General features: G+C 71.9%; 58 protein-coding genes and 6 pseudogenes (1 of these 64 cut by a window edge). 35 read left to right on the top strand and 29 right to left on the bottom strand.

The features are described from left to right. The 8 genes and pseudogenes from RIN75_RS09885 to RIN75_RS09850 all read right to left on the bottom strand — a co-directional run. A protein-coding gene (locus RIN75_RS09885) for a BTAD domain-containing putative transcriptional regulator (RefSeq protein WP_309111522.1) crosses the window boundary here: on the bottom strand, positions 1-2257 show its 5' portion. 479 nt of this gene lie to the left of the window's left edge; the window shows 2257 of its 2736 coding nt (coding positions 1-2257); its start codon is at positions 2255-2257; its stop codon lies beyond the left edge, outside the window. A 90-nt stretch (positions 2258-2347) separates the two neighbouring features. Then, positions 2348-2932, bottom strand: coding sequence for a snapalysin family zinc-dependent metalloprotease (locus tag RIN75_RS09880; RefSeq protein WP_309111521.1), 585 nt, complete (start codon positions 2930-2932; stop codon positions 2348-2350). 147 nt (positions 2933-3079) lie between these two features. Then, a complete protein-coding gene (locus RIN75_RS09875; protein WP_309111520.1) occupies positions 3080-3439 on the bottom strand; it encodes an RNA-binding S4 domain-containing protein in 360 nt (119 codons plus the stop codon). Positions 3440-3443: 4 nt separating this feature from the next. After that, on the bottom strand, positions 3444-3881 hold the full coding sequence (locus tag RIN75_RS09870) for a zinc-binding dehydrogenase (protein WP_309111519.1): 438 nt from the start codon (positions 3879-3881) through the stop codon (positions 3444-3446). 113 nt (positions 3882-3994) lie between these two features. Further along, positions 3995-5971 (bottom strand): hypothetical protein, encoded by a 1977-nt coding sequence (locus RIN75_RS09865; protein WP_309111518.1) that lies wholly within the window; start codon positions 5969-5971, stop codon positions 3995-3997. Between the two features lie 9 nt (positions 5972-5980). Beyond that, complete coding sequence (locus RIN75_RS09860) at positions 5981-6724, bottom strand: NAD(P)H-binding protein (RefSeq protein ID WP_309111517.1); 744 nt, start codon at positions 6722-6724, stop codon at positions 5981-5983. A 284-nt stretch (positions 6725-7008) separates the two neighbouring features. After that, positions 7009-7285 (bottom strand): annotated as a pseudogene (locus RIN75_RS09855) (sigma factor); the annotation flags it as partial. Then, a complete protein-coding gene (locus RIN75_RS09850) occupies positions 7273-7728 on the bottom strand; it encodes a MarR family transcriptional regulator (RefSeq protein WP_309111516.1) in 456 nt (151 codons plus the stop codon). The pseudogene RIN75_RS09855 and the gene RIN75_RS09850, both read right to left, overlap by 13 nt. Positions 7729-7825: 97 nt before the next feature. On the opposite strand from RIN75_RS09850, the gene wrbA reads away from it, so the two are divergent. After that, entirely contained in the window at positions 7826-8452 is a 627-nt protein-coding gene (wrbA, locus tag RIN75_RS09845; protein WP_309111515.1) for an NAD(P)H:quinone oxidoreductase, read from the top strand. Here wrbA and RIN75_RS09840 read toward each other — a convergent pair. Next, complete coding sequence (locus RIN75_RS09840; RefSeq protein WP_309111514.1) at positions 8433-8981, bottom strand: helix-turn-helix domain-containing protein; 549 nt, start codon at positions 8979-8981, stop codon at positions 8433-8435. The two genes, wrbA and RIN75_RS09840, sit on opposite strands and share 20 nt — an antisense overlap. A gap of 87 nt (positions 8982-9068) precedes the next feature. Between RIN75_RS09840 and RIN75_RS09835 the strand changes: the two genes are divergently transcribed. After that, entirely contained in the window at positions 9069-9941 is an 873-nt protein-coding gene (locus RIN75_RS09835; protein WP_309111513.1) for an NmrA/HSCARG family protein, read from the top strand. A gap of 266 nt (positions 9942-10207) precedes the next feature. Here RIN75_RS09835 and RIN75_RS09830 read toward each other — a convergent pair whose 3' ends face one another. Both RIN75_RS09830 and RIN75_RS09825 read right to left on the bottom strand, forming a co-directional pair. Further along, entirely contained in the window at positions 10208-11617 is a 1410-nt protein-coding gene (locus RIN75_RS09830) for an amino acid adenylation domain-containing protein (RefSeq protein ID WP_309111718.1), read from the bottom strand. A 14-nt stretch (positions 11618-11631) separates the two neighbouring features. Then, a complete protein-coding gene (locus tag RIN75_RS09825) occupies positions 11632-12720 on the bottom strand; it encodes an acyl-CoA dehydrogenase family protein (protein ID WP_309111512.1) in 1089 nt (362 codons plus the stop codon). Between the two features lie 168 nt (positions 12721-12888). Here RIN75_RS09825 and RIN75_RS09820 point away from each other — a divergent pair, with 168 nt between their 5' ends. From RIN75_RS09820 to RIN75_RS09795, 6 genes are read left to right on the top strand one after another with little or no spacing between them, the layout of a single operon-like run. Continuing rightward, on the top strand, positions 12889-13173 hold the full coding sequence (locus tag RIN75_RS09820; RefSeq protein ID WP_309111511.1) for a phosphopantetheine-binding protein: 285 nt from the start codon (positions 12889-12891) through the stop codon (positions 13171-13173). Next, entirely contained in the window at positions 13160-14503 is a 1344-nt protein-coding gene (locus RIN75_RS09815) for an NAD(P)/FAD-dependent oxidoreductase (RefSeq protein WP_309111510.1), read from the top strand. The genes RIN75_RS09820 and RIN75_RS09815 overlap by 14 nt, the downstream gene beginning before the upstream one ends. A gap of 13 nt (positions 14504-14516) precedes the next feature. After that, positions 14517-15875 carry a TrpB-like pyridoxal phosphate-dependent enzyme gene (locus RIN75_RS09810; protein ID WP_309111509.1) on the top strand — a complete coding sequence of 453 codons (1359 nt, stop codon included), beginning with the start codon at positions 14517-14519 and terminating at the stop codon, positions 15873-15875. Continuing rightward, positions 15872-16816, top strand: a complete 945-nt coding sequence (locus RIN75_RS09805) for an amidohydrolase family protein (RefSeq protein ID WP_309111508.1) — start codon at positions 15872-15874, stop codon at positions 16814-16816. Before RIN75_RS09810 ends, RIN75_RS09805 begins: the two co-directional genes overlap by 4 nt. Position 16817: 1 nt before the next feature. Then, on the top strand, positions 16818-17294 hold the full coding sequence (locus tag RIN75_RS09800; protein ID WP_309111507.1) for a hypothetical protein: 477 nt from the start codon (positions 16818-16820) through the stop codon (positions 17292-17294). Further along, positions 17287-17742, top strand: coding sequence for a YbaK/EbsC family protein (locus RIN75_RS09795; protein ID WP_309111506.1), 456 nt, complete (start codon positions 17287-17289; stop codon positions 17740-17742). The genes RIN75_RS09800 and RIN75_RS09795 overlap by 8 nt, the downstream gene beginning before the upstream one ends. Here the strand turns inward: RIN75_RS09795 and RIN75_RS09790 are convergent. Genes RIN75_RS09790 through RIN75_RS09780 form a run of 3 tightly spaced genes read right to left on the bottom strand, consistent with a single transcriptional unit; the run spans position 17735 to position 20480 of the window. After that, the gene (locus RIN75_RS09790) at positions 17735-18919 is read right to left on the bottom strand and encodes a cation:proton antiporter (RefSeq protein ID WP_309111505.1); all 1185 of its coding nucleotides are present in this window, start codon (positions 18917-18919) and stop codon (positions 17735-17737) included. The genes RIN75_RS09795 and RIN75_RS09790 overlap by 8 nt on opposite strands. Next, positions 18916-19818, bottom strand: coding sequence for a DMT family transporter (locus RIN75_RS09785; RefSeq protein ID WP_309111504.1), 903 nt, complete (start codon positions 19816-19818; stop codon positions 18916-18918). The genes RIN75_RS09790 and RIN75_RS09785 overlap by 4 nt, the downstream gene beginning before the upstream one ends. 2 nt (positions 19819-19820) lie before the next feature. Beyond that, positions 19821-20480, bottom strand: coding sequence for a response regulator transcription factor (locus RIN75_RS09780; protein ID WP_309111503.1), 660 nt, complete (start codon positions 20478-20480; stop codon positions 19821-19823). Positions 20481-20714: 234 nt separating this feature from the next. Between RIN75_RS09780 and RIN75_RS09775 the strand changes: the two genes are divergently transcribed. Continuing rightward, entirely contained in the window at positions 20715-22013 is a 1299-nt protein-coding gene (locus RIN75_RS09775) for an MATE family efflux transporter (protein ID WP_309111502.1), read from the top strand. On the opposite strand, the gene RIN75_RS09770 is transcribed toward RIN75_RS09775, so the two are convergent. Further along, entirely contained in the window at positions 22003-22485 is a 483-nt protein-coding gene (locus RIN75_RS09770; RefSeq protein WP_309111501.1) for a hypothetical protein, read from the bottom strand. The two genes, RIN75_RS09775 and RIN75_RS09770, sit on opposite strands and share 11 nt — an antisense overlap. A 131-nt stretch (positions 22486-22616) precedes the next feature. Here RIN75_RS09770 and RIN75_RS09765 point away from each other — a divergent pair, with 131 nt between their 5' ends. Then, entirely contained in the window at positions 22617-23393 is a 777-nt protein-coding gene (locus tag RIN75_RS09765) for an ATP-grasp domain-containing protein (protein ID WP_309111500.1), read from the top strand. Here the strand turns inward: RIN75_RS09765 and RIN75_RS09760 are convergent. From RIN75_RS09760 to RIN75_RS09750, 3 genes and pseudogenes are all read right to left on the bottom strand, one after another. After that, complete coding sequence (locus tag RIN75_RS09760) at positions 23383-24006, bottom strand: response regulator transcription factor (protein ID WP_309111717.1); 624 nt, start codon at positions 24004-24006, stop codon at positions 23383-23385. The two genes, RIN75_RS09765 and RIN75_RS09760, sit on opposite strands and share 11 nt — an antisense overlap. Positions 24007-24075: 69 nt before the next feature. Continuing rightward, positions 24076-24255, bottom strand: a pseudogene (locus RIN75_RS09755) (ATP-binding protein); the annotation flags it as partial. A 208-nt stretch (positions 24256-24463) separates the two neighbouring features. Beyond that, a pseudogene (locus RIN75_RS09750) lies at positions 24464-24610 on the bottom strand (histidine kinase); the annotation flags it as partial. Positions 24611-25102: 492 nt separating this feature from the next. Between RIN75_RS09750 and RIN75_RS09745 the strand changes: the two are divergent. Then, a pseudogene (locus RIN75_RS09745) lies at positions 25103-26108 on the top strand (ABC transporter permease). A 28-nt stretch (positions 26109-26136) separates the two neighbouring features. Here the strand turns inward: RIN75_RS09745 and RIN75_RS44025 are convergent. Continuing rightward, entirely contained in the window at positions 26137-26394 is a 258-nt protein-coding gene (locus RIN75_RS44025) for a hypothetical protein (protein ID WP_375295933.1), read from the bottom strand. Positions 26395-26523: 129 nt separating this feature from the next. Between RIN75_RS44025 and RIN75_RS09735 the strand changes: the two genes are divergently transcribed. The 7 genes from RIN75_RS09735 (at position 26524) to RIN75_RS09705 (ending at position 32523) form a co-directional block, all read left to right on the top strand. Then, on the top strand, positions 26524-26931 hold the full coding sequence (locus tag RIN75_RS09735; RefSeq protein ID WP_309111498.1) for a VOC family protein: 408 nt from the start codon (positions 26524-26526) through the stop codon (positions 26929-26931). A gap of 61 nt (positions 26932-26992) precedes the next feature. Then, positions 26993-27622, top strand: a complete 630-nt coding sequence (locus RIN75_RS09730; RefSeq protein WP_309111497.1) for a DNA polymerase beta superfamily protein — start codon at positions 26993-26995, stop codon at positions 27620-27622. Continuing rightward, the gene (locus RIN75_RS09725) at positions 27619-28380 is read left to right on the top strand and encodes a DNA polymerase beta superfamily protein (protein WP_309111496.1); all 762 of its coding nucleotides are present in this window, start codon (positions 27619-27621) and stop codon (positions 28378-28380) included. Before RIN75_RS09730 ends, RIN75_RS09725 begins: the two co-directional genes overlap by 4 nt. Positions 28381-28477: 97 nt before the next feature. Beyond that, positions 28478-29479, top strand: coding sequence for an efflux RND transporter periplasmic adaptor subunit (locus RIN75_RS09720; protein ID WP_309111495.1), 1002 nt, complete (start codon positions 28478-28480; stop codon positions 29477-29479). 323 nt (positions 29480-29802) lie between these two features. Next, the gene (locus RIN75_RS09715; RefSeq protein WP_309111494.1) at positions 29803-30489 is read left to right on the top strand and encodes an ABC transporter ATP-binding protein; all 687 of its coding nucleotides are present in this window, start codon (positions 29803-29805) and stop codon (positions 30487-30489) included. Beyond that, complete coding sequence (locus RIN75_RS09710) at positions 30486-31790, top strand: ABC transporter permease (protein WP_309111493.1); 1305 nt, start codon at positions 30486-30488, stop codon at positions 31788-31790. Before RIN75_RS09715 ends, RIN75_RS09710 begins: the two co-directional genes overlap by 4 nt. A gap of 10 nt (positions 31791-31800) precedes the next feature. Continuing rightward, a complete protein-coding gene (locus tag RIN75_RS09705) occupies positions 31801-32523 on the top strand; it encodes an APH(3') family aminoglycoside O-phosphotransferase (protein WP_375295932.1) in 723 nt (240 codons plus the stop codon). A gap of 188 nt (positions 32524-32711) precedes the next feature. On the opposite strand, the gene RIN75_RS09700 is transcribed toward RIN75_RS09705, so the two are convergent. Next, complete coding sequence (locus RIN75_RS09700; RefSeq protein WP_309111491.1) at positions 32712-33326, bottom strand: pentapeptide repeat-containing protein; 615 nt, start codon at positions 33324-33326, stop codon at positions 32712-32714. A gap of 110 nt (positions 33327-33436) precedes the next feature. On the opposite strand from RIN75_RS09700, the gene RIN75_RS09695 reads away from it, so the two are divergent. After that, positions 33437-33637, top strand: a complete 201-nt coding sequence (locus tag RIN75_RS09695; RefSeq protein WP_309111490.1) for a hypothetical protein — start codon at positions 33437-33439, stop codon at positions 33635-33637. Positions 33638-34032: 395 nt separating this feature from the next. On the opposite strand, the gene RIN75_RS09690 is transcribed toward RIN75_RS09695, so the two are convergent. From RIN75_RS09690 to RIN75_RS09665, 7 genes and pseudogenes are all read right to left on the bottom strand, one after another. Beyond that, entirely contained in the window at positions 34033-34665 is a 633-nt protein-coding gene (locus tag RIN75_RS09690; RefSeq protein ID WP_309111489.1) for a phosphotransferase, read from the bottom strand. Then, complete coding sequence (locus tag RIN75_RS09685) at positions 34578-35495, bottom strand: hypothetical protein (protein ID WP_309111488.1); 918 nt, start codon at positions 35493-35495, stop codon at positions 34578-34580. The genes RIN75_RS09690 and RIN75_RS09685 overlap by 88 nt, the downstream gene beginning before the upstream one ends. A gap of 85 nt (positions 35496-35580) precedes the next feature. Beyond that, on the bottom strand, positions 35581-35916 hold the full coding sequence (locus RIN75_RS09680) for a hypothetical protein (RefSeq protein WP_309111487.1): 336 nt from the start codon (positions 35914-35916) through the stop codon (positions 35581-35583). Then, complete coding sequence (locus RIN75_RS09675; RefSeq protein WP_309111486.1) at positions 35889-36020, bottom strand: hypothetical protein; 132 nt, start codon at positions 36018-36020, stop codon at positions 35889-35891. The genes RIN75_RS09680 and RIN75_RS09675 overlap by 28 nt, the downstream gene beginning before the upstream one ends. 155 nt (positions 36021-36175) lie before the next feature. After that, a pseudogene (locus tag RIN75_RS44020) lies at positions 36176-36304 on the bottom strand (ATP-binding cassette domain-containing protein); the annotation flags it as partial. Positions 36305-36485: 181 nt separating this feature from the next. Next, on the bottom strand, positions 36486-36869 hold the full coding sequence (locus RIN75_RS09670; RefSeq protein WP_309111485.1) for a GntR family transcriptional regulator: 384 nt from the start codon (positions 36867-36869) through the stop codon (positions 36486-36488). A 96-nt stretch (positions 36870-36965) separates the two neighbouring features. Further along, positions 36966-37481 (bottom strand): TetR/AcrR family transcriptional regulator, encoded by a 516-nt coding sequence (locus RIN75_RS09665; protein WP_309111484.1) that lies wholly within the window; start codon positions 37479-37481, stop codon positions 36966-36968. Positions 37482-37989: 508 nt separating this feature from the next. Between RIN75_RS09665 and RIN75_RS09660 the strand changes: the two genes are divergently transcribed. The 3 genes and pseudogenes from RIN75_RS09660 to RIN75_RS09650 all read left to right on the top strand — a co-directional run bounded on the left by RIN75_RS09660 (position 37990) and on the right by RIN75_RS09650 (position 40460). Further along, positions 37990-39102 carry a hypothetical protein gene (locus tag RIN75_RS09660; protein WP_309111483.1) on the top strand — a complete coding sequence of 371 codons (1113 nt, stop codon included), beginning with the start codon at positions 37990-37992 and terminating at the stop codon, positions 39100-39102. A 185-nt stretch (positions 39103-39287) separates the two neighbouring features. Beyond that, positions 39288-40091, top strand: a pseudogene (locus tag RIN75_RS09655) (trypsin-like serine protease); the annotation flags it as partial. Between the two features lie 51 nt (positions 40092-40142). After that, a complete protein-coding gene (locus RIN75_RS09650; RefSeq protein WP_309111716.1) occupies positions 40143-40460 on the top strand; it encodes a proprotein convertase P-domain-containing protein in 318 nt (105 codons plus the stop codon). A 72-nt stretch (positions 40461-40532) separates the two neighbouring features. Here the strand turns inward: RIN75_RS09650 and RIN75_RS09645 are convergent, their stop codons facing one another. Next, entirely contained in the window at positions 40533-41147 is a 615-nt protein-coding gene (locus RIN75_RS09645; RefSeq protein ID WP_309111482.1) for a TetR/AcrR family transcriptional regulator, read from the bottom strand. A gap of 100 nt (positions 41148-41247) precedes the next feature. Between RIN75_RS09645 and RIN75_RS09640 the strand changes: the two genes are divergently transcribed. The 13 genes from RIN75_RS09640 (at position 41248) to RIN75_RS09580 (ending at position 56096) form a co-directional block, all read left to right on the top strand. Then, a complete protein-coding gene (locus RIN75_RS09640) occupies positions 41248-41388 on the top strand; it encodes a hypothetical protein (protein WP_309111481.1) in 141 nt (46 codons plus the stop codon). Between the two features lie 187 nt (positions 41389-41575). Beyond that, the gene (locus RIN75_RS09635; protein ID WP_309111480.1) at positions 41576-42133 is read left to right on the top strand and encodes a lipase family protein; all 558 of its coding nucleotides are present in this window, start codon (positions 41576-41578) and stop codon (positions 42131-42133) included. Further along, entirely contained in the window at positions 42094-42429 is a 336-nt protein-coding gene (locus tag RIN75_RS09630) for a lipase family protein (protein WP_309111715.1), read from the top strand. The genes RIN75_RS09635 and RIN75_RS09630 overlap by 40 nt, the downstream gene beginning before the upstream one ends. Before the next feature lie 348 nt (positions 42430-42777). Then, entirely contained in the window at positions 42778-46143 is a 3366-nt protein-coding gene (locus RIN75_RS09625) for a fibronectin type III domain-containing protein (protein ID WP_309111479.1), read from the top strand. Positions 46144-46423: 280 nt separating this feature from the next. After that, positions 46424-47944: a histidine kinase gene (locus RIN75_RS09620; protein WP_309111478.1), complete on the top strand. Its 1521-nt coding sequence runs from the start codon at positions 46424-46426 to the stop codon at positions 47942-47944. Next, complete coding sequence (locus tag RIN75_RS09615) at positions 47932-48594, top strand: response regulator transcription factor (protein WP_309111477.1); 663 nt, start codon at positions 47932-47934, stop codon at positions 48592-48594. Before RIN75_RS09620 ends, RIN75_RS09615 begins: the two co-directional genes overlap by 13 nt. A 564-nt stretch (positions 48595-49158) precedes the next feature. Beyond that, positions 49159-50178: a hypothetical protein gene (locus tag RIN75_RS09610; protein ID WP_309111476.1), complete on the top strand. Its 1020-nt coding sequence runs from the start codon at positions 49159-49161 to the stop codon at positions 50176-50178. Next, positions 50175-50960: a hypothetical protein gene (locus RIN75_RS09605; protein WP_309111475.1), complete on the top strand. Its 786-nt coding sequence runs from the start codon at positions 50175-50177 to the stop codon at positions 50958-50960. Before RIN75_RS09610 ends, RIN75_RS09605 begins: the two co-directional genes overlap by 4 nt. After that, complete coding sequence (locus RIN75_RS09600) at positions 50957-51277, top strand: hypothetical protein (RefSeq protein ID WP_309111474.1); 321 nt, start codon at positions 50957-50959, stop codon at positions 51275-51277. The genes RIN75_RS09605 and RIN75_RS09600 overlap by 4 nt, the downstream gene beginning before the upstream one ends. Then, a complete protein-coding gene (locus RIN75_RS09595; protein WP_309111473.1) occupies positions 51274-52536 on the top strand; it encodes a hypothetical protein in 1263 nt (420 codons plus the stop codon). The genes RIN75_RS09600 and RIN75_RS09595 overlap by 4 nt, the downstream gene beginning before the upstream one ends. Positions 52537-52635: 99 nt before the next feature. Continuing rightward, a complete protein-coding gene (locus RIN75_RS09590) occupies positions 52636-54036 on the top strand; it encodes an FAD-binding oxidoreductase (protein ID WP_309111472.1) in 1401 nt (466 codons plus the stop codon). Between the two features lie 202 nt (positions 54037-54238). After that, positions 54239-54997, top strand: a complete 759-nt coding sequence (locus RIN75_RS09585; RefSeq protein ID WP_309111471.1) for a hypothetical protein — start codon at positions 54239-54241, stop codon at positions 54995-54997. Between the two features lie 4 nt (positions 54998-55001). Further along, complete coding sequence (locus RIN75_RS09580) at positions 55002-56096, top strand: DUF6923 family protein (protein ID WP_309111470.1); 1095 nt, start codon at positions 55002-55004, stop codon at positions 56094-56096. A 497-nt stretch (positions 56097-56593) separates the two neighbouring features. Here RIN75_RS09580 and RIN75_RS09575 read toward each other — a convergent pair. Further along, positions 56594-56824, bottom strand: a 231-nt coding sequence (locus tag RIN75_RS09575; RefSeq protein ID WP_309111468.1) for a hypothetical protein, incomplete at its 5' end; no start/stop codon positions are given.

Here is a 56824-nt window from a genome sequence, read left to right as displayed (position 1 = left end):
ACCCGCCCCGCCGCGCCGCCGCCAGGGCACGCGCGTGGAACCCCGCCGCCTCGGCGTTGCGGCCCAGTTCGCCGACGGTGATGCCCAACTGGGTGGTGACCAGGTTCTCCAGCGCGAGGTCGTCGCCGACGACTTCCAGCGCCCGGTGCAGGAACGGCAGCGCCTCCTCGGGCCGGCCCAGGCGGGTCAGGCAGAACCCGCGGTTGGTCAGCGCGAACCCGTCGCCGGTGCGTTCGGCGGCCACGGTGTGCAGGGCCAGCGCGTCGTGCACCTGCGCGGTGGTGTCGAGGTACCGGGCCAGTGCCCGCGCGAGGTGTGCCGCGTGCCGGGGCCGGCCGTGCACGGCGATCGCGAGCAGGCACGCGCGTTCGTCGTCGACCCAGCGCATCGCCTCGCGGTGGGTCGGGAACGCGGGTTCGGGGCCGACCGGCGGCGGCACGGGCGGGCGGCGGTGCGGCTCGCCGGGGGTGAACAGGGCCGCCGCCACGGAGGCCGCGTGGCAGTAGTGGTCGCACAGCCGGTCGAGGGCGTCCGGGTCGTCGGCCAGTTCGCGGGCGTGCAGGCGGACCAGGTCGTGCATCCGATACCGGCCGGGCACGTGCTGCTGCACCAGGTGCGCGTCCTCCAGTTCGCGCAGCGCGCGCCGGAGGCGGGGCACGGGCAGGTCGGCCAGCGCGGCGGCCCCGGCCACCGCCACGTCGGGCCCCGGCACCAGCCCGAGCAGGCCGAACAGGCGCCGCGCGTCCGGGCCCAGGACGCGCAGCGACGCCGAGAACACCGCGCGCAGGCTGGTCGGCAGGTCACCGGTGTCCAGGGCGTCCAGCCGGGCGTCGCGGACCTCGTCGGCCAGCGCGGCCAGCGGCACGTGCGGCGCGGCCTTCGCGCGGGCGGCCAGGACGCCCAGCGCCAGCGGCAGCCCGCCGCCGTGCTGGGCCAGGACCTCGGCGGCCTCGGGTTCGGCGGCCACCCGGTCCGCGCCGAGGTGGCGGGTCAGGACGTCGGCCGCCGCCGGCTCGTCCAGCACGTCCACCGGCACGGGCACCGCCCCGCTGGTCGCGACCAGTCCGGTCAGCCGGTGCCGGCTGGTCACCAGGACCGCGCAGGACGTGCCGCCGGGAAGCAGCGGCGCGACCTGGCCGGTGTCGCGGGCGTTGTCCAGCACGACCAGCAGCCGCCGGTCCGCGGTCAGGTCCCGGTACAGGCTCGCCTGCGCGTCCGGCTCGGCGGGCACCTCGCGCGGCGGCACGCCCAGCGCGCCCAGGAACCCGCGCACCACCGCGTCCGGCGCGAGCGGTTCGGCGACCGGGTCGAACCCACGCAGGTCGACGTGCAGGCGGCCGTCCGGGAAGTCGTCGCGGTGGCCGTGCGCCCAGCGCAGCGCCAGCCACGTCTTGCCCACGCCGCCGCCACCGGTCAGCACGGCGACCGGGGCGCGGTCGAGGAGCGCGTCGAGCGCTTCGAGTTCCCGCTCGCGGCCGGTGAACGCGGCGGGCGCGGGGGGCAGCAGCTGCGGCACGCGCCTGGTCGGCTCGGCCAGGGTGGGGTCCGCGTCGAGGATCCGGCGGTGCAGTTCGCGCAGCTCGGGGCCGGGTTCGGTGCCCAGGTGCCGGACCAGCGCCTGTCGGGTGACCTGGTAGTGCCGCAACGCGTCGGCCGCCCGGCCGGTCCGGTAGAGGGCGAGCATGAGCTGCCCGGTGAGCCGTTCGTCCCAGGGGCGTTCGGCGGCGCGGACGGGCAGTTCGGCGAGCAGTTCGGCGTGCCGGCCGACCCGGAGGGCCAGGTCGACGCGGTGGGCCTGGGCGGCTTCGCGTTCGGCGGCCAGCGCCTGCCGCTCGGCCTCGACCCACGGCGTGTCCAGGCCCGCGAACGGGTCCGCGGCGGACAGCGCCAGGGCCTCTTCGACCAGCTTCAACGCGTGCGCGGTGTCGTCGAGGCGGCGGGCGCGGGCGGTCAGGTCGCGGAAGCGGTGCAGGTCGACGTCGTCCGACTCGGCGTCGAGGAGGTAGCCGCCGGCGCGCCGGCCGATCGTGGCGGGTCCCAGGGCGCGGCGCAGGCGTGAGATGTAGGTCCGCAGGACGCCGTCCGCGCGCAACGGCGGCCGGTCGCCCCACACGCGGTCGATGAGCCGTTCGGTGGGCACGGGACGGTTGAGGTCGACCAGCAGCGCGGCGAGCACGCACCGCTGGCGGGTGTGGCCCAGGTCCAGCCGGACGCCGTCGACCACCGCCTCCACCGCGCCGAAGACCCGGAACTCCACGCGTCCCCTTCTACCGGGTCGCGCACGGCGGGTCCAACACGGTTGAGGCACCCGTGGGGCGGGTGGTGGTCCGCCCCACGGGTCGTCGCGTCAGAACACGTAGCACTCTGTGGCCGACTGGGCCGCGAAGCCCGCCGCCCGCACGTCCGCCGCCGCGAGCGAGCCCGCGAACCGGCGGTCGACCTCGGCCCGCTCCGCCGCGTTGGGCAGGTCGTTCTTGCACGACACCGGGGCGCTGGAGCCCGACATCAGGTCGGCGCACAGGCCGGTGCGCCGGTCCGGCAGACCCAGGATGTGGCCGATCTCGTGGGTCGAGATGCGCGGCCGGTAGTAGCCCTGCTGGACGGCCTGGCGGCCCATGTAGACGGTGCCGTTGCCCAGCGACGTCACGTAGGCGCGCGGCCAGCCGTTGTCCGCGTAGATCCGGATGTTGGTCGGCGTGCCCGCCGACTTCTTGACGAGCCGGACGTTGACCACGGAGGCGTTCCAGTTCGCCGCGGCCTTGTCCCAGTCCGCCGCGAACTCCTGGGCCTGGCTGGTGTCGTAGTACAGGGTGCGCACCAGCGCCTGGGGCTGCGCGGCCTCCGCCGACGCGCTGGGAGCGGCGACCGCGACGAGCGGCAGCAGCATCCCCAGCGCGACCACGGCGGCGCGTGCGACCTTTCGCACGAGCATGGTGATCTCCTTGTGTACAGGGAAAATCGGGAGCCGGTGACAGGGAGGCTCCCGCTACCCGAACCAACCAGTCGTGACGCGCCGCCACCAGACCCGTACGTAGGGTTGTGTGGACCTTTGCCCGGAGGGCTGCGCCGTTCGGCCCGGTCAGAGCCCCTGGGTGCGGAACTTGTCCAGGACCCGGCGTTCGCGCTTGGTGGGCCGGCCCGCGCCCCGGTCGCGGCGGGCGACGGGCAGTTCCGGCGGCGGCGGGGGAGTGCGGTCGATGTAGCAGGCGGCGGCGTCGGCCGCGCCGACCCGCTTCTGGATGACCCGCACCACCTCGACCACCTTGGTCGTGTCGCCGACGCGGGCGCGCACCTCGTCACCGGGGACGACGGTGGTGGCGGGCTTGGCGGGCTTGTCGTTGATCCGCACGTGCCCGCCCCGGCACGCCGCCGCCGCGTCCGGGCGCGTCTTGGTCAGCCTGACCGCCCACAGCCAGCGGTCGATGCGGGTCGACTCCACCCGTTCACCCTACGGTGATGACGACTTTCGCCCGCGCGTGCTCGTCCTCGACGTACCGGATCGCGTCCGGGACCTCGGCCAACGGATAGGCGCGGTCCACCACCGGGGCCACGGTGCCCGCTTCGACCAGGGCCTTGAGCGCGGTGAGGTCGGCCAGCCTGTTCACCACCCGGATCCGCGGCCGGGTGAACGCGGCCACCGCCTGCGCCTTGATCAGCAGGGCCATCGGCCCGAACACGCTGCCGCCGGTGGACACGCCGCCGCCGGACAGCACCAGCGACCCGGTCGGGGTGACCGCCCGCCGCAGCTCGGCCGGCGACCGGTTGCCCACCAGGTCCAGGACCAGGTCGTGCTGCTCGCGGGTGAAGTCCTCGCGGGTGTAGTCGACGACCCGGTCCGCGCCCAGTGACCGGGCCAGGTCGGCGTTGCGCGGGCTGCACACGGCGGTCGTGGTGGCTTTAGTGCCTGTGTTGGACGAGGTGGTCGAGGCGGCGTCGGGGGCGGGGCGGACGGTGGGGCCGGGACGGTTGCTTGCGCCGGCTGATCCCGGCGTGGTCAGGGGCGGCCCCAGATGTCGGTGGGCGGTGGGCCGGTCAGGCGGGCCACGTCGAGGGTGTGCAGGGGTTTGCTGCGCTTGCGGAGCCTGGCCAGGATCGAGCGCTGGCGTTGGGCCAGCTCGGTGATGATGGTGGTGGGCGCGGTGTCGGGGTTGGGGGTGTTCCGGTACCAGTTGCCGAGGATCTCCAGCGAGAAGTCCACGACGTGGGAGCCGCCGGTGCCCAGTACCAGGTCGCCTTCCGTGCGGAACTGGCCCGAGTGGAAGGTCAGGTTCCGGGCTGTGTAGAGGGCGTCCAGGAAGGTCGCCATGCGCTTTTGGGCGTCCTGGAGCCAGGCGGCGCAGGCTGACGGGGTCGACAGGCGGTGGGACCAGTCGGTCACCTGTTGCGCGGCCAAGGGGGAGGTGTGGGCGAGGACCTTGGCCAGGGCGTCGCGGGCGGTCGACAGGGAGGGTGGGTCGGTGTCTCGTGGGGGCAGCAGGAGGTCCACCCAGGTGTTGAGGTCGTGCAGGCGGGTGAAGCCGTCGCACTTGGCGTAGTCGTTGACCACGGCCAGGTTCTCGGTCAGGGATTCGGCGAAGCGTTGGTGTGCCTGGGCTTCGAGGAGTTCGGCGCGCTCCTGGGTGGCGCGGGCGTGCAGCGGGGCGTAGTCGGGGTGGTCGGTGGGGCACGCTTCCAACGCGCGGTCGAGGGCGTTGCTGCGTTGCTCCAAGACTTCCACGCGGGACCGGGCGGCGCGGACCGTGGCGGTGGCCGACTGGTGGAGTTGTTGGTGCGCCTCGACGACCTGTTGGCGCATCGCTTGCAGGGCCAGTGCGGCGGCCAGGTCACCCCGGTTCTCCAGACCGCACGCCTCAAGTGCGGCCCACGCCAACGCGGCGGCCGGGAGCGGGGCCTCCGTGACGCGCGCCACGTGGGCCATGCGGAGGCCGTTGCGCAACGTCTTGGGCCAGCCGGGCACGAGCGGATCGGCGCGTTTCACGGTGGTGCGGCGGGGTGCGAGGTGGCGGACCTGTCTGTCCACATCGGACACCAGGACGTCGTCGGCCAAGGAGAGCGTGACCAGGCGGTGCCCGGCCATGTACTGGTCCAGCAACTCCGACATGGTCCGCCGCGCGGCACGGCCGGCGCTGGGCGCGTCCACGGCGTCGACCTGGCAGGACGCCAGGCACGCGGCACCGTGGGTGGGGACGCCGGCCACGAAGGCGCGCAACCGGTTGGGGGAGCCGAAACCCAGCCGCCCGGGCTCGGTCAGCGCCGCCGACGTGGCCGTCGGGTCCAGCTCCGACAGGTGGGACAGGGCCGTGGCGCCGTGCACCACGACGGCCACCCGGTAGGGCTTCGGCGGTGGCAGCAGGAGGTCCAGGACCGTTCGGGCGTCGAGCCTGTCGGCCCGGTCGGCCAGTTCGCGGCACAGCGTGTCGTGGTCGCGGTCGGTCGCGGCGACCAGGCACGCCAGTTCGTCGGACAGCAGGTCGAGGCCCGCGATGGTGTTGAACGACTCCGGACCTTCCCAGACCGCGGTGAACGTCGACTCCAGGAACCGCCGCACGCCCGGCAGGAGGTCGCCGACCGCGGCGGCGGCATCGCGGGCCAGTTCCCGCCGCCGGCCCATCGGGATCTTGACCTGGTCGTCCAGCGCCCCGATCACCGAGTCGAGCACGCCCCGCACGTCCAGCAGCACGGGCTCGGGACCCCACTGGCCGATCCCGCGCTCCACCGCCGCGCGCGTCCCCTCGCACAGCGACCGCAGCAGCGACACCCGGGGCTGCGCGGTGTCGGCGAAGTTCTCCAGCACGGCCCGCGTCCGGGGCAACTCCGAGGCCATCCCGGCCAACGCGGACACGTGCCTGCTGAACAGCGACGTCCCGCTGACCGCCCGCAGCACCCGCTGCACCACGTACGTGCGGGTCCACGTGACGCCGGCGCGGCGGAACGCGGCGAGGAGGCGATGGTCGAAGCCGCTATAGGCCATGCACCCAACCTAGTTGTGCCGGTACCCACCGAACGGGTCGGGGAGCGCGGCCAAGTGCTGCTCGAACGTCGTGCGGCCCCCATCGCCACCGAGGTGGCCGCCCGCTCGGTAAGCCCGGAACACCCCGCCGGGCAGCGAGACCCGCACCACCCGCCGCCGCCGTCCGGTCGCCGCCAGGAACGACCGCGCCAAGTCGGGGACGTCCCGCACCTCAGGACCCCCGAAGTCGGGCGCGCGGCCCAAGGGCTCGCCGGTGGCCAACTCGGCCAGGCGCTGGGCGACTTCCGCGACCTCGACCGGCTGGACGGGCACGTTGGGCGCGAAGAGCAAAGGCAGGCTCGACAGCCGCGCGAAACCGACCCGCAGCAGGTCGTGGAACTGCGTCGCGCGCAGCACCGTCCACGGCAGCCCGGACCCGGCGACGACCTCCTCGGCCGCGAGCTTCCCCCGGTAGTAGGACAGCGGGACGCGGTCCACGCCGACGATCGACACGTACACCACGTGCGCGTCCCGGACGGCCTCCACCAGGTTGCGGGTCATGGTCACCTCGGCGGCCCGGCGCATCTCGGTCGCGCAGTGCACCACCGCGTCCACGCCCGCGACCGCCTCAGCGAGCCCGCGCCCGGTCTTGAGGTCCGCCGACACCAGCCCGGGACCCGACCGCCGGCTCACCACCCGCACGTCGTGCCCGGCCAGCCGTTCGACGACCAGCCTCCCGAGCACCCCTCGACCACCCGTCACCGCGATCCGCACCACCGGCTCCTCTCCGTCGACTTCCCCTCAGGAACCGGACAGGCCGCCGGAACGTGACACCCGGCCCGCCAGGAAGGCCAGTTTGGCGGGGTTCGCGACGATCCGCACCGCCGTGCTCGGGCACCAGGACGGCCACCAGCCGATCACCCGCCACCGACACCGCCGGCGCGCCGTTGCCCTCGGCGATCCGCAGCTCCAGACCGGCGCCGAACCGGTTGAGGCCGCCCAGCAGGTACCGGAGGACGCGCTCGCGCCCGACCACCGGCCGCAGCGCCGCCGACACCTCGCTGTTCGACGCTGTCCATCGGACCCAGGCCGTCGGGCGGGACGGGCTCGGGCAGCCACGGTCCGACGTACCGCTCGCGGCGGACCCGGGCCGAGGTGAGGTGGTTCAGGCACAGGTTGGTCACCACCCGGGTGAGCCAGGCCGACGGGTCGGTTCCAGCGCAGGTAGGCGTCCTGGAGCACGTCCTCCGCCTCGTGCGCCGACCCGAGCAGCCGGTAGGCCAGGCCGCACAGCCGCGGCCGGTGCTCCTCGAAGTCGGACGTCACGAGCGCCACGCGCGCTGGCGTGCGGTGAGTTCGGCGTACATGCGCTTGAAGTCCGCGTACTCGCGTGCGCCGAACGCCTCGGCGTGCCGGGCGTCGATGGCCGCCATGATCTCGTCGGACTTGGTCATGTGGTCGAGCCCCTTCTCCGTGGGCACCACCAGTTTCGCGCGCCGGTCGGTCGGGTCGGGTCGGCGTTCGACGTAGCCGAGGGCTTCCAGTTCGTCCAGCAGCTTGCCGATGACCTGCTTGTGCTGCCCGGAGTGGCGGGCGAGGTCGGTGGCGCGGGTGCCCTCGGGGTCGAGGTAGGCCATCACCGCGCCGTGCTGGGGCCGCAGGTCGGGGTGGCCGCGTTCGGCCAGCGTGGTGAACAGCTCCTCCTGCACGGCGAACATCAGCCGGCTGGTGAGCACGCCCAGGTCGGGGTCGGTCTGCTTCCGCTCGCTCCGGCGCAAGGGGCCTCCAGTGGTCAGTCCAGGTGATAGTCACCATGTTTGACTATCTCTACGGGTGACTATACCGTGGTCCTCGTCAGTGATCACCGGAAACCCTATGGGGGATGCAGTGAACAGCCAGGTCAAGGTCGCGATCGTGTACTACTCCGCCACCGGCAGCGTCGCGACGATCGCGCAGGAGATGGCCGAGGCCGCCGAGAAGCTGGGCGCGGAGGTGCGGCTGCGCAAGGTCGCCGAACTCGCCCCGCGCGCGGTCGTCGAGGCCAAACCGGAGTGGAAGGCCAACGCCGAGGCGACCGCGGAGATCCCCGAGGCCGCCGCGGACGACCTCGTGTGGGCCGACGCGGTGATCATGGGCTCGCCGACCCGGTTCGGCAACATCGCCTCGCAGCTCAAGCAGTTCCTCGACACCCTGGGCGGCGTGTGGCAGCAGGGCCTGCTGGCGGACAAGGTCTACAGCGGGTTCACCTCGACCGGCACCCTGCACGGCGGCCAGGAGTCGACGCTGCTCGCGCTGACCCACACGTTCCACCACTTCGGCGGCATCGTCGTGGCGCCCGGGTACACCCACCCGCACAAGTTCGTCGACGGCAACCCCTACGGCACCGCGCACCACGACGGCGGCGGCACGCTGGCGGTCGACGAGACCACCCGAGAGGCGGCCCGCGTGCAGGCGGAGCGGGTCGTGCGCTTCGCGCGGGCGATCAGCGCCGCCGCGGCGTGAGCCCGTCGAGGGCGAGGGCGAGCAACCGCTCGACCGCGATCCCCGACCGATCGCCCGCCCAGGCGAGCCCGGCGGCCAGCGCCAGCACCTCCTCGGGGGTCACGCCGGCCGCCACCAGTCCTTCCTCCTGCGCCCGGGCGAGGAGTTCCGCGCCCGCGGCGCGCATGGCGACGCACGACCCGTGCAACTCGGAAGTCTCGTCGCGCAAGGCGGCCAGCACCGACTCGGGCAGGCCGCGGTAGGTCGCGGAGCCGGTGGCGACGTCGGTGAGCCACCGGGCCAGCGCCTCCGCCGGCGGCTGGTCCGCCAGTTCTTCGGCCCGTGCGCGCAGCCGGTCGAACCGCTGCCGCAGCAGGGCCTCCACCAGTGCCTCGCGGGTGGGGAAGTGCCGGTAGAGGGTGCCGATCCCGACACCCGCCCGGCGCGCGATGTCGCGCAGCGAGGTGTCCACCCCGTGCTCGGCGAACGCTTCCGCGGCCACGGAGACGATCAGGTCGTGGTTGCGGCGCGCGTCGGCGCGTTCGGCCACTGGGAACCACCTTCCGTTGACAAGCGGAGCAGTGCTCCGTATGTTCCGGAGCAGTGCTCCGGATAGTAGCGGACTGGGGGTTCTGCCATGGGGAAGACGGTGTTGGTCACCGGTGCCACCGGACAGCAGGGAGGTGCCGCCGCCCGCCGACTGCTGGCCGACGGCTGGCACGTGCGCGCCCTGGTGCGGTCGCCGGGCAGTCGGCAGTCGGCCGCCCTGCGCGAAGCCGGCGCCGAGGTCGTGCCCGGTGACATGCGCGACCGCGCGGCCCTCGACCGGGCCATGGTCGGCGTGCACGGCGTGTTCAGCGTGCAACCCGCGGCGGCGCCACCCCACTTCGACGCGGATGAAGTCGCCATGGGCAAAGCCGTCGCCGACGCCGCTCACGCCGCCGGTGTCCGGCACTTCGTGTACACGTCGGTGGGCGGGGTGGAGCGGGGCAGCGGGATCTCGCACTGGAACACGAAGTGGGAGGTCGAGGAACACGTCCGGGCCTCGGGCCTGCCCGCGACGTTCCTGCGCCCGGTCATGTTCATGGAGAACCACGTGTCGCCGATGACGGGCGTGCTGGGCGTGGTGCCGCTGATCCGCATGATGCCCGGGTGGCGGCGGGTCCAGGTGGTGGCCGTCCGGGACGTCGGGGCGTTCGCGGGTCTGGCGTTCGCCGACCCGGACCGGTACGTGGGGCGGGAGATCGAGTTGGCGGGCGACGAGGTGACCAGGGAGGGGCTCGCGGAGGCGTTCGGCGAGGTCCTAGGCAAGGACATCGACACCTCACCGCTGCCACCGGAGGTCTTGGCCCGACTGGGCGTCAGCCTGGACGACCTGACCCGCGCCGACCGCTTCGCCGGGTGGCAGGCCGACATCCCCGCACTCCGCGCGGAACACCCGGACCTGCTCGACTTCCCGACCTGGCTGGCCCAAGAAGGCGCGACCGCCGCCCGCGCATCCTTCGCCTGAGCCGTCGAGGCACTTTGTCGTACCCCCGTGGGACAATGGAGACGGGGGCCGGAGGCCGCCCGCCCTCACCCGCCGGCGCACGCGAGGGCCGAAGGCCGCGGGCGCACACGCGGGCCGCAGTGCCGCCGGTCTCGCCCGTCGGCGCAGACGAGCGCCGGAGACCGCCGCCCTCAACCGCCGGGCCTCACCCGTCGCGCTCTCCGCCCGCCCGCAACCGCCCGCCCGCAACCGCCGGGCCGCAACCGCCGGGCCGCAACCGCCGGGCCTCAACCGCCAGCCAGCGCCCGGCGGTCCACCTTCCCGTTCGGCGTCCGAGGCAGCGCGCGCACCAGGCGCACCGCGTCCACGATCATGTGCCGGGGCAGGCGGCTCGCGCAGTGCCGCTTTGCCTCCAGTAGCCCAAAAGGGCCGACCGCGACCACGTGAGCGACCAGCCGAGCGTCCAACCCGGTCCCCCACACGGTGACCGCCACCTCGCTCACCGCCGGATGCGACTGCAACGCCGCCTCGACGTCCCCCACCTCCACCCGGTTCCCGCGCACCTTCACCATCCCGTCGCGCCGCCCCAGGTAGACGTAATCACCCTCCGCCGACAACACCACCCGATCCCCGGTGGCATACGGCCCGGTGTGCGGCGCACCCCCGTGGTACCCGAGCATCACGGTCGGCCCGGACACCATCAACTCGCCCTCCTCACCCACCCCCGCCACCGAACCGTCGTCCCGCACCGCCCACACCGTGTCCCCCGAGCACGCCCGACCAATCGGAGCAGGACGCGTCCACGACTCCGGTACCTCCCCCACCTCGTAGTACGTGCACACGTTGGTCTCCGTAGGCCCGTACAAGTTGAGCAACCGCGCATCCGGCAAGTGAGCCCGCAACGCCCGCAAGTGATCGACCGGATACGGCTCCCCGGCGAACAAAACCGCACGCAACCAAGGCAACTCCGTCTCCAGCAAACCGTTGCGCGCCATCAACATCAACACGGACGGCACCGAGTACCACACCGTGATCCGTTCCGACACCAACATCTCGACCAACCGCCCAGGCGCATAAGCCGCCTCCTGAGGCACCAACACCACCGACGCGCCCACCAAAAAAGCCACATACACGTCCAGCACCGAAAGATCGAAGTGGAACGGCGCATGGTTGGCGAACCGGTCCGCAGGCCGAGCCTCCAACGCACCCGCCGCCCACTCCACGAACGCCAACGCATTGCGGTGCGAGATCCGAACACCCTTGGGCACACCGGTCGACCCGGACGTGTACAGGATGTAAGCCAGGTCATCCGGCGAAACCGACACCGCAGGCAACGGCTCCACCGAACCCCCACCCAACTCCACGCACACCGCCCCCGGCACGGCGGAAACGTTCTCCGGAGTCGTCACCACCACCGCCGGCGCACAATCACCGATCACCTGCCGAGCGCGCTGCACCGGACTCAACGGATCGACAGGCACATAAGCCGCCCCCAACCGCAATACAGCCTGCATGGCCACAACCGCAGTCAACGACTTGGGCAACCACAACGCGACCCGATCACCCACTCCAACATCCAAAGAGGACAGGAACCGCCCGACTCTGTCCGCCTCACGGTCCAATTCCGCATAAGTCAAAACACCCTCAGCAGACCGCGCCGCCACCGCGGACCCGTCACGACGAGCGCTCGACCGCACCAGATCGGGCAGGATCACAACCCCAACTCCTTGGCCATCTGTTCGAGCTGCATCTCCGACGTCCCGGAGAACGTGGTGGCCGCCACCGCGTCCAGCAGGTCCGCCGACACCCCCGCGTCACGCACCCCCGCCCCACCCAGCACCCGCATCGTGAACAGCGCCGTGTCCACCGCCACCTCGCTCACCGCGAGCTTCGCCGCCGCCACGTCCCACGCCGCCCGCTCACCCCGGTCCAACCGCCAACACGCCCGCCACAGCACCAACCGGGCCGCCTCCCACCGCGACCGCAGCCCCGCCACCGCGTGCGACACCGCCTGGTTCGCACCGATCGGCCGCCCGAACTGCCGCCGCGTCCGGGCGTGCTCGACACACCGGTCCAGCAATCGCCCCGCCTGACCCAGATACGCGGCGAACAAGCACGTGCGCTCCCACCGCATCGACGACTGGAAGATCGCCGCCCCCTGCCCCGGCACCCCGAGCACGTGGTCCACCGGCACCCGGCAGCCCACCAGCCGCACCTCCCCGGCCGGACAGGAGGCCAGCACACCCTTGGCAAACGGCTCGACGACCAGTCCCGGCGTCCCCCGCTCGACCACGAACGCGCTCACGCCCAAGTGCCCGAACTCCGGCTCCGTCGACGCGTACACCACGAAAACATCGGCCACCGGACCGTTGCTGACGAACGACTTCACCCCGTCCAGCACGTAGTGGTCCCCGTCGAGCCGCCCGGTGGTCCGCAGTGCCGTCACGTCCGACCCCGCCACGTCCTCGGTGATGGCATTCGCCCCAACCCACTCGCCCGACGCGAGCAACGGCAGCACCCGTTCGCGCACCCGCGCGGAGCCGTGCTCCGCGATCGGCATCGCGCACGCGAACAAGTGCGCCAAAGCCGAGAACACCAACCCCATATCGGTGCACCCCGCCCCGAACGCCTCCGCGACCCGGGCCGTGTCCAGGAACCCCCGTCCCGACCCGCCGTGCTCCACCGGCACGCTCAACCCGAGCAAACCCAAGCGCCCGCACGACTCCCAGCCGTCCGCCGGGCTCCACGGGTGCGCCAGGACCCGCTCCACGTCCTCGTCGGGCTGCCATCCGAAGTCCACGCGACGGGAGCATAACCAGCCGCACTCCCGTTGTCCTCAACAGGAATACCGGCCGGCACCCTGTCCGTTCGGACGGGCCGCGCCCCGCATTCCGAGGGAAGACAACGGTTTTCCACGCTCCGTAGCATCGGGCGGCCGGTGATGCGCCACGCGGAACGGAGAACGTGGATGGAGCGCGAAGAGGTCCTCGAAGAGTTGACGGGGTTCATCCGGGACAAGGTGCTCGACCCCTCGGCCGGGGTGGAGATCGGCCCGGACACGCCGCTGCTGGAGTGGGGCATCCTCAACAGCCTGTCCACGACCAGCCTGGTGGTGTTCATCCAGGAGCGCTTCGGCGTGGAGGTGCCCGCCGAGCGCATGGTGGGACGAAACTTCCGCGACCTCAACGGCATCACCGCTCTCGTGCTGGACCTCGACCGCGCCGAGCTGGGGGAGACCCGTGGCAGACGTTGACTTCGACATCGGCATCGTCGGCGGCGGACCCGCCGGCTCGACGATCGCCTCCTACCTGGCCCGCGCGGGCCTCAAGTGCGTGGTGCTGGAGGGGGAGCTGTTCCCCCGGCCGCACGTGGGCGAGTCGCTGATCCCGGCCACCACGCCGGTGCTGGCCGACATCGGCGCACTGGACAAAGTGGACAAAGGCGGGTTCCCGCGCAAGTACGGGGCGGCCTGGACATCCGCCACCCGCAGCGACATCTCGCCGCTGGGCTTCCAGCTCTCGCACGGCTTCAAGGCCGCCGAGGTGGAGTTCCGCGAGCGCGACCAGAAGGGCGTCCAGCAGGACTACACCTACCACGTCGACCGCGGCCAGTACGACCTGCTGCTGTTGCAGCACGCCGAGTCGCAGGGCGCCAAGGTGTACGAGGGCGTGCGCGTGCAGCGGGTCGAGCTGGAAGAGGACGTCAAGCGGATCGTGTTCACCCTCGGCCGGCGCGAGGTCGGCGTGCGGGTGCGGATGGTGGTCGACGCCAGCGGGCGCGGCACCCTGCTCGGCCGCCAGCTCAAGCTCAAGGTGCCCGACCCGGTGTTCAACCAGTACGCCATCCACACCTGGTACGACGGCCTGGACCGGACGGCCCTGGCGGTGGACGGCAAGCAGGCGGACTTCATCTTCATCCACTTCCTGCCGATAACCGACACATGGGTCTGGCAGATCCCGATCACCGACACGATCACCAGCGTCGGCGTGGTCACCCAGAAGAAGCACTTCACCGCCGCCAAGCAGCAGTGGGGCGAGTTCTTCGACCAGTCCATGCGGACCCGGCCCGAGCTGGCCGAGGCGTTGCGCAAGAGCGAGCGGGTGCGGCCGTTCAAGCCCGAAGGCGACTACAGCTACGCCATGCGGCAGATCTGCGGCGACGGCTGGCTGATGGTCGGCGACGCGGCCCGGTTCGTGGACCCGATCTTCTCCAGCGGGGTCAGCGTGGCCATGAACAGCGCGCGCCTGGCGTCCTACGACATTGTCGCAGCCGCCGAGAAGGGCGACTTCTCCAAGGCCTCCTTCCAGACCTTCGAGAGCAAGCTGCGCCGGGCGGTGGGCAACTGGTACGAGTTCATCTCCATCTACTACCGGCTCAACATCCTGTTCACCGCGTTCGTCGCCGACCCGCGCTACCGCATCGACGTGCTGCGGATGCTCCAGGGCGACGTCTACGAGGGCGGCGAGCCGGTCGCGCTGACCCGGATGCGGGAGATCACCCGCGAGGTCGAGGAGAACCCCGACCACCTGTGGCACCCGCACCTGGGCACCCTGCGCGCGCCCAGCCAGGCACCGATGTTCTGACGAAGGGGACGCCGTGAAGAAGTTCGTCCTGTCCGAGAAGGACACCCCGACCCGGTGGTACAACATCGTGCCCGACCTGCCCCGGCCGCTCATGCCGCCGCTGCACCCGGTCACGCACGAGCCGGTCACGCCCGCCGACCTGGAACCCCTGCTGCCCCGGGCGGTCATCGAGCAGGAGATGAGCGCCGAGCGGTGGATCGACATCCCCGAGCAGGTGCAGGAGCTGTACCGGATCTGGCGGCCGTCCCCGCTGTACCGGGCCGACCGGCTGGAGAAGGCGCTGGACACGCCCGCCCGGATCTACTTCAAGTACGAGGCCGTGTCGCCGGCCGGGTCGCACAAGCCGAACACCGCCGTGCCGCAGGTGTACTACAACTCCGTCGAGGGCGTGAAGCGGGTGACGACGGAGACCGGGGCCGGGCAGTGGGGTTCCGCGCTGTCGTTCGCGGGCAGCCTGTTCGGCATCGACGTGACCGTGTACATGGTCAAGGCGTCCTTCCAGCAGAAACCGCACCGCCACTCGCTGATGGAGACGTGGGGCGCGGAGGTGTTCCCGTCGCCGAGCACCCGCACCCAGGCGGGCCGCAAGATCCTGGCCGACGAGCCGGACTCGCCGGGCAGCCTCGGCATCGCCATCAGCGAGGCGGTGGAGGACGCGCTGGCCCACGACGACACCAAGTTCGCGCTCGGGTCGGCGATGAACCACGTGGTCCTGCACCAGACGATCATCGGTCTGGAGGCCCAGAAGCAGTTCGAGCTGGCCGACGACTACCCGGACGTCGTCATCGGCTGCGTCGGCGGCGGCTCGAACTACTCCGGGCTCGCGTTCCCGTTCATGGCCGACAAGCTGGCCGGTCGCCGCGACACCCGGTTCATCGCGGCGGAACCGGCCGCGTGCCCGACCCTGACCCGGGGCAAGCTGACCTACGACTACCCGGACGTGGCGGGTCTCGGGCCGTTGCTGCACATGCGGACCGTGGGCCACGGGTTCATCCCCGCGCCGATCCACGCGGGCGGCCTGCGCTTCCACGGCGACGCGCCGACGTTGTGCCTGCTGCACGACGACGGCTATGTGGAGGCGCGTGCGTACAACCAGAACGAGGTGTTCACCGAGGCCGTGCGGTTCGCCCGCGCCGAGGGGTTCGTGATGGCGCCGGAGTCCTCGCACGCCCTGCGCGGCGCGGTCGCGGAAGCGTTGGCCGCCAAGGAGACCGGGGAGGCGCGCACGATCCTGTTCGGGTTCTCCGGGCACGGCCACTTCGACATGGGCGCCTACGACGCGTTCCTGGCCGGGAAGCTGGAGGACTACACCCTGCCGCAGGAGGAGATCGACGCGGCGCTGGCGGACCTGCCGGTCGTGCGGGCGACATGACCTGGGTCGACGTGCACCACCACGCCTATCACGGCGCGCTGGCCGATGCGCTGGCGCGCCGGGGCGTGACCCACATGGCGCCGGGCGTGGCGGTACCGCGCTGGCGGGTCGAAGATTCGTTGGCGGTCATGGACGACTGCGCCCTGGACGCGGCGATCCTGTCCGTGCTCATGCCGGACCAGGCGCTGCGGCTGCCCGACGGCCCCGAGCTGGTGCGTGCCACCAACGAGTGGACCGCCGAACTGGTCCGGGCGCGCCCCGACCGGTTCGGTCTGCTCGCCACGCTCCCGCTGCCCGACCTCGACGCGTCCCTCGTCGAGGTCGGCCACGCCTTCGACGTTCTGGGCGCGGACGGGGTCGTGCTGCCCGCGAGCCTCGCGGACGGCGCGCTGCTGGGCGACCCGCCGCAGGAGGAACTGTTCGCCGAGCTGGACCGGCGGGCGGCGGTGGTGCTGGTGCACCCGAACCCCGGCTACCGGTGCTCGTGCACGGGTGCGCCGGACTTCCCTGCCGTCGTCCCGCCGCCCCTGGTGGACTTCGTCATGGACACCACGCGCGCGGTGGCGAACCTGCTGTTCCGGGGCGTGTTCCGGCGCTACCCGGGGATCCGGTTCGTGCTTGCGCACGGAGGCGGCACGATCCCGTTCCTCGCCGGCCGCCTCGAACTGGCCGAGACGTGGGTGCTGCCGGACCGCGACGGTTCGGTGCGCGACGAGCTGGCGGGGCTGTACTACGAGACAGCGCAAGCGTTCTCCGCCGCCGCACTGTCCTGTGTGGACGGTGTCGCCCCACCCGGGCACGTCCTGTTCGGCACGGACTTCCCGTTCATGACCGCACCGGTCGTCGCCGCGACCCGCCGGGCCGTGGCGGCCCACCGCGCGGACGTCGGCGGCGCGGCCCTGGCCCTGTTCCCCCGGCTGCGGGCCGCCGCGAGGAGGTAGCGTGCGCTATTTCGAGGATTTCCGGGTCGGCGAAGTGCACGAATTGGGCCGCCGCGCGCTGTCCGAGGCGGAGATCCGCGCATTCGCCCGGGTGTACGACCCGCAACCGCGGCACATCGGCGGATCGGGTGAACCGCCGATCGCCAGCGGGTGGCAGGTCGCGGCGGCGTTCATGCGCCTCTACGTGGATTCGGTAGTCCGCAGTGCGGCGGCCGACGTGTCGCCTGGAATAGCGGAACTGCACTGGCTGCGCCCGGTCCGGCCGGGAGACGTGCTGGTCGGGCGGGCCACCGTGCTGGGCACGGCCCCGTCGCTGACCCGGCCGGACTGCGGCGTGGTGCGCCAGCGCGGCGAACTCCTGGACGAATCCGGGCGACCCGTCATGACTTTCGTGTTCTACGGATTGATGCGAAAGCGGAATTCCGCCCCGGCCGCGGTCACCGTGCCCGAATCCGATACGCTGCGCGGCCATGAGTAGTCCCGTGGAAATCCTGAAGGACGCCGGCGTTCCCTTTTCCACGTTCACGCACGCGCCGATCCGCACCTACGAGGACATCGAGCGCGAACTGGACCTGCCCGCCGACCGGCTGCTCAAGACCCTGGCGTTCCGCGCCGAGGACGGCCGGTTCGTGCTGGTGTCGCTGCCGATGCTGCTGCCCGTGGGCTACGGCAAGGTGGCCAAGGCGGCGGGCGTGTCCCGGTCGAAGCTGCGCCGCGCCGGTGACGACGACCTGCGCGAGCTGGGCATGGCGCCCGGCGGCATCAGCCCGGTGACCCGCGTGGAGCCGCGCACGGTCGTCTTCCACACCACCGTGCCGGACATGGGCACGGTGTACTGCGGCAGCGGCCGGGACGACGAGACCGTCCAGGTGGAGGCGGCCGATCTCGTCGCCCTCGTGCAGCCGGTGCTGGCAGAAGTCAGTTGACCGGCTCCGGCACGGGCTGCGGCTTGCGCAGGTAGAACAGCTTGAGCAGCGGCCCGGTCATCATCGTGGTCACCACGGCCATCAGCACGAGCTGCGAGTAGAGGTCCTGGCCGAGCAGGCCCAGTTCCAGGCCGATGCCCAGCATCACCAGCTCGGTCAGGCCGCGCGTGTTCATCAACGTGCCCAGCGCCACCGACTGCCGCCACCCGACGCGCGCCAGCCGCGCGCCCAGCACCGCGCCGGTGAACTTGCCGCCCACCGCCACCAGCATGATCAGCGCGAACCCCGCCCAGCCCACGGCGAGCCCGGACAGGTCCACCTGCAACCCGGCCACCACGAAGTACACCGGCAGCAGCAACACCTTGCCGACCTGCTCGACCGGAGCCGTCACGCCCGCCCGCAACTCCGGGTCGCGCGGCATGACCAGGCCGAACAGGAACGCGCCGAAGATGAAGTGCAGCCCCATCCACTCGGCCAACGCGCTCCACACCAGCAAGCCCACCAGCACGGCGGCGAACAGGTCCCGCCGGCTGCTCAGCTTGCCCAGCACCGGCCGCACCACCAGGAAGCTGACCGCCACCAGCGGGACGGCCAGCAGCAGCCGCCACTGGTCCGGCGACCCCGCGCCGAGCGTCGCGATGGCCACCGCGAGCATCGACCACGCCACCAGGTCGCCCAGGGCGGCGCTGCCCAGCGCGAGCGTGCCCAGGCGGGTGCCGCCGAGCCGGAAGTCCGCGATGATCCGCGCCAGCACCGGGAACGCGGTGACCGCCATGGCCGTGCCCAGGTAGAGCACGAACCCGGCGCGGTCGTCCGCCATGGTCAGCGCCAGCAGGACGCCCAGCGCGAACGGCACCAGCATGGACCCGGCCGCCACCGAAGCCACCGCCTTGCCCCGGCCGCGCAGCAACTCCCGGTCGAACTCCAGTCCCACCAGGAACATGAAGAACACCAGGCCGACGTTGGCCAGCGAGCCGAGCATGGGCCGGATGTCCAGCGGGAACACCGCGTCCGCGATCGCCCCGCCGAACAACGTCGGCCCGACCAGCACGCCCGCGACGATCTCGCCCACCACGGCGGGTTGCGCGAGCCGCCGCGCCAACGCCCCCATGAGCCGGGCGAGCGTGACGATCAGGGCCAGCGCGATCAGGAGCTGTACCACCTGGTGCGAGGTCATCGGGCACCGACCTCCACCCGCGCCGGGCGCAGCCCGACCACCAGGCCCACCAGCACCAGGCACACACCGAGCAGGTCCGCGAGCCCCGGCTGCCCGGTGCCCAGCGCCACCCCGGACACGATCGCGCCGATCGGCAGGAAACCCGAGAACAGCCCCGCTTTGTCCGCCCCGAGCCGCGGCAAGGAGGCGTACCAGCACAGGAACGCGAACACCGTCACCACGACCGCCAGGTACGCCAACGCCAGTCCTTCCGCCACGGTCGGCACCCGAACCATGTCCGTCCCGTCCACCACCAACCCGACGACCACCAACTGCGGCACCGCCAACGCGGCCGAGTACGCCGACACCCGGATCGCGCCCAGCCGCCCCAGAACGGGCAGTGCCAGCAGGGAGAACCCGGCCTCGCACGCCAGCGCGCCGAACGCCAGCAACAGCCCCAGCGGCGACCCGCCGCCGAACCCGGACGTCACCGCCACCCCGGCCACCACGACCACCGCCGCGACCAACACCCGCGGGGCGGGTTTGCGCCGTTCCATCGCCGGACCCACCAGCGCCAGCACGATCGGCACCGCGGCGACGACCGTGCCCACGGTGGCCGGGTCGGCGAACCGCGTGCTCTCCACGATGAGCACGTTGAACGCCGTCAACCCGGTGAGCGCCAACAGGAACAGGAACACCACCTCGCGCCGGGTCAGCCGCACCGGCCCCTTGCCGAACGCCTGCGCCACCACCAGCAGCAGCGCCGCGCCCACGAGGTAGCGCACCGCCTGGCCGCCGTAGACGGGGTAGTCGTGCAGCGCCGGGGACACCCCGGTCAGCGTGCCGACGCAGAACATCGCGGTCGCGGCCCCCAGTGCGCCGCGTCGACCACCGCCGGGCCGGCCGTCACCGGGTCGCACCGCTAGGGCTTCCGCGCCTGCGTCGGCAGCTCGCCGACGCTGATCAGGCCGGTCTCGTAGGCGTAGGCGACCGCGCTGGCCCGGTTGGGCAGCCGCAGCTTGCGCAGCAGGTTCTGCACGTGGAACTTGACCGTGCTCTCGGTCAGCGACAGCTTGCGCGCCATCTCGGAGTTGGTCTGGCCGCTGACCAGCAGCCGCAGCACGTCGGTCTCCCGGCGGGTGATCTGCTCGGGGCCGCCCACGCGTCCCTCGACCGGGTCGGCCGGCTGCGGGCGGGCGAAGAACGCGTAGCCGGCGGCGAGCATCCGCACGGCGCTGAGGAACTCGTCGGGTCCGGCGGCGGGTGGCAGCACGCCCACCCGCGGCGCGGCGGGCAACACGGCCTGGTCGTCCACCACGAGGACCGCGGTCCGGTCGGACGCCCGGCTGTCCAGGAACCTTCGGGCCGCTACGGGCGGGCGCGGCACGTCCGCCAGTGCGCCGATCACCACGACGTCCGGCGCTTCCGCGGCGTGCCGGACGAGAGCGTCGTAGGTGTCGACCTGGTGCACCACCTCGATGCCGGCGGCGTCGTCGAGTATTTTGCGCATGCCGATCCGGAAAAGCGCCCGGTGTTCGGCGATGACTAATCGCGTTGTCCTCGCCAGGAATGCGTTCTTCACAGCGTCAGGCCCCCAACCTGGTCTTCGCGTGGTCGAACGGACGCCCCACCGCCCGTGACCGTCCTGTGTGGACTCAGATCCCCCAAGGCCCGATCAATGTTTCCCGCCAACGTCGATCAAATCAACCGGACCGGCCAGATTGGGCCGAACGGGTGGCCGGCGAGTCCACCCGAACTCCACCCGGACGCGACCCGCTTCGGCGATGATCCGATTGGTACGAATCAGGGGGTTGTCGTGAAATACCGGCGGATCGCGGCGCTGGCCGTGCCGATGGCCGCGCAGACCGCGATGATGCTCGTCGGCCAGGTGGTCGTGGTCGCGCTGATCGGGCGGATGGGCGACGGCGCGCTGTACGTGCAGGCGCTGTACGCCCCGGCGGAGTTCCTGCTGGTGGCCGTGGTGAACGGGTTCGCGGTGGCGTTGCAGGTGGCCACCGCCCGGCGGGTCGGGGCGGGGGAGCGCGGCGCGGTCGCCGGGTACTACGGCGGGCTGCTGGCGCTGGGCGTGGCCGCTTACGCGGTGCTCGCCGGGGTGTTGATCGCGTCGGCGGGGACGTTGGGTGTACTTGTGGACGTTGCGCCCTCCGAGGCGGAACGGTTCCGTTCGTTTCTGGTAGCGATGGTGCTGGTGGGATCGTTGCGGCTGGGCGGGGAACTGTGTTCGGCCGTGCTGCGCGGGGTCGGGCGCGGGACGGCGGCGGCGATGCTGACGCTGACCTACGTGGTGCTGATGACCGTCGGGGTGGCGGTGTTCGCGTCGGACCTGGCGGCCGTGCCGGTGGTGGCGGGTGTCGCGGGCGCGGTCGAGTTGGGCGTCGGGCTGCTGCTGGTCACCCGGGCCGGGCTGGTGACGTGGCACGGGGTTCGTCTTTGGCCCTCGGACGTGGGGCGGCTGGTGGTGGGTGTGGGACTGCCGGTGGCGGCCACGTACGTGCTGCTGTTCGTGGTGAACCTGCTGCTGGTGCGGATCGTGGCGATCGACGGTCCGGCGGCGGTCGCCGGGTTCAACGCCGGGTACACGATGCAGACCGCCGTGCTGGTGCCCGCGATCGGGTTCGGGTCGGCGATCGCGGTGCTGGTCAACCAGGGGGTCGGGGCCGGTGACCGGGAGGCGGCGGCGATGGCGTTCCGGCGCGGGCTGGCGCTCGCGACGGCCGGGTACGCGGTGGTGACGGTGGTGTTCGTGCTGGCCGGCGTGCCGCTGGCGAACCTGATGGCGGCCGACGCGGCAGTGGTGGCGGAGGTCCGGGACTTCCTGACCGTCATGGGGCCGACGTTCGGGTGCAACGGCCTGGTGCTGGTGGCGTTGACCGTGGTGCAGCAGGTCGGGCGCGGCGGGGCGGCGGTCGGGTTGAACCTGGCGTACTTCGTGCTGGTGATCGTGATCGGGTGGATCGCGGTGGCCGAGAGCGGCGATGCCCGGGGGCTGGTGGTGACGATGGCGGTTATGGGTTATGCGAGCGCGGTCGTGGGGTTGCCGGCGTCGGTGTGGTTGGTGCGCAAGGTGATCCGGCCGCAGCCGGTCACCGTGTGAAGGTCTCGCGGAGAGCCTGGTCGATCGCGCCGGGCGTGCCGTCGCCGACGAACAACCCCCCGCGGCAGCAGGTCCGACAGGTGCGCCGGGTCCAGTCCGGACTCCTTGCCTTGGAGGGAATGCGTGATGCCCGTGAGGCGCATTGCGGCATTGAGGACCCGGCCGCTGGCAGGGACCGGACGCGGCGCGGGTGTCCGGTGGCGTCGGCGATGCGCCCGAACATCTCGCGCCAGGTCAGGTTCTCGTCGGCGACCGGGATGTCCGCACCGGACCGCTCTTCCAGCGCTCGTACGACCACTTCGGCGACGCTCCGGGCGGTCGTGGCGGCACTGCCGCCGGGCGGCGCGACCAGCGGCGACCGCGACCGGGCCCACTTCTCCAGCGGCTCGGCCCAGTTCGGCAGCCGGTCGCCCGCCCGTCCGCACACGAACGGCAGTTCCAGCACGGCGACCGGCAGGTCCGGTCCGGTCACGCTTTTCGATCGGCGGAAGACGCGGCGTGACGAGTCGGCTTCCCGGCGGCCTCGCCCGCGACGCCGGAGGCGGCGCAATCCAACGCTGTGCTTGGCTATGGCTCGTGGATGGGCGTTTCCCTCAGACCGGCTTGCGGCACTTCGTGACGCAGGTCGAGCAGGCGTGCGCGGAGCACGGGGCGAAGGTGCGGTGGCACTCGGACCACTGGGTGGCCGAGGTGGTGGCCGACGACCGGCGGTTCCTGGTGATCGGCCAGGTGTTCCCGCTGAACACGGCCTCGTCGGCGCAGGTCGCGACGGACAAGGTGGCCACCGCCGGGCTGCTGGCCGACCACGGGGTGCCCGCCGTGCCGCACCACCTGCTGCGCTTCGCCACCGACCGCGACCCGGTCGGCCTGACCGAGCGCCTGGTCGGGCTGCCGGCCGTGCTCAAGCCGCACCGGGAGAGCAGCGGCGTGGACGTGCTGCGGGCGCGGGACGCGGAGGAGGCGCGTGCCGCGCTGGAGCTGCTGGCCGGGCGCTACCGGGCGATCGCGGTGTCGCCGTTCCTTTCGATCGAGGACGAGTTCCGGCTGGTGGTGCTGGACGGCGAGGTGCTGCTGGTCTACCGCAAGGTGATCGCGCCGGGGGAGTGGCGGCACAACCTGAAGTTCGGCGCGCGCCCGGAGCTGGACGTCTCCCCGGACCGGGCGGAGGTGCTCACCGCGCTGGCCTTGGAGGCGATGCGGGCGCTGGAACTGCGGTTCGCCAGTGTGGACATCGCCTGGGTGGACGGCCGCCCGCTGGTGCTGGAGATCAACAGCGGGGTGTCGCTGGAGCACTTCAGCCAGGCCGGGCCGCACCACCGGGAACTTGCCGCCGAGGTCTACCGGGCCGCGATCCGCGCCTGCTTGGACCTCACGGCCTGATGAGGCCGCGTTCGCGGGCCGCGGCCACCGCCGCCGTCCGGTTGTCCACGCCCAGCTTGGCGTAGATGTGCACGAGGTGGGACTTCACGGTGGCCTGGGTGAGGAACAGCCGCTTGCTGATCTGCTGGTTGGACAGTCCCGCCGCGACCAGGTCCAGCACCTCGGTCTCCCGCCGGCTCAACGCGGACCCCGGCGACCGCAGCCGGCCGAGCAGCCGTTGCGCCACGGCGGGGGCCAGGGCCGACCGACCGGCCGCCGCGTCCCGGACGGCCGTCGCCAGGTCCGCCGGGTCGGCGTCCTTGAGCAGGTACCCGGTCGCCCCGGCCTCGATCGCGGCGAGGATGTCCGCGTCGCTGTCGTACGTGGTCAGCACGAGCACCCTGGGCGCGTCCGCCCGGGACGTGATCGCGCGGGTGGCCTCCGCGCCCGCCATGCCCTGCCCGAAGCGCAGGTCCATCAGGACGACGTCGGGCGCGAGTGCCGGCGCCAGTTCCACCGCCCGCTCGCCGCCGGCGGCCTCGCCGACGACCTCGAAGTCCGGTTCGGCCGCCGGCACCGCCCGCAGCCCGGACCGGACGATCGGGTGGTCGTCGGCGATGAGCAGCCGGATCACGGGTCGGCCCGGGGGGAAGCTGACCGCCAGCGCGGTGCCCTGACCGGGCGCGGACTCCACGACCAGCGACCCGCCCAGCTCCGCGACCCGCGCCCGCATCGCGACCAGCCCGAACCCGCCGCTCGCGGGCACCGCGCCGGGGTCGGAGCCCACGCCGTCGTCCACCACGTCCAACGTCACCCGGTCCTCCATGTAGCTCAGTGTGAGGTCGGCGTGCCCGGCGCGCGCGTGGCGGACCGCGTTCGCCACCGCCGACTGGGCGACCCGCAGCAACGCCACCTCGTGCGCGGTCGGCAGCGGCACGGGGGAGCCGTCGACGTGCAGGGTCGTGGGCAGCTCCCGGGTGCCCTCGCACAGCCGCCGCAGTGCCGCCGGCAGCGACTTCCCGGCCAGGTCCGGCGGGGGTGAGGGCGTGCACGAACCGGCGCGCCTCGGCGAGGTTGTCCTGGGCGGTCGCGCGGGCCTGCTCGACGTGGCCCGCCGCCGTCTCCGGGTCGTCGGGCAGGCTGCGGGCCGCCGCGCGCAGCAGCAACTGGATGCTGGACAGGCCCTGCGCGAGCGTGTCGTGGATCTCGCGGGCCAGCCGCTCCCGCTCGCCGAGCACGCCGCGCTCCCGTTCCGCCGCCGCCAGCGAAGCCCGGGTCGCCTCCAACTGGTCGATGAGCCGCCGGCGCTGCTCGCTCTCCCGGTACAGCGCCTGGCGAGCGCGTACACCGCGGCGAACCCGCCGGCGGCCAGGGCGCCGCCGCGGAACACCACCACGGCCAGCAGCACGGCCAGCAGCACGGCCACCAGCACGTGCACCGGCCAGGCGCGGGCGAAGCGGTGGGTCGTCACGGGCGTTCGACACTACGTCCCCGCCGCACCCGCCATCAACCGACCGGGCATCAACCGAAAGGTTGACTTCCGGCTCCGCACTTCGGTGCGCGCCAAGCGTTCCCGGGCGCGATGTCCACAGCGGACGCCGACGCGACGCTGGGTGGTGTCGTGCCGGTGAGAGGTGCTGGACGCTCGCTGCGTTCCCCGGCCGGAAACGCGCTGAGCGTCCAACACTGGAGATCGTGGATCTCGGCGTGGGTCCAGAGAGAGGTCCGCTGTGTTCGTGGGGTGGAGAGACCTTCGGTTCGCCCGAGGGCGGTTCGCGTTGATGGGCGCCGTCGTGGTGCTGATGACCATGCTGGTGACGTTGCTGTCCGGGTTGACGGCGGGGTTGGCGCGGGAGAGCACGTCCGCCGTCGCCGACCTGCCCGCCGACCACGTCGTGTTCGGCGGGGACACCTTCGCCGAGTCGTCGATCACGCCCGCCGCCCGGGAGGCGTGGGCGCGGGTGCCGGGCGTGGAGTCGGTGCAGGCGTTGGGGATCTCGACGGCCAAGGCGGTAGCGGGGACCCGGACGGCGGTGGTGTCGGTGTTCGCCGTCGAACCGGGCGGCCCGGTGCCGTCCGCGCCAGCGGGCCGGGCCGTGCTGTCGGTCGGTGCGGCCGAGGAACTGGGTGTGGCCGCCGGGCAGTCGGTGGTGCTGAACGGCCGGAGCACCGAGGTGGACACCGCGTCCGGCGACGCCTCCTACAGCCACCTGCCGGTGGTGTGGACCGGACCCGCGCCCGACGCCACCGTGCTCGCGCTGACCGCCGACGGCACCGCCGACCTGGCCGCCGCCGACCAGCGCCTGGGCACCCGCACCGTGGCCCGCGCGGACGCCCTGTCCTCGATCGGCTCCTGCGCCTCGGAGAACGGGTCGTTGCAGCTCATGCGGGGTATGTTGTTCGCCATCCCCGCGCTGGTCATCGGGGCGTTCTTCACCGTGTGGACGATCCAGCGCAGCGCCGACATCGCGGTGTCGAAGGCGCTGGGCGCGACCACCGGTTACCTGCTGCGGGACGCCCTCGGCCAGGCGCTGGTGCTGCTGGTCGCGGGTACTGCCGTGGGCGCGGGCCTGGCCGCTCTGCTCGGGGCCTGGGCCGCTACGGCCGTGCCGTTCGTGCTGGACGTGTCGCCGGCCCTGCCCGCCGTCGTGATGACCGCGCTGGGTCTGGTGGGCGCCGCGCGTCCGCCGCATCACCTCCGTCGACCCCCTCACCGCCCTGGGGAGCACCCGATGAGCCTGTGCCTGACCGACGTCACCCTCACCTACCCCGACGGCGACGGCCGGTTGACCGCGTTGGACGCGGTGAGCCTGGCCGTGGACGCCGGCACCACCACGGCGGTCGTCGGTCCCTCCGGCTCGGGCAAGTCCAGCCTGCTCGCGGTCGCCGCCACCACCACGGCGGTCGTCGGTCCCTCCGGCTCGGGCAAGTCCAGCCTGCTCGCGGTCGCCGCCACGCTGGTCACCCCGGACTCACGCGGCTGTCGGCGGAGCGCGGCACGGCCACCGTGGTGGTCACCCACGACACCGCCCACCTCGACGGGGCGGACCGGGTGGTCGAGGTGGTGGACGGCAGGTTGCGGGTCGGTGAGTCCGGTGGCGCCATCCCGGGCGCCTTGTCAGGATGTGGCCCTCGACCCTAGGAGGATCCGGTGGCCTCACGTCTGAACCCCTACATCAGTTTCGACGGCAACGCCCGCGAGGCGATGGAGTTCTACAGGGACGTCCTCGGCGGCGAGCTGACCGTGAGCACGTTCGGCGAGTTCCAGCCGCCGGACGCGCCCGGCGGGGACAAGATCATGCACGCCATGCTGGAGACGCCGAGCGGCTTCACGCTGATGGGCGCGGACACCCCGCCCGGCCAGCCCTACAACCGGGGCGACAACATCTCGGTCAGCCTCAGCGGCGACGACTCCGACGAGCTGCGCGGCTACTGGGAGAAGCTGTCGGCGGAGTCGAACGTGGCCGTGCCGCTGGAGAAGCAGATGTGGGGCGACGAGTTCGGCATGTGCGTGGACCGCTTCGGCATCACGTGGATGGTCAACATCTCCGGCGCCTGAGGCGCTGCCCGGCGTAGAAAATCGCTGCGTCCCGACCGTCACCGTCCGCCACACTGACCCGGTGCTGGTGCTGTCGGTGGTGGTCGGTTCGCGTGCCTACGGGCTCGCCACCTCGTCGTCCGATGTGGACAGGCGGGGCGTGTTCGTCGCGCCCACTCGGGACTTCTGGCGCTTCGACAAACCGCCCACGAGCTACGAGGGGCCGCGCGCGGAAGAGCTGAACTGGGAGGTGGAGCGGTTCTGCGCGCTGGCGCTGAAGTCCAACCCCACGGTCCTGGAGGTCTTCGCCTCGCCGCACGTCGAGCACGCCACCGACGTCGGCCGTGAACTGCGCGACCTGCTGCCGCACGTGCTGTCCCGCCGTGCGGTCGAGAGCTTCGAACGCGCCACCACCGCGCAGTTCGCGCGTGCGGTGGACCGTCTGAAGTGGAAGCAGGTCATGCACGTCGTCCGCCAGTTGTTGGTGTGCCGGGATTTGGTGCGCACGGGCGTGCTCTCGCTCGACGTCGGCCCTTACCGCGAGCGGCTGTTGGCGATCCGGCGCGGCGAGGTCCCGATGGCCGACGTCGAGCGCCAGGTTTCGCAGTTGCGCGAGGAGATCGCCAGTGCCCGGAGTCCGCTGCCGGCCGAACCCGACCGGGAGGCGGTCGAAGCGTGGCTGGTGTCGGTGCGGGAGAGGGGGTTGGCGTGAGCTACGAGGTGCCGGACCTGGCGGACGTGGTCGCCGAGCAGCCCAAGCCGCTGCTGTTCGTGACCGTGTCCGGCGCGCACCTGTACGGGTTCCCGTCCCGCGACTCCGACGTCGACCTGCGCGGCGTGCACGTGCTGCCGGTGGAGGAGGTCGTCGGGTTGCGGCACGGGCCGGAGACGCTGGAGCGCATGTGGGTGCGGGGCGGCGTCGAGCTGGACCTGGTCACCCACGACGTGCTCAAGTTCTGCCGACTCCTGTTGCGCCCCAACGGTTACGTGCTCGAACAGCTGCTGTCGCCGCTGGTCGAGCACACCACGCCCGCGCACCGGCGGTTGTGCGGGATCGCGCCGCGCTGCCTGACGAGGTGGCACGCCCGGCACTACCGGGGCTTCGCGCGCAACCAGTGGCGGCTGTTCGAGAAGAGCGGCGAACTCAAGCCACTGCTCTACACGTTCCGCGCGCTGCTCACCGGCGTCCACTTGATGCGCACCGGCGAGGTCCTGGCGAACCTGCCCCAGCTCACCGAGACCCAGGGCGGTCCCGGTTACCTGGCCGACCTGGTCGAGGCCAAGGCGCTGGGCGAGCACCGGCTGCTGGAGGGCGTCCCGGGACGTCCGGACCCGGCGCGGATCGCCGCGGACGTCGAGCACTGGCACGCGGTTCTGGAAGAGGCGCACGAACGCACCGCGCTCCCCTCCGCCCCCACCGCCGAGCCGGAGTTGGACGACCTCGTCCTGGACCTCCGCCTGGGTCGCTGACCTGCTGTTCCCGCACCGGATGCAACCCGGTGCGGGTCCCGGGCGTCCTGTCGGTAGGTTGGGCCAAACCGGCAAGTGATTCGCTTGGGGGATACCGGTGTCGAAACGAGCGCAGCTCAGCGCTGCCGTCCTGGCGTGCGCGCTGGTCGCGACCGCGTGCACGTCGAGCGGCCCGGAGGCCGTCACACCCGACCTCGCGCCGCGCGGCACGACCATGACCACGGCCAAGCCGACCAGGCAGGACCTGTCGAACAAGGTCAGCCTGACCGGCAAGGTCGCCATGAACCCGCTGTACGGCCTCACCGCGCCGACCGCGGGCCAGATCCGGTACTTGGAGGTGGCCCAGTCGACGGCCACCCCGACCAAGCCGACCCGCGTGGCCACGGTGTGGACGGACGGCAAGCCCAACCACGTGGAGGTGCCGGCCGGTTCGACCTTCGGCGGCCGCCTGGTGGACGACAAGGCCACGGTCACCGCCGGAATGCCGGTGGCATCGGCGAAGTACGCGGGGTACGGCATCGTCGCGGACATCAACGGCGAGCAGGCCTACCAGATCGCCGACGCGGTGAGCGGCACCATCCAGGCCCAGATTAAGAACGGCCCGGGTCCGTTCCCGTGCACCCTCCTGGGCACCATCGCCGCCCTCCCCGCCGGCACCGTCCCCGCCCCACCGCCTCCCGCCGCCCCGGAAACCGAAACCCCGGAAACCACCGGCCGCCCGGCCCCGCCGCCCCAGCAACCCGGCGGCACCCAGTCGGAGCCGACCGGCTTGCGCCTGGTGTGCACCGCCCCTGACGACGTGAAGCTGATCAACGGCGCGTCCGCCACCCTGGAGGTCGTCACCGCCAGCGCCCAGAACGCCCTGGTGGTGCCGGTCGAGGCGGTAGCCGGCGGCCAGGGCAAGGGCAAGGTCGACGTGATCGGTGCGGACGGTGCGCGGACCACGAAGGACGTGGTCCTGGGCCTGACCGACGGCAAGGTCGTCGAGATCAAGGAAGGCCTGACCGGCGACGAGACCCTGGCGGTCCCGGGCCCCGACCTCCCACCCGCACAGGGGGAGCAAGGCCAGCCCGGCCGGCCCGAGGGCGGCTCGAAGTGACCGATTCCGTCGTACCCGGCCGGCAGAATGACCCCCGGGGGCACGCCGACCCGAATGTCGTACCCCCGTGGGACAATGGAGACGGGGGCCGGAGGCCACCCAACGCGCCAACCCCGGCCGCGTCTTCCCAGGTCACAACGCCAGTCCCACTGCCGCCCGTCGCCGCGGTCCCGGCTGCGACCGCGCCCCCGTCAAGCCCCGCCGCGAACCCGGCCATCCCGCCATTCGCCGCGACCCCGGCCACGCCACCCTTCACCACCACCTCGGCCGGCTCGCCCTACACCGCCCCGACCTTCGGCGCGCCGCTCATCCAGCTCACCGGCGTGACGAAAACCCTCAAAGGCCAACAAGAGCCGCGCACCATCCTGGCCGGCGTCGACCTCACCGTCCGCAGTGGAGAGTCGATCGCCATCCTCGGCCGCTCCGGCTCCGGCAAGTCCACCCTCCTCAGCGTCATCGGCCTCTTCGACCGCCCCGACGCCGGCCGGTACCTCCTCAACGACCGCGACATCACCAAACTCCCCGAGCGCAAAGCCGCCGCCCTGCGCAGCGCCGAGTTCGGGTTCGTCTTCCAGCGCTTCTTCCTCCTCAAACACCTCACCGCCGCCCAGAACGTCGCCATGGCGCTGGTCAACGGCCAAGGCTGGCTCCCCCGCCGCAAGCGCAAAGCCAAGGTGATGGCCGCCCTCGACCGCGTCGGCATCGCCCACCTGGCCAAGCACAAACCGCCCCGGCTCTCCGGCGGCGAACAGCAGCGGGTCGCGATCGCCCGCGCCCTCGTCCGGGAACCCCGCGTCCTCCTCGCCGACGAACCGACCGGCGCCCTCGACACCGAGACCGGCAACCTCGTCGTCGAAGTCCTGCGCGCCACCACGGACCAGGGCTGCGGCCTCGTGCTGGTCACGCACGACCGCGACCACGCCGCCAAGATGAGCCGCGTCCTCCGCTTGGCCGACGGCATCCTCAACCCCGCCAACGAAAGCCAGGCAAACGAGCGGGTGGTCGCGTGATCCGGCTGTCCGGGCGGCTGCGGTCGTCGTTGATCATCGGCGGGCAGGGCATCCGGGCCCGCAAGCTGCGCACGTTCCTGTCCATGATCAGCCTGTTCATGGGCGTGCTCGCCGTGGTCGCCGTGCAAGCGGGCGCGGAGATCGCCAACCGGGCCTTGCTCGCCGACGTCGAGCTGAACTCCGGCAAGGACGGCACCCGCCAGATGTACATGCCGCCCACCGTCGACGTCGACACCGTTCTGGACGTCGTGCGCGGTCGGTCCGACGCGGTCGCCATCACCAGCACGCAGGCGATCATCGGCGAACCCGGCGTCAAACCGGTCAATGAGGGCGGCGGTCCGATCGACGAGCCCCGGAGCTTCGGCCCGCGCATGACGTGCGACCAGAACGGCTGCCGCGAACTGAGCGATGGCAACAAGGGCGCCCCCAGCGGCCAGGCGATCGAGCTGCAACTGGTCGGCCTCACCGGCGACGTCCGCGCGTTCCGGCCCTTCCACACCACCGCCGGCCAGTGGCTCGACTTCGGCGGCGACCCGTCCCTCGCACCCCGCCTGGTCCTCAACACCAAGGCCGCCGAAGCGTTCCAGCGCTACCAGGTGCCCGCCGAGATGCGCATCAACGGCGCCAAGGCCAACGCCACCCCGCGCTTCATCGGCGTGGTCGAGGACGGCAGCTACGTCCCCGCCGCCTACGTCCGCTCCGACGAACTGGCCAACTGGCTGCCCTCCAGCGGCCTGAGCGACGACCGCAACGGTCCCGGCCTCCAGATCATGATGTCCCCGACCGCCTACGAGGTGGAGCACACGCTGCGCGCCCGGCTGGTCGCGGGCGGCACGCCGGCCGATCAGATCCACGTCAACACGGTCAACACGCTCGAACGCATGTCCACCGAGCTGAAGCTGATGCGCCTGATCTTCCTCGGCATGGCGGCACTGGTCCTGCTGATCGGTGTCGCGGGCATCCTCAACGTCGGCCTGGCGACGGTGGGCGAACGCGTGGAGGAGTTCGCGCTGCGCCGAGCAGTGGGCACCCCCCGGCTCCTGCTGGCGGGCATCGTGCTGGCCGAAACCCTCCTGACCGGCTTGCTCACCGCAGCAGCGGCGATCGGTGCCGCGGTGGTCGGCTTGCGGGTGGCCTCCTCCATGTTCGGGTCGAGGTTCCCGTCGTTGGAGGGCGTGGCCTTCCCGTGGCAGGCCGGCGTGGCCGGGGTCGTGGCGGGCCTGGTCGCCGGCGTGCTGGGTGGCCTGGTGCCCGCGCTGCGGGCGGCGCGGATCCCGATCTCCACGGTGATGCGGGCGTAGCGAAAACCGGTTGAACCGCCGTGCCAGGCTTGGTCGCGTGTGGGAACGCGTGACGATCGGCAAGTCCGGCGCGGCGGTCAGCCGCTACAACGGTGTCTACCGCAAGGTCTCCGAGGTGGACGACCTGGTGGCCGAGGGCGAACGGCTGCGCTGGCTGCGCGCCCGGGGCATCCCGGCGGCGGAGGTCCTGGAGTGCGAACCCGGCCTGCTGGTGACCGCCGAGGTCCCGGGCCGGTCGGCCGCCGAGTTGTGGCCCGACACCGACCGCATCGTGGACGCCCTGGCGGACCTGACCCGCGCCCTGCACGCCCTGCCCGTCGCGGACTGCCCGTTCGACCGGACCCTGGCCGTGACGATCCCGGAGGCCCTGGCCGCCTCCCCGGACCTGGACGACCTCGACGCCGAACGCGCCGGGTGGACCCGTGACCAACTGGTCGCCGAACTGCTCGCCACCCGACCGGTCGACGAGGAGCTGGTGGTGTGCCACGGAGACCTGTGCGTGCCGAACGTCCTGTTCGACCCGGAGACCGGCGACGTCACGGGCGTGATCGACGCGGGCCGCCTGGGCGTGGCGGACCGCTGGCTGGACCTGGGCATCGCCACCAGGTCCCTGACCGACGAGCGGAACCCCCAGTACGGCGAGGCGTCGGCGAAACGGTTCCTCAACCGCTACGGGGTCGAGGAAAACCCGGCCAAAACGACCTTCTACCGCCTGCTCGACGAGTTCTTCTAAGTCCTCGCTCGCCACCGCCCCCTGCCCGATAGCCGAACCGATCCGCTTGACGGTCCCCGACCGCACGTCCCCGCCGCGAAGACCCCCGGCAACGACGTCTCGGTCAACAACGGCGCCCGGTCATGATCATGTGCCGACCGGGACCCGCGGGGAAGTTCACTCGACCGGGTAGTGCGCTCGCCCGGTGGTCAGCCGATCCGGAAGCCGAGCGTGAGCGCGATCGCCACGGCCTGCTCGGGCTCGATCCGCGCCCCGGTGAGCGTGGCCGACGTGATGTCGATGCCGGACAGGTCGGAGCCGCGCAGGTCCGCCCCGGTGAAGTCCGCGCCGTGCACCCACGCGTCGGACAGGTCCACCTCGGTGAACGCCGCCCCCGCGCACTTCGCGCCGGTCAGGTCCACGTCGTTCATCCGCAGCCCAGTGAACGAGGCCCGCCGCAGGTCCGCCCCGGGCAGCCCGACGAACGACCAGTCCCCGCCGCTGACCCGCAGCACGTCGAAGCTTCCGCCGTCGAACATGCTGCCGACCAGCTTGCAGTCGGTGAAGGTGGCGTCGAAGAACTCGCACCGGACGAACGTGCAGTTGAGGAACGCGGCCTCGGTGTGCGTGGACGCGTTGAACTCCACGCCCCGGAACACGCACTCGCGGAACGTCGACCCCCGGTTGAGCAGGTCCGCCATGTCCACGTCCACGAACAGCGTCCGCTCGTAGGTCGCGCCGACGACCTCGTTCACCGTCCAGTCCCGGTCGAGGACGGTCGTGTCGGTGGGCGGGGTCGGGGTGCCTCGTCTGCGTTCGGCCACGTCAGAACTATCCCAAGTCTTCCGCGCCACCGTGGACCCGACCCGCGCCACGACCGACGCTGTCAAGCCCGAAAAGACCTTCCTGCACGGCGAGTCCCGGGGCGGCAAACGTGGCCGCGAAGACCATCGAGGTCCACCCGCGGTCCTACGACGCCGCCCTGCTCACCAACGGCGTCCTCGCCGGCGGGTCACGCGGCTACGACTACCGCGTGGACCTGCGTGTCGTCTACCAGTCCTACTGCGGCAACCACCCGCGCCCACCGAGCCGCAATACCCGCTCCGGATGGGCCTGCGCGCCGACTCGACCCTGACCAGCAGCGGCGTGGCCGGGGCCTGTCCCGCCCACGGCCCGACCTGCTTCTTCGACCCCGACTACCGACCGGGTTCCTACGCGTCGAAGGTCAACGTCCGCCCGCACGGCCACCTCGGTCATGCCGACGACGATCCGCCGTTGCCCTTGTCGCCGAGCACCCGCAGGTACGGGGATCGACGTCGAGACCGGCGAAGTACTCCTGGCCCACGGTGTGCTCGCGGGCGGTCCGCACGGTCGCGCGCACGCCGTGGTCGGGCAGGGCAGGGTTACCGGCCAACAGCAGTTCGGACGGCATGCGCCAGAAGCGGACCCGGCTGTCGCCCTGGTTGTTGCGGTCCTGCACGACCTGGCGGGCGGCGTCGGGCAGGGTGCCGGAGCCGTGGGCGCCGGATCCTATGTTGACCTTGACCGGAGATCGGAATCCGGTTGTCCCACCACGATCCGGTCCCACACCGCGCGGTGGGCGATCATGTGGTCGGCGTCACGCAGGTAGAGGTCGGCGTGGCCTTCTTCGATGTGGCGGGCGAAGTTCGGGTCACCGTTGGCGGCGGCGGTGCGCATGAAGTCAACCAGCGCAAGCAGTCGCGGGACCAACGCATCCACGACGTCCAGCCGTTCACCGCGGGTGCGCCCGTACGCGTCAAGGAAAACCCTAGCTCGCCGCGCCTGTTCCACAACCTCAAACGAGTCCAAAGTGGACAGCGGAACGAACCGGTACACCGCATAAGCCAGATCCCATGCCCTGGGACCCGGATGGGCGGTGTCGAAGTCGAACACGCCCGTGGTCTCGTCGTCCCGGAACACGCAGTTGTAGGGCGCGAAATCGCCGTGGCACACCACTTCCACCGGTTCGACCACCGGTAACTGCCACTGCCGCGCGGTCTTGTCGGGCAGGGGAGCGGTGGCGTCGTGCATCCGCCGCAACAGCTTCGCCGCGCTCACCAGCGCCCGGTCCGGTCCCCGGTACGCCGACGTCCCCGCCTCGCCGGGCAGGAAGTCCAGCACCTCCCGGCCTTCCTCGTCCACGCCGCGCCACCGCGGCACGCCGCGCACCTGCGCCGCGGCGAGCCCGGCCAGCAGCCACTGCACCGCCTCGCTCCACGCGCGCACCGGCCGGCGCACGGTGCGGCCGATCCGCACGACCGTGGTCGTGCCGCCGGACAGGATCTCGCCGTCCACCCGCCCGACGCTAACCGATGCCCGCCGTCCGGCGAACCGAATTTGCCGCGTGCCAGGCCCACCCCCGGGGCGGTCGGGCCGAGCAGCGCGTACAGGTTCTCGAACGGCCCGACCTGCGACAGGAGCCCTTGTGGCAGCGGGAAAGCGTCCGAACCGGGGATCGGCCACGCGGCCAGGAGCACCACGACGACCACGGCCCGGCGGCCCAGCAGCACCACCAGGGGCACGCACCAGACCCAGTGGTGGCGCCATGACACCGGCGAGATCAGCAGCGCCGTCAGGGCGACCGCGAGCACCTCGGCCGCCACCATTGGCCCCCGCACGGTCAGCCGCGCCGACCACCACATCGCGCCCGCCACCGCGGCGGTCGTCAGCCCGTCCATCACCAGCCGCGCGACCTCCATCGGCGCCGGCGCGAACCCGGCGAACAGCACGGCGCTGAACGGCGTGTCGGTGAACGGCTGCCCGTTGAACCGCGCGGTGTAGAGGCCGACGCCGTCGAGCACGGCCCGGCCGCCCTGGCGGTAGATGTCCAGGTCGTACATGAACCAGCGTTCCAACGGCGACACGTGCGCCTGCACCACGTACAGCGCAACGGAAATGCCGACGGCGGCGACCACGGCGACCGGCGCCCGCGAGCGGGTGAGGGTGGTCGGCGCGGGACGTCGTTGCAGCACCGAGTGCTCCTTACTCATTTCACTAGTCGGTTAGTGAAAGCCGGCCATGCGTGTACGCGTGCCGAAGCGCACGTGCACGGGGAAGTCAGACCGCGGCCGGGACCCGGATCTCGCGGCGGAAACGCTTGCGCAGCCACCACAGCGCGCCCACCAGGCACAGCACGCCGGCGGCGGTGAAGAGGGTGGCGTCGATCGCCTGGAACCACCAGAACCGGTCACCGGGCTGGACGAGGTCGGCGGCGGACCGGTAGCCCAGCCGCTCCATGCACGGCCCCGGGTCCCCGCCACTCGCGGAGCCGAGGCAGGAGTAGTAGGCGTCCTGCCCGGTCCGGTTGGAGAGGAAACGTCCCGACAGGTCGAGGTCGGCGACGACGTGGGAGGACAGCACCACGGTCACCCCGGTCTCCTCGACCGCGAGCATGATCGAGCGGATGGCGTCCTGCGGGCGACCGGGTCCATCTCGGCCGGCGGTTCGTCGAGCGGCAGGACGTCCGGACGGCGGGCGAGGGCGAGGACCAGCGCCACGTGGGCGCGTTGGCCGCCGGAGAGCCGGCCGGTCTGGCGCCCAGCGGCAGGCGTGCCCGGTCGACCAGGTCGACGGCGTAGGCGTGGTCCCAACGCGGGTTGGTGCGCTTGCCGAACTCCAGCATCTCAGCGACCGTGAGCGCCCGGTACAGCGGCTTCTCCTGCGCGACGAACCCGACTTCGCCGCGGACTTCCAGCACGCCCTCGGTGGGGCGCGCCAGTCCGGCGGCGACCTTGAGCAACGTCGACTTGCCCGCACCGTTCGCACCGACCAGGGCTGTCACGTCCCGGCCGGCAGCTCGAACGAGCAGTCGCGCAACGCCCGGACGCGCCGATAGCGCAACCCGAGGCCGCGCGCACGCACGGCAACACTCATCCCAGATCCCCCATCACTATCCCTAGGCCATGCCGGTTCGCACGCGACCGGGCCTGCACATCCCGCCGGCCCTGTCGCGGCGTTGGCCGTCAGGGCCGGAACCGCTGGTCCAAGGTCGCCCGGAACAACGCCTCGACGTCCTCCCGGCCCATGCCCATCTCCCGCGCCCGGTCGAGCCACTCCAACAGGTCGCCGCGCAGGGGCGAGTCCTCGGCCACGCCCGGCGTGACCAGCGAGCGGCGCACGAACGTGCCGAGTCCGGGTCGTGGCTCGACCAGACCTTCGCGTTCCAGCTCCCGGTACGCCTTGAGCACCGTGTTCGGGTTGATCGCGGTCTGCTCGACCACCTCGCGGGCGGTGGGCAGGCGGTCGCCGGGGCCGAGCAGCCCCAACCGCAGCGCGTGCTTCACCTGGTGCACGAGCTGGAGGTAGGTGGCCACCCCGGACTTCCGGTCGATCCGGAACTCGATCACCCGAAACCTTTCACTATCTCACTAGTGAAACCGCTCTTACGGAGCCCGGGTCGATCTGTCAAACCACGTGTGGGACTGGTCAACCACTCACAGTGGTCAGGTGTAGTGCCGAATCCCCAGCGACAACGTCCGCGCCCACGGAGCGTCCACATGCGACGCATCGACCGCCACCACCAGGTGGCACAACATCCCCCGCGCGAAGAACACCTGCACCGACTCCTCGTCCGCGCCGGAAACCCCGCGCACGTACTCGACTGTTCGTGCATACCCCCGCTGCACGACTTCGCGGACGGAGGGCTCGGAGATCGCGGCGCACTGGGCGTGCATCTGGACGAGGAGGAGGGCGTTCTCGTGCGCGATCAGCTTGGCGTAGGCGTCGGCCATCGCGAACAGGATGGCGTCCGGTGACGTTCCCGTGGCGGCGGCGACCCCGTCCGCCAGGCTCTCCTTGATGCGGGCGAAGCACCGTTCGACGACGGCCAGGAAGAGGGTTTCCTTGTCGGGGAAGAGGCGGTAGACGTAGGCCTGCGAGATGCCGGCGGCCTTGGCGACTTCACCGGTCGTCGTGCCGTAGTACCCCTTGGCGCCGAAGGTCGCCAAGGCGGTCCGCAAGACGGTCTCACGACGCTCGTCAGCAGTGGAAAGCCGACGCTCCGCAACACCCATGGAGACTAACCAATCACTCACACTCGCCCACTGTCAACTCACCCTTGCGCCACCCACCCCTCCCACTCCTTCGCCTCACACCACACCCGCCGCCGGCCCACCCCGAGCCGGCCCACCCCGAGCCGGCCCACCCCGAGCCGGCCCACCCCGAGCCGGGCCGCGCCGGGTCGCGCTGCGCCAAGCCGGGTCGCGCCAAGCCGGGTCACGCCGAACCGAGCCACACCGGGCCGGGCCGAGTTGCGCCGCGCCGGGCAGTGCCGGGCTGCGCGCAGCGTGCCGGGCGAGCCGGGTTGCGGCTGTCGTTTAGCAGGGCTAGCCAGGTGGCCGGGCTGCTGCGCCGGCTCGCCCCACCGCCGTCGCCGGCCCAACCGCATCGGGCCGCGCGAGCCAGACGGCGCAGGTTGGTGCCGCCAGGGGTCGCGGTGATCACACGGGGTCCCTAGGGTTGCGGACCATGTGGCGTCGTTGGGTGCCGGGTGCACTGCTGGCCGTCGTGATCGCCTCCTGCGGCTCGTCCGAACAACCGTTCGCGGCCACCACCAAGTCGGAAGCCCCGACAACCACGACCACCACCACAACAACCCCCACGACGTCGAAACCCAAGCCCCGCCCCGAGTCCATGGCCAACCCGGCCGGCACCGCCGTCATCCCGCCCGAAGCCCAACCGGAGGACACCTCCACCCCCACCACCGTCGTCGGCACCGGCACCGCCAACAGCTGCACCCCCGAAGCCCTCACCACCGCCGTCGCCCAAGGCGGCGTGATCACCTTCGACTGCGGCCCGGACCACGTCACGATCGTCCTCGACGACACCATCAGCATCCGCAACGACAAAGACGTCGTCCTCGACGGCGGCGGACTGGTCACCCTCAGCGGCGGGGGAGAGCGGCGGATCATCTACCTCAACGCCTGCGACCGCGCACTCGGCGCGGGCGCGCGCTGCCAGGAGCAGACCCGCCCTCGGCTCACCCTCCAGAACCTCACCCTGGCCGACGGCGACGCCACCGGTGAAACCGAAGAAGGCGGCGGAGCGGTGTACGCGCGCGGCGGCAGTCTCAAAGTCGTCAACTCCCGCTTCCTGCGCAACCGGTGCGACGAGAACGGGCAAGACCTCGGCGGCGCGGCGATCCGGGCGTTCGGCCAAAAAGAACCGGTCTACGTCGTCGGCAGCACCTTCCAGAACGGCGAGTGCGCCAACGGCGGCGCGCTCAGCGGCCTCGGCACCTCCTGGGTCGTCCTCAACAGCGTCCTCAAGAACAACAAGGCCATCGGCCGCGGCGCCAACCCCGCCCGGGACGGCGAACCCGGCGGCGGCAGCGGCGGGGCGATCTACGCCGACGGCAACGAGTTCACCGTCAAGATCGCGGGCACCCTCATCGAGGACAACCACGCGAACGAAGGTGGCGGCGCGATCTTCTTCGTGAGCAACGACCGCAGCGGCACGATGGTCGTGGACGGTTCGACGTTGCGCCGCAACCCCAGCGACGGCTTCGAGACACCGGGCCTGAAGGGGATCTTCTTCCTCGGCGCCACCGAAGTGACCATCACCGGCTCCACCATCGAGTAACACCGCCGAAACACCTGGAACGCCGGAAGAACTCCCGTCGATCGTCGGATTGTGAGCGAGGCTTCCGGCTGCGCATGATGAGCCGGCCGGCGTCAACCGGTGCACAACACCCTGCTGACACACCACTCGACGCTCGGCCGACCCTGCACCGCACCACCCTCGGCCGGGCGCGGGAAGGATCGACTGTGCGCTACACAGCGAAGAAGGCGCTTGCCCTGGCCGCGGGCATCGCCGCCACCCTGGCCGCGCTCGGCGGCCAAGCCCACTCCGCCCCGATGCCGCCGGACCCGGGCGGCGTCACCCCGCAGGTCGTCGGCGGCACGCAGGCCGCCAAGGGCGAGTTCCCGTGGATGGTCCGCCTGTCCATGGGCTGCGGCGGCGCCATGTACACCGAGCAGCTCGTGCTCACCGCCGCCCACTGCGTGAGCCGCACCGGCGAGAACACCAGCATCACCGCCACCTACGGCGTCGCGGACCTCCAGGACACCTCGGCGATCAAGCGGACCTCCAGCTACGTCCACCGCGCGCCCACCTACGGCACCTCCACCGGCGGCGACTGGGCGCTGATCAAGCTGTCCAGCCCGATCTCCGGCGCCGCCCTGCTGCCGATCGCCACCACCGCCGCCTACAACAACGGCGTGTTCGACGTGGCCGGCTGGGGCGCCACCCGCGAGGGCGGCAGCCAGTCGCGGTACCTGATGAAGGCCAAGGTGGACTTCATCGACGACACCACGTGCAAGAACTCCGACCCGTACTACAGCGACCTGATCTTCGCCGCCGAGATCTGCGCGGGCGACCTGGCCAACGGCGGCGTCGACACCTGCCAGGGCGACTCCGGCGGCCCGATGTTCCGCCGCGACAGCGCCGGCCAGTGGATCCAGGTCGGCATCGTCAGCCACGGCAACGGTTGCGCCCGCCCCAGCAACCCCGGTGTCTACACCGAGGTGAGCACCTTCGCGTCGGCCATCAAGGCGGCGGCGGACAGCCTCGGCGGCGGCACCCCCAACCCGCCCGGCAAGACCTTCGAGAACGCCGCCGACGTGGCGATCCCGGACGCCGGCGCGGCGGTCTACAGCAACATCACGACCTCCGGCCTGACCGGCAACGCCCCGTCCACGCTGAAGGTCACCGTCGACATCAAGCACTCCTGGAGCGGCGACCTGGTGATCGACCTCGTCGCGCCGGACGGCTCCACCTACCGGCTGAAGAACTCCAGCAGCTCCAGCACGCCCAACGTGAACACCACCTACACGGTCAACGCGTCCAGCGAGGTCGCGAACGGCACGTGGCGGCTGAAGGTCCAGGACGTCTACAGCCAGGACACCGGCTACATCGACGTCTGGAAGCTCACCTTCTGATCTGCAGGCCCGGCACCAAGCGACGGGACCCGCTGCGAGGGTGGGTCCCGTCGGCGTCTCCCGTGAAGACCTTCAGCGGGTGATCGCGGCCGGCATCAAGCCCTTGATCTCGGCCGCGATGTCCGCCACGTCCAGCGGCGGGTCGTGGGCCTGCCACTCGCGGAGCAGGCCGGTCACCGCGCCCACCAACGCGATCGCGGTCAGGTGGAAGTCGCGTTGCGGCGCAAAGCCTTGTGCCGCAGCGTTTTCCGCCTCGGACTCGATGAAGTCCGCCCACCGCGCCACCCACTCCTGGTGCTGCCGCTCCAGTTCCGCGTTCACCCCCACCGCCTCCACATAGGCCAGTCGGGGCACGCGCGGGTCCGCTGTCACCGTCGACACGAACGCGTCGAGCAACGTCGAGATCCGCGTCGCCGCATCCGCCGAATCCAGCTCGGCCAGGGCGGCGGTCACGCGTTCCAGCGCCAGTGCGTTGATCCGGTCGTGCAGGAGCAGCAGCAGCCGCTCCTTGTTCTCGAACTCCTCGTAGAAGTTGCGCGTCGACACGCCCGCCGCCGCGCACAGCGCCGCGACCTTGGTCTGCGCGAACCCCCGCGCGGTGAACAGGTCCAAGGCAGCAAGCAGCAGGCGTTCGCGCCGCTGCCGCCGCCGCTCGTCCGAGCTGATCCCCGCGTACGGCCGGGCCACGGGCGACTCCTCGAAAGTGGTAACAGGGATTGTCAGATTAGCGCGTTCGGCACCTACATTGCGGAAACAGTGGTTACTACAATCCCCTGCGGAGGCGACGATGCCGATCCGACTCCTGGTCACCCTGCTGACCGCACTCCTCCTGGTCACCCCCACTGCCCACGCCGACGAACGGCCGCCGGAGCCGTCCCAGGACGCCTTCTACACCCCACCCAGCCCCCTGCCCGGCAAGGCCCGGTGACGTCCTGCGCAGCCGCCAAGTCGCCTGGCACCCCCGAACCGTTCCGCGTGTTCCCGGCCCGGTCTCGACCCGCCAACTCCTCCACCGCTCCACCTCCGCGACCGGCGCGCCCAACGCCGTCTCCGGCACCCTCCTCGTCCCGCCGATCCCGTGGCCGGACGGACCCCGCCCGCTGATCGCCTACGCCATGGGCACCCAGGGCCTGGCCGACCGCTGCGCCCCCTCCTACCGGATGCGCGTCGGCACGGAGGTCGAGATCGCGTTCCTCGTCCAGGCCATGCTCAAGGGCTGGGCCGTCGTCGTCACAGACTACGAAGGCCTCGGCACGCCCGGCACCCACACCTGCGCGGTCGGCCGGTCCGAGGGGCGCGCCCTGCTCGACGCGGCCCGCGCCGCGCAGACCCTCCTCGGCCGGCCGAACACCCCGGTCGGCGCGTTCGGCTACTCGCAGGGCGGCCAGGCGGCGGCGTTCGCGGCCGAACTCCAGCCTTCCTACGCGCCGGACGTGCGGTTGGTCCGCGTCGCCGAGGGCGGGGTGCCGGCGGACATGAACGAGGTCGCCGAGTTCAACGACGGCGGCCTGGGCTCCGGGCTGGTCGTCGGCGCGGCCGTGGGCTACGCGACCGCCTACCCGGAACTCCCCTTGCCGCTCAACGCCCGCGGCCAGGAGGTGACCCGGCAGGTCGCGGACGGTGCGTGGCGGAGATGGCGCTGCTCGCGCCGTTCACCCGGATCGACAGCCTGACCACCGTGCCGGGCGTGATCCGCGACCCGCGCCGGCAGGCCCGACTCGCCCAGAACCGCCTCGGCACGGTCCGCCCGGACGTCCCGGTCTACCTCTACCACGGCACGGTCGACGAGCTGATCCCGTACCGCACGGCCACCGGCCTGCGCGACCGGTGCTGCGCGCTGGGCGCCGACCTCCAGTGGACCTCGCTGCCGCTGGCCGGCCACGTCGTCGCGGTCGGCGTCGGCGGCACCAACGCGCTCAACTGGCTGGGTGACCGGTTCGCCGGACAGCCCACCCGGCCGTCCTGCTGACCCCTTCCAAAAGTTGTCAGGCAGGTGACAAGAGCAATTTCGAAAACAGTGCGGAAGTGACAAACGAGCTTTAGTCCGCTGGCCCATCCGGACCATTTCGAGAGCGGTGGTCCACTTGCTGGTACACGGTGGGTAGTCACCGCTATTACGTCTGTGACCAGCGCAAACGTGCCAATGATCGAGCGCGGGAATTAGTCGTGCGTGACAACTTCTCGCGGTGTTTCGGGGAGGTCTTGCGAGGCGGGGCCGGGCGTCGTTAATTTGACTGGACGTAGCGTGGTTGTAACACGCGCATTCCAACCCTGCCCCCTATTTCTGGCGTGCCCTCGGCGTCAGGGAGGACGATCCGTGAGACACAGAAAACAGGTCCGGAGGCTGACCCGCCTGGGCGCGGTCGCCACCGCCGCCATGGTCGTGGGCGGACTCGCCATCGGCACGGGCACCGGAACCGCCGCCGCGGGTGAGCTGAACCAGACCTACTCGTGCACCTTCCCGCTGATCGGCGACCAGACCGTCTCGGTCAACATCAAGACCAAGGACAACCAGCCCGCGTCCATCGCGACCGGCACCTTCACGCCGGTCATCGAGATCACCGCCGTCTCCAACGCCGGCGCCAACGCCACCCAGGGCCTGCGGCTGGTCGGCGCCGAGACCATCCAGGGCGTCGCGCGCGCCACCTCGACCGTCGACGGGCCCGGCACGCAGGGCGACCTGACCGTGCAGGTCACCACGAACGTCCCGAACCAGCCGATCCCCGCGTCCGGCGACCTGATCGTCAACGCCGCCGGCGTCGCCCCCGGCCTGCGCTTCGACCGGCCCGGCACCGCCACCCTGTCGGTGACCGACCTCGAACTGGAGATGACCCCGCTCAAGGCCGACGGCACGCCCACCGGCCTGGGCACGTTCATCGCGCCCTGCACGCCGGCGCCCAACCAGCCGACGATCCTGCAGACCTACGAGGTCACCGGCGCGCCGGTCACCCCCGAGCCGGTGATCGGCAGCGGCGCCCACCCGCCGCTCAAGCAGGTCTACAACTGCCCGTTCCCGCTGATCGGCAACCAGAACGTCACCGTCGACATCAACACCAACCCGCTGCCGAACGAGATCGCGCAGGGCACGTTCACGCCGAAGATCGACATCACGGCGGTGTCCAACGCGGGTTCGACGTCCACCCAGGGCCTGCGCCTGGTGGGCGGCGAGACGATCCAGGGTTCCGCCCTGGCCACCTCGCTGGTCTCGTCGCCGCAGGGCCACCTGGCCGTCCAGGTGCCGACCGCGATCCCGAACCAGCCGATCCCGCCGTCGGGCGACCTGATCGTCAACGCGTCGGGCTCCGCGCCGGCGTTGCGGTTCGACCAGCCGGGCACCGCGACGCTGTCCGTGCACGACCTCGTCCTGACCATGACCCCGCTCAAGGCCGACGGCACGCCCACCGGCCTGGGCACCTTCACCTCCGACTGCGCCCTGGTCGACGCCGCCGCGCGCAACGTCCTGCAGACCTTCACCATCACCGGCGCGGCCGACACCGAGGCGCCGGCGAAGGTCACCGGCCTGACCGCCGGCGAGACCACGCAGACGTCGGTCCCGCTGTCGTGGACCGCCGCCACGGACAACGTGGGCGTCGTCGGCTACGACGTGCTCTCCGGTGGCACGGTGGTGAAGTCGGTGGAAGGCACGTCCACAACCGTGGACGGGCTCACTGCGGACACCTCCTACTCCTTCACCGTGGTGGCCAAGGACGCGGCCGGGAACCGTTCGGCCGCAAGCGATGCGGTCACCGCGCGCACCAAGGCCGCGCCGGACACCCAGAAGCCGACCGCGCCCGGCCCGCTGACCTCGCCCGCCGCCACGCAGACCTCGGTCACGCTGGAGTGGGGCGCGTCGTCGGACAACGTGGCCGTCGTCGGCTACGACGTGCTGTCGAGCGGTTCGGTGGTCAAGTCGGTGACCGGTACGTCTACCGTTGTTGACGGTCTGACCGCCGACACCGCCTACACGTTCACCGTCGTGGCCAAGGACGCGGCGGGCAACGTGTCGGACGCCAGCGAGGCGCTCACCGTGCGCACACCGGCCGCGCCGGACACCGAGAAGCCTTCCGCGCCAACGGGTCTGACCGTGACCGGCACCTCCGCGACCAGCATCGGCCTGTCCTGGACCGCCGCGTCCGACAACGTCGGGGTGGTCGGCTACGACGTGTTGTCCGGCGGTTCCGTGGTCGAGTCGGTGACCGGGACGACCGCGACCGTCGACGGGTTGACCGCCGACACCGAGTACACGTTCACCGTGGTGGCGAAGGACGCGGCGGGCAACGTGTCGGACGCGAGCGCGGCCGTCGCCGGTCGGACGGCCCAGCTGCCCGACACCGAGAAGCCTTCCGCGCCAACGGGTTTGACGGTCACCGGCACCACGCAGTCCACGGTGTCGCTGTCGTGGGCCGCCGCGTCGGACAACGTCGGTGTCGTCGGCTACGACGTGCTGTCCGGCGGGACCGCGGTGAAGTCGGTCGAGGGCACCACCGCCGTGGTGGACGGCCTGGCTCCGAGCACGGACTACTCGTTCACCGTGGTGGCCAAGGACGCCGCCGGCAACCGGTCGGACGCGAGCGCCGCGGTGTCCGGCCGCACCGGGGACGCGCCGGACACGCAGAAGCCGTCCGCGCCGTCCGGCCTGAAGTCCACCGGTGAGACGACCTCCAGCGTCGCGCTGGAGTGGACCGCGGCCTCGGACAACGTGGGTGTCGTCGGCTACGACGTGCTGTCGAGCGGTTCGGTGGTCAAGTCGGTGACCGGCACGTCCGCGACCATCGACGGTCTGACCGCCGACACCGAGTACACGTTCACCGTGGTCGCCAAGGACGCCGCCGGCAACGTGTCCGACGCCGGCGCCGCGCTGAAGGTGCGCACCAAGGCCGAGGTGGACGGCGTCGCGCCGACCACGCCGACCGGCCTGAAGTCCACCGGGCAGACCGACACCAGCATCGGCCTGGCCTGGGACGCGGCCAGCGACAACGTCGGGGTCACCGGGTACGACGTGTTCCAGGGCGGGGCGAAGGTCGCGACCGTCACGGGCACCTCGACCAACGTGACCGGGTTGACGCCGGACACGGAGTACTCGTTCACCGTCGTGGCGTTCGACGCGGCGGGCAACCGGTCGGCGGCCAGCGCGGCGGTCGTCGCGCGGACCAAGCCGGGCACCGGCACGATCATCCGCTACGGCTACAACCTGGCCGGCAGCACGAAGATCAAGGCCGCGAACGGGACCGTGCGGCTCACCGGCGGCATCGACGCCGGCCTCGACCTGGCGACCGGCAAGTTCGACGCGGACCTGGTGCTGAACCCGACCACGGGCCACTTCAAGATCTTCGGCTTCCTGCCGGTGACCGCGAAGATCCAGTTCGTGCAGGCGGGAAAGACCACCGGCACGCTCTCCGGCGGGGTGCTGAACTCCACGTCGTCGGTGATCGTGAAGCTGCCCCGGGTGTCCGTCATGGGCATCCCGATCAGCACCAGCCCGAACTGCCGGACCAAGACGCCCGCGTCCATCCCGCTCCAGTCGAAGCCCGGCTTCGACCCGCTCGCGGGCGGCACGCTGGCCGGCACCTACACCCTGCCCGAACTCCAGGGCTGCGGTCAGCTCAACGCGCTGATCAGCGCGCTGACCGCCGGGCCGGGCAACACCATCGAGGTCAAGCTGACCCCGAAGGCCGTGCGGTAGGCGCGGTCCGGTCGTCCTGATCGGTGGCCCCGTCGCGGTTGTCGCGACGGGGCCACCGCGGTGTTCAAGGCCCAACAGCGTGGTGGCGGTACGGCGTCGACCATCGCGAGGACGCCGGGGGTGACGGCCGAGCGCGTGGGTGCAGTGCTCTCGGTTTGCCGGGTCCAGGCGCGATGCGTCCGGTCGGGAGCGGTGCTCTCCTGTGTCGGTCGGCGCGGTGCCGGTGGTGCGGGGGCTGTCGCCGGCGTGAGCCGGGTCGTGGCGCTTGTAGCGTGAAAGCATGCTGCTGTCGTCGGCGATCGCCGCGGTGGGACTCGCGTACGTGGTGGCCGGGGTGGTGGGGCGACGGGCTCAGCCGCGCAACCGGATCGGCGTGTTGATGGTGCTGGTCGGTGTGGCCTGGGTGCTCGACTACGTCGTGCCGCGGTCGGCGTTCTTCGGGTTGTTCGTGCTGTCCAAGGTGTGGCCGGCGCTCCTGGCGCACCTGGTGACGGCGTTCCCGACCGGTCGGCTGCGGACCGTGCCGCGCCGGTTGGTGGTGGGGTCGGCGTACGGGTTCACGGTCGCGCTGTGCGCGGCGATCCGGTCGCCCTTCGAGGGGTGGGCGTCGGTCCTGGTGGACGCCGAGACGCCGTTGACCGTGGTGCTGGGGGTGGCGATCCTCGGGTTGCAGCTGCACCGGTGGCGGGTGAGCAGCCTGGCGCAGCGGCGGACGTTGACCTCGATGCTGGGGGCGTCGAGCGTTGCGGTCGTCGTCTATGCGGCGTGGGACCCGATGGCGCGGTCCGGGTTGGAACCGCCGGTGGTGACGTTGATGCTGGCGTTGGCGGGGGTGCCGGCGGCGTACGTGGCGGGGTTGTTGCGGCGGCGCATGGATCGGGGCGGGGTGGCCGACCTGGTGGTGCGGTTGAGCGGCGGGGGCGGTCGCGGGGTCCAGGAGGCGTTGGCGGCGTCGCTGAAGGACCCCGGGGTGCGGGTGGGGTACTGGGTGGCGCCGCAGGAGCGGTACGTGGACGCGTCCGGGGCGGTCGTGGAGGGCGGGGAGGGGGTGGTGCAGACGCGGGTGGACGTCGGGGGCGAGCCGGTCGCGTTGCTGCTGCACGATCCCGGGCTCGACCTGGAACTGGTGGACGCGGCGTGCGCGGCGGTGGGGTTGGCGCTGGAGAACGAGCGGTTGACGACGGAGTTGCGGGCGCGGGTGCGGCAGTTGGCGGAGTCGCGGGGGAAGTTGGTGCTGGCGGCGGACACCGAGCGGCGGCGGCTGGAGCGGGACCTGCACGACGGCGTTCAGCAGCGGTTGCTGTCGGTGGCGATGACGTTGGGGTTGGCGGAGGTCAACGGGGCGCGGGAGTTGGTGGGGGAGGCCAAGGCGGCGGTCCTGGCGACCATCGAGGACGTGCGCGCGGTGTGCCACGGGGTTTATCCGCCTTTGTTGGCGGAGCGGGGGTTGCACGGGGCGGTGCGCGAGTTGACCGCGCTGGTGTCGTTCCGGGTTGATCTTTTGTACGAGGTGGGGTTCGCGCTGCCGGCGGTGGTGGAGACGACGGCCTATTACGTGGTGGCCGAGGCGTTGGCGAACGTGAGCAAGCACGCGGAGGCTTCGGTGGTGCGGGTGGAGATCACGTCGCGGGGCGGGGAGTTGGCGGTGCGGGTGGACGACGACGGCCGCGGCGGGGCTGGGGTTGGTTCGGGGTTGCGGGGGTTGGCGGAACGGGTGGAGGCCGTCGGGGGGACGATGAAGGTCGTCAGCCCGGTGGGGGAGGGGACGAGTGTGCGGGTGGTGCTGCCGTGCGGGTCGTGATCGCCGAGGACTCGACGTTGCTGCGGGAGGGGTTGGCACGGCTGTTGGCCGAGGCCGGGTTCTCGGTGGTGGCGGCGGTGGAGGACGCGGAGGCGTTGGTGGCTGCGGTGGGGACGCACCTGCCGGACGTGGCCATTGTGGACATCCGCATGCCACCGACGCACACGGATGAGGGGTTGCGGGCGGCGGTGTTGTTGCGGCAGCGGTACCCCGGGGTGGGGGTGCTGGTGTTGTCGCAGTACGTGCGGGTGAGTTATGCGGCGGAGTTGCTGGACGCGCGGGCGGATTCGGGCGCTGTGGGGCCGGATGGAGTGGGTTATCTGCTGAAGGACCGGGTGTCGGACTTGGCCGAGTTCGCGGCGGCGATTCGGCGGGTGGGGAGTGGCGGGTCGGCGTTCGACCCGTTGGTGGTGGCGCAGATGCTGACCAGGCGGCGAGGGGACAGCGACGACCGGTTGACGGATCGGGAGCGGGCTGTCCTGGCGCTGATGGCGGAGGGGCGGACGAACCAGGCGATCGCCCAGCGGCTGTTCATCGCGGAGCGGACCGTGGAGAAGCACTGCACCAGCATCTTCGCCAAACTGGACTTGTCGGCCAGCCCCCACGACCACCGCCGAGTCCTGGCAGTCCTCCGCTACCTCAACGGCTAACCCTGCCCGTCTGTTCGTCTCACGTCGGGCGTTCCCCCCACCCCCACCCTCCCAGGCCCCTGGCACAAGCCAGCCGCGCGGCGCGCGCCAAGCGCGCTTCGCGCGCAAGCCGCCGTAGGCGGGCCCGCCGCAGGCGGGTGCTTTTGGTGGCTTTGCGAGGTGGCCTGGGTGGGGGTGGGTGGGTGGAACGCCCGACGCGAGCGAAGCAGCCAGCCCCGGGCCACAAGAAAACCGAAACACAACCCCCCACCCCTCCCCGCCGCCCCACCGCGCCGCCGCCGCCGTTGCCGCGCCGCCGCCCGCTGCTGTTGTTGTCCTGGCCGCCGTCGTGCTGGTGCTGCGCCGCGCCGCCGTCGTGCTGGTGCTGCGCCGCGCCGCCGTCGCGCCTCCGCGGTCCCGGCGCTCGCACTGCCGCATCGCCAGTGCGCCCCCGCCCCGCCCGGCCCCAACCCACTCGCCCGCACCCGCACCGTCCCCCACTCACCCCCCATGGTGCGGCTACCCGCACCTCGGAGTGCGGTTGGCCGGGTGGTTGTCGGCCCCCGGCGTTGCGAGGCTTTGATCATGTTGCAGCAGGGGCGGGTCAAGGCTTCTTATCGCACGGATCTGATCACCGTGCTACTCGGCACGTGGTTCTCACTGGGGCTGTTCCTCGACGCCTGGGCGCACTCCAACGTGCCCGAACTCGAAACCTTCTTCACCCCGTGGCACGCGGTCTTCTACTCCGGGTTCGCCGCCACCGCCGCCTGGATCTCCTGGCAGGTCTGGCGCAACCTCCAACTCGGCCGCCGCGGCCTCTCCGCGGTCCCCGAAGGCTACGGGCCGGCGGTCCTGGCGTTGCCGGTGTTCGCGGTCTGCGGCTTCGGCGACTACCTGTGGCACACCTTCATCGGGATCGAGCAGGGCATCGACATCCTGTTCAGCCCCACCCACCTCGGCCTGGTCACCTCCATGATCGTGATCCTCACCACACCGCTGCGCACCGCCTGGGCCGACGGCGGCAGCCCTACCTTCCTGCGGTTCCTGCCGGCTGGCCTGGCCCTGTCGTTCGCCACCGCGCTGGTCCTCCTGTTCGCCCAATACGCCGACGCAACCGTCTACGGGGCCGAAGGCGTGATCCGGGCGTTCAGCTTCGAGAAGGGCGAAGGCGGATCCGGCGGGGCCACCCGGCTCGCTGCCTCGATCATGGTGACGAACATGGTGCTGCTCACCCCGCTGCTGTTGGCAGTCCGCCGTTTCCGGGTGCCGGTCGGCACGGCGACCTTGCTCCAGATCGTCGTCATGTTGCTGAGCACCGCGGTCGCCAACTACGAGAACCTCGAAATCGCGGCGGCCTTCGTCGCGTCCGGCATCGTCGCGGACGTCCTGTTGTGGAAGCTGCGGCCGTCCGAGGAGCGGTTGCGGGAGTACCGGATCTTCGCGTTCGCCGTGCCCCTCGTCATGTGGTCGCTGTACTTCGCGGTGGCCGGCGTGTCGGTGGGGCGGATGCCCAGTGTCACCGAGATGTGGACCGGCGCACCCGTCGTGGCCGCCCTGCACGGGTTGTTGCTGGCCGTCGTGTTCGTGCCGACGCGCCGCTCATGAGGGTGCCGGCCGTGGTGGCGGCGGCGTTGGGGTTGCTCCTCCTCCTCACACCGCCCGCCTTCGCGCACGCCGGTGGGTTGACGCCGCAGAACCAGCTCAGCCGGGTCGTGAGCATCGAGCCACCGCTCGCGGGAGTGACAGCTCGCATGGTCAACCACGGGTCCCAACTGGAGGTCCACAACGGCGGCACCACCGCACTCCAGGTGAACGACCTCGTCGTCCAGCCGGGGGAAACCCTGCGGTTCCGGGACGAGCGTACTTCGCAAAGCGAGTGGCAAGTGCCGGTGGGAACGTCCGTGGTGAAGGGTGTCGTGGAGAACTTCCCGCCGCCGAACGTGTGGCTGTGGCTCGGGGTCCTGGTTGCCCTGTCACTGGGCGGAATCGGGCTGGCGCGTTCTCGAACGTTGTTGGCGGCGGGGGTTGTTGTGGTCGCGTTGGCGCATGTGGTGCATGCCGTTGGGTCCACGTTGGCGGTCACGGGCGGCAGTTTCGTGCCGTTGTTCCTGGGGGCCAGTGGGGTCGGGGTCGTGTGCTGGCCGCTCGCCGTGGTGGCGGTGGTGGCCGCGGTTCGGCGGAAGGCCGCTGCGGCGTTCGTGGCGGCGGTGGTGGGGGCGATGTTGGTGGTGGCGGGGATTCCGGATTTCGACAGCTTCCGGTTCGCGCAACTGCCGTTCGCCGGGCCGGCCGTGGTGGACCGGTTGTTGGTGGCGTTGACGTTGGGCGGGGGAGTGGCGTTGGCGGTTGGTGGGTTCTTGCGGATGCGTGAGGAGTTGGCTCGGTGATCCGGGTGTTGCTGGTCGTGTTGGCGTTGGTGGTCGGGTGTTCCTCGGCGCCGGCGGAATCTCCGAGTGAACCTGTGGTGCTCCAGTTGTCCGTCGACGAGCCTTCGCCGCAACGGGTCGAGGTGGTCAAGGGGCAGAACGTCGAGATTACGGTGACCAGCCGGGCCAAGGCCGAGGTCCACGTGCACGGGTTCGACGTGCTGGCGGTCGCGGAGGACGGGAAGCCGGCCGCGTTGAAGTTCGTGGCCGACCGGACGGGGACGTTCGAGGTCGAGGCGCACCCGGACACCTTGCTGGCGCAGTTGGTGGTGCGGTGACGGTCCTCGCCCACGGCGTCGGCGACCGGCACGACCTGCCGTTGCCGTTGGACCTGGTGTTGCAGGCCGCGGCGGTGGCGTTGTTGGCCTCGTTCCTCGGGTTGGGGGTGCTGTGGACCAAGCCCCGCTTCACACCCCGTGCCGACCGAGCGCACCAGCCCGACCGAGCGCCCCAGACCGTCCGAGCGCCCCAGACCGTCCGAGCGCCCTGGACCGTCCGAGCGCCCTGGACCGTCCGAGCGCCCTGGACCGTCCGAGCGCCCTGGACCGTCCGAGCGCCCTGGACCGTCCGAGCGCCCTGGACCGACCGGACGCCCCGGGCCGACCGGTGGTGGCCGCTGCGGGTGGTCGTGGCAGTCGGGTTGGTCTTCGTGCCGGCCGTGGCGTGGCCGCACCTGGTGTTCGTGCTGGGCTGGGTCGGCGTCGCGGTCCTGTCGATGGCGCTGGGGCCGGTGTGGCGGGTGGTCAACCCGTTGCGGCTGGTGCTCCGCGTCTCGCGAAGACGCGCATACCCGGCCTGGCTGGGGTACTGGCCGGCGGCCGCGTCCCTGTTGGCGTTCACCTGGGTCGAACTGGTCGAGCCGGACGCACTGGGCTGGTTCCTGGCGGCCTACGCGCTGGTCGGCGTGATCGGTGGCGTCCTCTACGGCGAAGCCTGGTTCGCCAACGCAGACGGGTTCGAGGTGTACTCGACGCTGCTCGGACGCCTGTCCCCGTTGTGGGGCAACCCGTTCCGGGCGCTGGTGGCCACACCGGTCAAGCCGGGGCTCGTGGCCCTGATCGCGGTGTGCCTCGGGTCGACGGCGTTCGACAGCATCGGGTCCATGCCGTCCTGGGCCCGGTTGGGGGTGGTGCCGGACTCGGTCGGGCTGGTGGGCGCGGTGGCGCTGGTCGCCGCCGGCTACCTGGTGGCCTGCCGGGCGTTCGGGGCCGAGTTGGCGCACTCGTTGATCCCGATCGTGGCCGGCTACGTCGTGGCGCACTACTACTCGCTCCTGGTCGTGGAAGGGCAACGGGCGGTGGCGCTGCTGGTCGGCGTCGAGGGCTTCACACCCAGCGAGGCGCTGGTGGCCCCGGCGGTGGTGGCGTCCGTGCAGATCGGGGCGGTGCTGGCCGGGCACCTGCTGGCCGTGGTGTCCGCGCACGACCGGTCGCTGGCGCTGCTGCCCGCCCAGCGGCACCTGACCGGGCAGGTGCCCCTGCTGCTGCTCATGGTCGGGTACACCGCCGGCGGGCTGGCGCTGCTGTTCGCGGGCTGAGCGCGCGCCATCCGTTCGCGGGGCTGAGCGCGCGCCATCCTCCGATCGGGTCCACCCTGGGGGTCCACCGCTGGGGGATTGGCGACGAGGAGGTCGACCATGACGGACGTCTCTGCCCTGCACGGCCGGTTCGGCGGCACCGTGCTCACCCGGCGGGACGAGGGCTTCGAAGCCGCACGCGCGCTGTTCAACAGCGCCATCGAGACCACGCCCGCGGTCATCGCCCAGTGCCTCAACCCCACGGACGTGAAAGAAGCACTCGCTTTCGCCCGCGACCGAGGACTGCCGGTCGCGGTCAGAAGCGGCGGGCACAGCGTCGCCGGCGCGTCCCTGGTCAAGGACGGCCTGGTCCTGGACCTGCGTCGGATGAACGCCGTGACCGTCTCACCGGACGCCCGCACGGCCGTGGTCGGCGGCGGCGCCACGTGGTCCGCGGTGGACCGGGCCTGCCAGGCGCACGACGTGGCGACCACGGGCGGGCGGGTGTCCACCACCGGCGTCGGCGGGCTCACCCTCGGCGGCGGCTCCGGGTGGCTGGAACGCCGGTTCGGCCTGGCCTGCGACAACCTGCTCTCGGTGGACCTCGTCCTGGCCGACGGCCGCACGGTCACCGCGAGCGAGACCGAGCGGCCCGAGCTGTTCTGGGCGCTGCACGGCGGTGGCGGCAACTTCGGCGTCGCCACCTCCTTCACCTTCCGCGTGCACCCACTTCCCGAGTTCTCCTTCGCGCTCATGCTGCGGCCGGCGGCCCACGGCGAGGAGATGATCTCCCGCTACCGGGACTTCTGCGCCGACGCGCCCGAGGAGCTGGGCGGCGGCCTGCTGTACCTGACCGGGCCGCCGGAGGACTTCGTGCCGCCGGACCTGGTCGGTCGGCTGTGCTGCGGCCTCCTCGTCACGTGGATCGGCCGCGCGGACGAGCTGCGGTCGGTCGCCGCGCCGCTGCTGGACCTCGCGCCGGACACCGCGCTGGTGACCGACATCCCGTACGCGGACTTCCAGTGCAGCCTCGACGACCCGCCCGGCTACCGGAACTACTGGTCCGCCGAGTACCTGTCGGCGCTGCCCGACGAGGCGGTGCGGCGGTTCGCCGACAGCGCCGAGCGGATGCCGTGCCCGTCGCCGTCGCAGCAGGCGCTGCTGCCGTGGGGCGGGGCGGTGGCGCGCGGGACGGACTGGCCGATGGCCAACCGCGACGCGCCCTGGGTCGTCCACCCGTTCGGGCTGTGGGAAGACCCGGCCGACGACGACCGGGCCCGGATGTGGGCGCGCGGCCTGCGGGAGGAGCTGGCACCCTGGAGCACCGGGGCCACGTACCTCAACTTCATCGGCGACGAAGGCGCGGACCGCGTCGTCGCGGGATTCGGCGCGGCGAACTACGCGCGACTCGCCGCGGTGAAGGCGGAATACGACCCGGACAACGTGTTCGACCGCTGGCACAACGTCCTCCCGGCGACTCAGCGTCGCCGCAGCGCGGACACGGTCGGAGCAACCGAGTAGTCCGACGAGGGAGCTGAACCCGCACGCGCGCGGAGCAAAGCCGCCCCGCCTCCGCGTGACGCGCGCGAAGTTCACACGAATGTTGGGCATTGCCCTGCACACGGATGAAGGACCTTGTTGTCGAACGCGCCCGCTCACTACCTTTCGGAAGCGACGAATTCGCAGATCTGTGGAATTCATTCCAGGGCAGTGAGAGGACCGCATGGACGTTTACGCCACGGGTCTGTTGTGGGTCGGCGGCGCGGCCCTGGTCGCCGCGTTGCTCGCCTACCTGATCCGCAAGTACGGCGAGGACCAGGGGCGTCCGGACAACAACGAGGCCGCCGGCCAGGTTTTCACGATCGTGGGCGGCCTGCACGCGGTCCTGGTGGCGTTCGTGCTGATCGCCTTGTTCGACGCGGTGAGCGCGGCGGACGAGTCGTCGTACAAGGAGGCCGACGGCCTGGTCGCGGCCGCCTGGGCGTCCGACGCGCTGTCCAAGGAGACCGGCGACGAGGTCCGCGCGCTGTCCCGCGCGTACGCCATCACGGTGATCAACGAGGAGTGGCCGAAGCTGCGCGAGGGCGTGGACTTCGAGTCGACCGGCTGGTCCCAGCTCGACCGCATCCGCCGGGTCGTCGCCGAGGCGCCCGCGGACAACGAGTGGCAGGTCGACCGCAAGGCCGAGGCGGCCAACCAGCTGTGGCAGGTCTACGAGGCCCGGCAGTCCCGGCTGGACACCGCGGGCGGCGGCGTGAGCACGGTGGTGTGGTTCGTGCTGGTCGTCGGCAGCGTCCTGGCGATCGGGCTGCCGCTGCTGTTCGGCGGGCCGCTGATGCGCACGCACGTGGTCATCGTCGCCACGCTCGCCGCCACCATCACCCTGCTGCTGTACGCGACCTACCAGCTCCAGAACCCGTACGGCGGTGGCGCCGAACTGGGGCCGGACGCGTTCCAGGCGGCCGTCGAGCGGTTCGGCTGAGGCCGTGCTCGAGGTCCTGGCCTGCGTGGCCATCCAGGTCGAAGCGGACCACCACGGCCCGTCGACGGTCTACCGGGTGGAGTTGCCGTCCGGTCAGGCGCAGGTCCTCAACACCCTGGACGTGCGGGTCAACGCGATCGGGTACTCGGCGGTTCAGGACCGGGTGTACGGCGTGGACGGCGACGGCCACGTGCTCGCCCTGGACCGCACCGGCAAGCCCGTGGCGCGCTCCACGGGCCACCCGCACGTGCTCAAGCACGCGGCGGCCGGGGCGGTGGTGGGGGAGAAGCTGGTCGTGCGGGTCGGGCACCTGCTGTTCTGGGTGGACATCGACCCGGCCAGCGACCGGTACCTGAAGGTGGTGCGCCAGGCGTGGCTCTGGCCGCCGCCGCACTCGCTGAACGTGGACGACTTCGACCTGAACCCGGCGGACGGGCTGCTGTACGGGGTGGCGACCCTCCCGTACGGGCACGCGTATGTCGTAGCGATAGACCCCGGCACCGGACGAGTGGACCGCGTGCCCGGGACGGGGAAGTTGCCGGGCACGCACGGTTACGGCGCGGTGGTGATGGGGCGGGACGGCGCGCTGTACGTGACCAGCAACCACCACAACGGGCGGAGCGTGCTGTACCGGGTGGCGTTGGACGGGTCGCAGGCGGTCACCGAGATCACGTCGCGGCAGGCACGGTGGAGCATCGACGCGACGGGCTGCCTGAGCGTCCCCCCGATCGATCCCCCGGACCCGACCGTCCCACCGACCACTCCCCCCACCACCCCACCAACCACCCCGCCGGTCGACCCACCCCTTGACCCACCGCTGGTGCCACCCACGACAACCACCCCGGTCCAGCCGGTCGCGCCACCCGCAGCCGCTCCGACGCCCTCGCCGACCACCACCGCTCCACCCCCACCCACCACGACCGCCGAGCCACCCGCACCCAACCCGACACGCGACCCGATGCGGCGGCCGGAGCCCAGGGCGGAGAAGGTGTCGGACGGCAACCGCAACCTGCAGGAACAACGCCGCTGGGGCTTGGCCGCCATCGTCCTGATCCTCGGCGCCGGCGTAGCCGCCCGAGCCCACGCCCGCCACCGCTGACCGCTGACCCACCGGCATCGGCCCTGTCGGCAGTGACCCGCCGATGCAGCCCCGCCACCGCCAGTTGATCCTCACCGCTCCACACCGCCGGAGGACCAGTACAACCCTGTTGGACGCTCGCGCAGTTCCGCGGCCCGGAAATACGCGAGCGTCCAACAAGTCACTTGGCCCTCTTCCACCTGGCCCGCTGTCGCCGGGCCGCTGTCGCCGGGCCGCTGTCGCCGGGCCGCCGCACTGGCTGCGCCTCCACCGCCGAGTCGCCAGCGCCGAACTGCCGTGTGCCGCCACCGAGCCCCACTGCCGCCGCTGACCCATCGCCGCTGACCCAACCGGCATCGGCCCGCCGGCATTGGCCCGATCACCCGCCGCCACGCTGCTGCTGCCGCCGGGACGCCGCCGCTGAATTCCGCCGCTGAACCGCCACCCGCCGGGCCGCACTGCCGCCGCTGGCCCGTTGGCACTGACCCGGCGGCACTGACCCGCTGGCGCTGGCCCGCTCACCCGTCGCCAGGCCGCTGCCACGCTGATGCTGTCGCCGAGCCGCCGCCGCTGAACTGCCAGCGCCGGGCCGCTGGCGGACCGCCACCGCCGCGCCGCCACCGCCGCGCCGCCACCGCCGCGCTGCTGCCGCCGCGCTGCTGCCGCCGCGCTGCTGCCGCCGCGCTGCTGCCGCCGCGCTGCTGCCGCCGCGCTGCTGCCGCCGCGCTGCTGCCGCCGCGCTGCTGCCG

It is taken from the genome of Saccharothrix sp., from assembly GCF_031180885.1.
Classification (GTDB): domain Bacteria; phylum Actinomycetota; class Actinomycetes; order Mycobacteriales; family Pseudonocardiaceae; genus Actinosynnema.
The sequence above is the reverse complement of the archived record's forward strand: the minus strand, read 5'-3'. Positions and strand labels throughout refer to the sequence as shown.

Excerpts from the sequence above, each read along its gene's own strand:
- RIN75_RS09880 (WP_309111521.1), bottom strand. The coding sequence starts at position 2,932 with ATGCTCGTGCGAAAGGTCGCACGCGCCGCCGTGGTCGCGCTGGGGATG.
- RIN75_RS09865 (WP_309111518.1), bottom strand. The coding sequence starts at position 5,971 with ATGGCCTATAGCGGCTTCGACCATCGCCTCCTCGCCGCGTTCCGCCGC.
- wrbA (WP_309111515.1), top strand. The coding sequence starts at position 7,826 with ATGGGGGATGCAGTGAACAGCCAGGTCAAGGTCGCGATCGTGTACTAC.
- RIN75_RS09835 (WP_309111513.1), top strand. The coding sequence starts at position 9,069 with ATGGGGAAGACGGTGTTGGTCACCGGTGCCACCGGACAGCAGGGAGGT.
- RIN75_RS09820 (WP_309111511.1), top strand. The coding sequence starts at position 12,889 with ATGGAGCGCGAAGAGGTCCTCGAAGAGTTGACGGGGTTCATCCGGGAC.
- RIN75_RS09805 (WP_309111508.1), top strand. The coding sequence starts at position 15,872 with ATGACCTGGGTCGACGTGCACCACCACGCCTATCACGGCGCGCTGGCC.
- RIN75_RS09795 (WP_309111506.1), top strand. The coding sequence starts at position 17,287 with ATGAGTAGTCCCGTGGAAATCCTGAAGGACGCCGGCGTTCCCTTTTCC.
- RIN75_RS09790 (WP_309111505.1), bottom strand. The coding sequence starts at position 18,919 with ATGACCTCGCACCAGGTGGTACAGCTCCTGATCGCGCTGGCCCTGATC.
- RIN75_RS09680 (WP_309111487.1), bottom strand. The coding sequence starts at position 35,916 with ATGCTCGCGGTCGAGGAGACCGGGGTGACCGTGGTGCTGTCCTCCCAC.
- RIN75_RS09660 (WP_309111483.1), top strand. The coding sequence starts at position 37,990 with ATGTGGCGTCGTTGGGTGCCGGGTGCACTGCTGGCCGTCGTGATCGCC.
- RIN75_RS09640 (WP_309111481.1), top strand. The coding sequence starts at position 41,248 with ATGCCGATCCGACTCCTGGTCACCCTGCTGACCGCACTCCTCCTGGTC.
- RIN75_RS09635 (WP_309111480.1), top strand. The coding sequence starts at position 41,576 with ATGGGCACCCAGGGCCTGGCCGACCGCTGCGCCCCCTCCTACCGGATG.
- RIN75_RS09630 (WP_309111715.1), top strand. The coding sequence starts at position 42,094 with ATGGCGCTGCTCGCGCCGTTCACCCGGATCGACAGCCTGACCACCGTG.
- RIN75_RS09620 (WP_309111478.1), top strand. The coding sequence starts at position 46,424 with ATGCTGCTGTCGTCGGCGATCGCCGCGGTGGGACTCGCGTACGTGGTG.
- RIN75_RS09610 (WP_309111476.1), top strand. The coding sequence starts at position 49,159 with ATGTTGCAGCAGGGGCGGGTCAAGGCTTCTTATCGCACGGATCTGATC.
- RIN75_RS09605 (WP_309111475.1), top strand. The coding sequence starts at position 50,175 with ATGAGGGTGCCGGCCGTGGTGGCGGCGGCGTTGGGGTTGCTCCTCCTC.
- RIN75_RS09590 (WP_309111472.1), top strand. The coding sequence starts at position 52,636 with ATGACGGACGTCTCTGCCCTGCACGGCCGGTTCGGCGGCACCGTGCTC.
- RIN75_RS09585 (WP_309111471.1), top strand. The coding sequence starts at position 54,239 with ATGGACGTTTACGCCACGGGTCTGTTGTGGGTCGGCGGCGCGGCCCTG.